This is a genomic window from Vibrio penaeicida, from assembly GCF_002933855.1.
Classification (GTDB): Bacteria; Pseudomonadota; Gammaproteobacteria; order Enterobacterales; family Vibrionaceae; genus Vibrio; species Vibrio penaeicida_A.
Map to the genome: position 1 here is coordinate 31,869 of NZ_BFAQ01000024.1, position 57,671 is coordinate 89,539.

At 46.5% G+C, this 57,671-nt stretch carries 40 protein-coding genes; 26 read left to right on the forward strand and 14 right to left on the reverse strand.

Features of this window, described 5'->3' with window-relative positions; translation table 11 throughout:
* Positions 1-899: 899 nt before the first annotated feature.
* The 3 genes from VPNCDNU1_RS14340 to VPNCDNU1_RS14350 all read left to right on the forward strand — a co-directional run bounded on the left by VPNCDNU1_RS14340 (position 900) and on the right by VPNCDNU1_RS14350 (position 2,484).
* Positions 900-1,523, forward strand: a complete 624-nt coding sequence (locus VPNCDNU1_RS14340; protein ID WP_104400953.1) for a lysoplasmalogenase family protein — start codon at positions 900-902, stop codon at positions 1,521-1,523.
* A gap of 44 nt (positions 1,524-1,567) precedes the next feature.
* Entirely contained in the window at positions 1,568-1,804 is a 237-nt protein-coding gene (locus VPNCDNU1_RS14345) for a YecH family metal-binding protein (protein WP_104400954.1), read from the forward strand.
* A gap of 89 nt (positions 1,805-1,893) precedes the next feature.
* Positions 1,894-2,484: a YhgN family NAAT transporter gene (locus VPNCDNU1_RS14350; RefSeq protein WP_104400955.1), complete on the forward strand. Its 591-nt coding sequence runs from the start codon at positions 1,894-1,896 to the stop codon at positions 2,482-2,484.
* Positions 2,485-2,580: 96 nt separating this feature from the next.
* Here VPNCDNU1_RS14350 and VPNCDNU1_RS14355 read toward each other — a convergent pair whose 3' ends face one another.
* Both VPNCDNU1_RS14355 and rsmD read right to left on the reverse strand, forming a co-directional pair.
* The gene (locus VPNCDNU1_RS14355) at positions 2,581-2,847 is read right to left on the reverse strand and encodes a DUF1145 domain-containing protein (RefSeq protein WP_104400956.1); all 267 of its coding nucleotides are present in this window, start codon (positions 2,845-2,847) and stop codon (positions 2,581-2,583) included.
* On the reverse strand, positions 2,844-3,443 hold the full coding sequence (gene rsmD / locus VPNCDNU1_RS14360; RefSeq protein ID WP_104401037.1) for a 16S rRNA (guanine(966)-N(2))-methyltransferase RsmD: 600 nt from the start codon (positions 3,441-3,443) through the stop codon (positions 2,844-2,846). Before rsmD ends, VPNCDNU1_RS14355 begins: the two co-directional genes overlap by 4 nt.
* Before the next feature lie 81 nt (positions 3,444-3,524).
* Between rsmD and ftsY the strand changes: the two genes are divergently transcribed.
* The 6 genes from ftsY (at position 3,525) to glpG (ending at position 8,980) form a co-directional block, all read left to right on the forward strand.
* Complete coding sequence (ftsY, locus tag VPNCDNU1_RS14365) at positions 3,525-4,757, forward strand: signal recognition particle-docking protein FtsY (RefSeq protein ID WP_104400957.1); 1,233 nt, start codon at positions 3,525-3,527, stop codon at positions 4,755-4,757.
* Between the two features lie 47 nt (positions 4,758-4,804).
* Positions 4,805-5,479 (forward strand): cell division ATP-binding protein FtsE, encoded by a 675-nt coding sequence (gene ftsE, locus VPNCDNU1_RS14370; RefSeq protein WP_101115663.1) that lies wholly within the window; start codon positions 4,805-4,807, stop codon positions 5,477-5,479.
* On the forward strand, positions 5,469-6,401 hold the full coding sequence (gene ftsX / locus VPNCDNU1_RS14375; RefSeq protein ID WP_101115664.1) for a permease-like cell division protein FtsX: 933 nt from the start codon (positions 5,469-5,471) through the stop codon (positions 6,399-6,401). The genes ftsE and ftsX overlap by 11 nt, the downstream gene beginning before the upstream one ends.
* 172 nt (positions 6,402-6,573) lie before the next feature.
* Entirely contained in the window at positions 6,574-7,431 is an 858-nt protein-coding gene (gene rpoH / locus VPNCDNU1_RS14380) for an RNA polymerase sigma factor RpoH (RefSeq protein ID WP_101115665.1), read from the forward strand.
* A 385-nt stretch (positions 7,432-7,816) separates the two neighbouring features.
* A complete protein-coding gene (glpE, locus tag VPNCDNU1_RS14385; RefSeq protein WP_104400958.1) occupies positions 7,817-8,137 on the forward strand; it encodes a thiosulfate sulfurtransferase GlpE in 321 nt (106 codons plus the stop codon).
* A gap of 9 nt (positions 8,138-8,146) precedes the next feature.
* Positions 8,147-8,980, forward strand: coding sequence for a rhomboid family intramembrane serine protease GlpG (gene glpG, locus VPNCDNU1_RS14390; RefSeq protein WP_104400959.1), 834 nt, complete (start codon positions 8,147-8,149; stop codon positions 8,978-8,980).
* A 68-nt stretch (positions 8,981-9,048) separates the two neighbouring features.
* On the opposite strand, the gene VPNCDNU1_RS14395 is transcribed toward glpG, so the two are convergent.
* Positions 9,049-9,459 carry a flagellar basal body-associated protein FliL gene (locus VPNCDNU1_RS14395; RefSeq protein ID WP_104400960.1) on the reverse strand — a complete coding sequence of 137 codons (411 nt, stop codon included), beginning with the start codon at positions 9,457-9,459 and terminating at the stop codon, positions 9,049-9,051.
* Between the two features lie 131 nt (positions 9,460-9,590).
* Between VPNCDNU1_RS14395 and VPNCDNU1_RS14400 the strand changes: the two genes are divergently transcribed.
* Entirely contained in the window at positions 9,591-10,130 is a 540-nt protein-coding gene (locus VPNCDNU1_RS14400; RefSeq protein ID WP_104400961.1) for a chorismate lyase, read from the forward strand.
* Positions 10,131-10,985, forward strand: a complete 855-nt coding sequence (gene ubiA / locus VPNCDNU1_RS14405) for a 4-hydroxybenzoate octaprenyltransferase (protein WP_104400962.1) — start codon at positions 10,131-10,133, stop codon at positions 10,983-10,985.
* 107 nt (positions 10,986-11,092) lie between these two features.
* Here ubiA and VPNCDNU1_RS14410 read toward each other — a convergent pair whose 3' ends face one another.
* A complete protein-coding gene (locus VPNCDNU1_RS14410) occupies positions 11,093-13,450 on the reverse strand; it encodes a Tex family protein (RefSeq protein WP_104400963.1) in 2,358 nt (785 codons plus the stop codon).
* A gap of 41 nt (positions 13,451-13,491) precedes the next feature.
* Positions 13,492-13,974, reverse strand: coding sequence for a transcription elongation factor GreB (gene greB, locus VPNCDNU1_RS14415; RefSeq protein WP_104400964.1), 483 nt, complete (start codon positions 13,972-13,974; stop codon positions 13,492-13,494).
* A gap of 225 nt (positions 13,975-14,199) precedes the next feature.
* Here greB and fdhD point away from each other — a divergent pair, with 225 nt between their 5' ends.
* The 12 genes from fdhD (at position 14,200) to VPNCDNU1_RS14475 (ending at position 45,249) form a co-directional block, all read left to right on the forward strand.
* Positions 14,200-15,111 (forward strand): formate dehydrogenase accessory sulfurtransferase FdhD, encoded by a 912-nt coding sequence (gene fdhD / locus VPNCDNU1_RS14420; RefSeq protein ID WP_145959457.1) that lies wholly within the window; start codon positions 14,200-14,202, stop codon positions 15,109-15,111.
* Positions 15,111-17,396 carry an FdhF/YdeP family oxidoreductase gene (locus VPNCDNU1_RS14425; protein WP_104400966.1) on the forward strand — a complete coding sequence of 762 codons (2,286 nt, stop codon included), beginning with the start codon at positions 15,111-15,113 and terminating at the stop codon, positions 17,394-17,396. The genes fdhD and VPNCDNU1_RS14425 overlap by 1 nt, the downstream gene beginning before the upstream one ends.
* A 183-nt stretch (positions 17,397-17,579) precedes the next feature.
* Complete coding sequence (gene ompR, locus VPNCDNU1_RS14430) at positions 17,580-18,299, forward strand: osmolarity response regulator transcription factor OmpR (RefSeq protein WP_101115675.1); 720 nt, start codon at positions 17,580-17,582, stop codon at positions 18,297-18,299.
* A 99-nt stretch (positions 18,300-18,398) separates the two neighbouring features.
* Positions 18,399-19,712, forward strand: a complete 1,314-nt coding sequence (envZ, locus tag VPNCDNU1_RS14435) for a two-component system sensor histidine kinase EnvZ (RefSeq protein ID WP_104400967.1) — start codon at positions 18,399-18,401, stop codon at positions 19,710-19,712.
* 191 nt (positions 19,713-19,903) lie between these two features.
* Positions 19,904-21,994: an ATP-dependent DNA helicase RecG gene (gene recG / locus VPNCDNU1_RS14440; protein ID WP_104400968.1), complete on the forward strand. Its 2,091-nt coding sequence runs from the start codon at positions 19,904-19,906 to the stop codon at positions 21,992-21,994.
* A 349-nt stretch (positions 21,995-22,343) separates the two neighbouring features.
* Positions 22,344-23,681, forward strand: a complete 1,338-nt coding sequence (locus VPNCDNU1_RS14445) for a glycosyltransferase (RefSeq protein WP_104400969.1) — start codon at positions 22,344-22,346, stop codon at positions 23,679-23,681.
* 68 nt (positions 23,682-23,749) lie between these two features.
* Entirely contained in the window at positions 23,750-25,600 is a 1,851-nt protein-coding gene (locus VPNCDNU1_RS14450) for a non-ribosomal peptide synthetase (protein ID WP_167404799.1), read from the forward strand.
* A 57-nt stretch (positions 25,601-25,657) separates the two neighbouring features.
* Positions 25,658-34,771, forward strand: a complete 9,114-nt coding sequence (locus tag VPNCDNU1_RS14455; RefSeq protein WP_104400971.1) for a non-ribosomal peptide synthetase — start codon at positions 25,658-25,660, stop codon at positions 34,769-34,771.
* A gap of 3 nt (positions 34,772-34,774) precedes the next feature.
* A complete protein-coding gene (locus VPNCDNU1_RS14460; RefSeq protein WP_104400972.1) occupies positions 34,775-38,161 on the forward strand; it encodes a non-ribosomal peptide synthetase in 3,387 nt (1,128 codons plus the stop codon).
* Between the two features lie 2 nt (positions 38,162-38,163).
* Complete coding sequence (locus VPNCDNU1_RS14465) at positions 38,164-43,911, forward strand: non-ribosomal peptide synthetase (protein WP_104400973.1); 5,748 nt, start codon at positions 38,164-38,166, stop codon at positions 43,909-43,911.
* A gap of 100 nt (positions 43,912-44,011) precedes the next feature.
* Positions 44,012-44,824 (forward strand): AraC family transcriptional regulator, encoded by an 813-nt coding sequence (locus tag VPNCDNU1_RS14470; RefSeq protein ID WP_104400974.1) that lies wholly within the window; start codon positions 44,012-44,014, stop codon positions 44,822-44,824.
* A gap of 38 nt (positions 44,825-44,862) precedes the next feature.
* Complete coding sequence (locus VPNCDNU1_RS14475) at positions 44,863-45,249, forward strand: VOC family protein (RefSeq protein WP_104400975.1); 387 nt, start codon at positions 44,863-44,865, stop codon at positions 45,247-45,249.
* Between the two features lie 79 nt (positions 45,250-45,328).
* Here the strand turns inward: VPNCDNU1_RS14475 and trmH are convergent, their stop codons facing one another.
* The 5 genes from trmH to VPNCDNU1_RS14500 all read right to left on the reverse strand — a co-directional run bounded on the left by trmH (position 45,329) and on the right by VPNCDNU1_RS14500 (position 51,323).
* A complete protein-coding gene (gene trmH, locus VPNCDNU1_RS14480) occupies positions 45,329-46,015 on the reverse strand; it encodes a tRNA (guanosine(18)-2'-O)-methyltransferase TrmH (protein WP_104400976.1) in 687 nt (228 codons plus the stop codon).
* A gap of 105 nt (positions 46,016-46,120) precedes the next feature.
* Positions 46,121-48,238, reverse strand: a complete 2,118-nt coding sequence (gene spoT / locus VPNCDNU1_RS14485; protein WP_104400977.1) for a bifunctional GTP diphosphokinase/guanosine-3',5'-bis pyrophosphate 3'-pyrophosphohydrolase — start codon at positions 48,236-48,238, stop codon at positions 46,121-46,123.
* Between the two features lie 87 nt (positions 48,239-48,325).
* Entirely contained in the window at positions 48,326-48,598 is a 273-nt protein-coding gene (rpoZ, locus tag VPNCDNU1_RS14490; protein WP_101111469.1) for a DNA-directed RNA polymerase subunit omega, read from the reverse strand.
* 59 nt (positions 48,599-48,657) lie between these two features.
* On the reverse strand, positions 48,658-49,281 hold the full coding sequence (gene gmk / locus VPNCDNU1_RS14495) for a guanylate kinase (RefSeq protein WP_104400978.1): 624 nt from the start codon (positions 49,279-49,281) through the stop codon (positions 48,658-48,660).
* A 146-nt stretch (positions 49,282-49,427) separates the two neighbouring features.
* Complete coding sequence (locus tag VPNCDNU1_RS14500) at positions 49,428-51,323, reverse strand: LTA synthase family protein (RefSeq protein WP_174715146.1); 1,896 nt, start codon at positions 51,321-51,323, stop codon at positions 49,428-49,430.
* 278 nt (positions 51,324-51,601) lie between these two features.
* Between VPNCDNU1_RS14500 and VPNCDNU1_RS14510 the strand changes: the two genes are divergently transcribed.
* A complete protein-coding gene (locus VPNCDNU1_RS14510; RefSeq protein WP_104400980.1) occupies positions 51,602-51,874 on the forward strand; it encodes a hypothetical protein in 273 nt (90 codons plus the stop codon).
* Between the two features lie 58 nt (positions 51,875-51,932).
* Here VPNCDNU1_RS14510 and VPNCDNU1_RS14515 read toward each other — a convergent pair whose 3' ends face one another.
* Complete coding sequence (locus VPNCDNU1_RS14515) at positions 51,933-52,799, reverse strand: YicC/YloC family endoribonuclease (RefSeq protein ID WP_101111467.1); 867 nt, start codon at positions 52,797-52,799, stop codon at positions 51,933-51,935.
* A 188-nt stretch (positions 52,800-52,987) separates the two neighbouring features.
* Here VPNCDNU1_RS14515 and rph point away from each other — a divergent pair, with 188 nt between their 5' ends.
* Together rph and pyrE are read left to right on the forward strand one after the other, a co-directional pair.
* Positions 52,988-53,704 carry a ribonuclease PH gene (gene rph, locus VPNCDNU1_RS14520; RefSeq protein WP_101111466.1) on the forward strand — a complete coding sequence of 239 codons (717 nt, stop codon included), beginning with the start codon at positions 52,988-52,990 and terminating at the stop codon, positions 53,702-53,704.
* 123 nt (positions 53,705-53,827) lie between these two features.
* Positions 53,828-54,469 carry an orotate phosphoribosyltransferase gene (pyrE, locus tag VPNCDNU1_RS14525; RefSeq protein ID WP_104400981.1) on the forward strand — a complete coding sequence of 214 codons (642 nt, stop codon included), beginning with the start codon at positions 53,828-53,830 and terminating at the stop codon, positions 54,467-54,469.
* A gap of 85 nt (positions 54,470-54,554) precedes the next feature.
* On the opposite strand, the gene lpxL is transcribed toward pyrE, so the two are convergent.
* The 3 genes from lpxL to coaBC form a co-directional block, all read right to left on the reverse strand.
* Complete coding sequence (lpxL, locus tag VPNCDNU1_RS14530) at positions 54,555-55,493, reverse strand: LpxL/LpxP family Kdo(2)-lipid IV(A) lauroyl/palmitoleoyl acyltransferase (RefSeq protein WP_104400982.1); 939 nt, start codon at positions 55,491-55,493, stop codon at positions 54,555-54,557.
* 3 nt (positions 55,494-55,496) lie between these two features.
* On the reverse strand, positions 55,497-56,087 hold the full coding sequence (gene slmA / locus VPNCDNU1_RS14535) for a nucleoid occlusion factor SlmA (RefSeq protein ID WP_101111463.1): 591 nt from the start codon (positions 56,085-56,087) through the stop codon (positions 55,497-55,499).
* A gap of 155 nt (positions 56,088-56,242) precedes the next feature.
* Positions 56,243-57,454 carry a bifunctional phosphopantothenoylcysteine decarboxylase/phosphopantothenate--cysteine ligase CoaBC gene (gene coaBC, locus VPNCDNU1_RS14540; RefSeq protein ID WP_104401039.1) on the reverse strand — a complete coding sequence of 404 codons (1,212 nt, stop codon included), beginning with the start codon at positions 57,452-57,454 and terminating at the stop codon, positions 56,243-56,245.
* Between the last annotated feature and the right edge of the window lie 217 nt (positions 57,455-57,671).

Genomic DNA, 57,671 nt, shown 5'->3' on the forward strand with positions numbered 1-57,671 from the left:
CCCTTTTTTGTTTGTTCCATCATGAATAGATTCATTGGAACTTAGATGTAAAGCATTGGCAGCGTCATTAAACCAACAACTACCGCAATCATTACAAGTCCTTGTCTTTGTGAAGACGTAATCATAACGCTGCTCCTAAAATATATAATTTATCCGTTGACAAAAAGAATAGCACTTGTTTTGGGTTTTGATCAAGTATTTATTTCTCTAAGCCTCAAAAACATAACTAATCTAGCGTGTAAACGACCATTTTACGTCACTTTAGCGTCAGGTTTTTGTTGTTTTTATTTTGAGCGAAAAGCATTTTCTGGTTTGGATTTGTGTTTAACTTTTTGTTTTTATTGACCTTTATATAGTCTAGATATTGTCCGCAATAGTTTATTGTATAAATCTCTTTTCGATCTATCTTAGTCTCTCTGATTTCAATAAAACACTGTTTCTTGATTACATTGACATGATTTTTACAGGTTAATGAGAATAAATATCATTAATTTGAATTATGAGCTAAGTAAGTGAAATAAGAATGGAGTACGGTGTCTGCATAGTTCTGGTGTCTTGTTTGTTTTGAAAAATACATTTTACCTATTGAAATATAATGATTATATTTGAATTTTATTGTCGATTATCTTGCTTGTTTATAGCGATAAATTAAACAAATTAACTGCATTTTTAAGATCTAAAGTCACTTGGAAGGTTGAGAGGAGAGTTTTCGAGGTGACTGTTAATGGATTGTTTAACTATGTTGTGTTGGTGTTCTAGATGCTGTTTGAAGATTAACCTAGATCCAATTATGAGCATTTGTTACTGGACTTCGAATGATCTCTCTCTACACTGACCCTCTACTTTTTAAGTGTAGCCATAATTGGTAGATTGAAACGGTTAAAAGAGGTCGATGAAGCGTGAAGCAATCTAATCTAATAGACATCGCAACTTCAAATGCACCCGACAGGGCAGTTAGCTTTTTTAGGCCCATTGTCGCGTTTTTACTGTGTGCCGCTATATGGTTAACCATACCGTTTTCAGAACCCTCATTGTGGCTACTAATAGGCATGGGAGTGTTTGGAGTAAGTGATCTTCTACGCGCTTCCACTTCGCCAACGTTCAAGCTTTCCTTTCTTATTGATTTATTTGCCGTTGTGGCTATCAGTGGTACGTTTTGGTCCCAACTTGAAAGTGACATTATTTGGTGGCTACCTGCTTTTCTCTTTGCTGCGGGTGTGATTGTTTTCCTTCTTCTACTACCTCAACTGGATAAACTGCTTGGTCCCATCAGTGTTTTGGGGATGGTTTTGGTGCAGCTCTTGTGGGCTTCAGGAGAAGTGTGGCTGACCCAAATGAGCTTATTTAGCTTACTGGGTGTTATTGGGGCTCTTATATTGCTTATGTCTCAAATGACGTTTGTTCTACACCACTTTAAAAGCCCAATCCGCAATGGAGAAGCTTGGTGTTCAGCTAGCTATTTTATTGGTCTCTTTTTCATCTCTATCTCAACCATCATTGCGCTAAATCAACCGCTTGGTTAACTCTTTCGTTAGTCTGAATGGCAATTCCCTAATTGGAGAAAGCCATGTCTCAGTCCGTACACGCGCATCAAGTCTTACATTTGCTGGCAGAGCAAGATCTTAACCTTCAACAACTGCTAGAGCGCATTGAACTGTCGTTTGGTAACGAGGCGACATTTCACACCTGTAGCCGTGAAGGCATGACAATAGAAGAGCTGCTCGAATTCTTTGTGCAAAGGCAAAAAATCTTTGTCGAAGGTGAAATGCTCTCATTGAATGCTGCGAGAGTTTGTTCCCACTGATTTCGAGATACCTCCTAGATTAGAATTCTGCATCTTGGCGTAACTTGGGTATATACTTGTCGGCATTTGATGCCGACTTGAGATTTTTGATGGATATTTTATCCGCTGCTGTCATGTTGTTTTTGATTATGGATCCGTTGGGTAACTTGCCCGTATTACTGTCCATTCTTAAGCACCTAGACCCTAAGCGAAGAAGAAAAGTGCTCGCTCGTGAGCTTATCTTCGCACTGATGATTTTGTTGCTGTTCCTATTTGCAGGTCAGAAAATCCTAAACTTCCTGCATGTACAGCCAGAAACGTTGAGCATTTCCGGTGGTATTATTCTGTTTATCATTGCGATTAGAATGATCTTTCCCCAGTCTGGAGGTGTTGTTGGATTAGCGGCAGGCGAAGAGCCTTATATTGTGCCAATCGCGATTCCAATGATCGCAGGGCCGTCAGTGATTGCGTCTTTGTTATTGTTATCGAATCAGGAACCAGCGAGAATTTGGGAGTGGTCAGGTGCGGTGATGATTGCTTGGGGTGCCAGCTTTTTGATACTGATGTTTTATGACTTCTTCCATAAGTTGCTAGGAGAGCGGGGGTTGAAAGCCGTAGAGCGCTTAATGGGGCTTTTGTTGGTGATTATCTCAACCCAGATGTTCCTTGACGGTGTCAGTGCCTATTTCAAAATGGCATAAGATTTTTGACTTGCGCAACAGCTTTCAATTTTCAGAAGAACAAAAAAACCGCAATCTTAGGACTGCGGTTTTTTATTTACCCTGAATTCAGGTTATTTAGCTCATGTACTTTCTGCGGATATCGAGCAATGAGAAAATACCAAATATCAGTATCGACCACTTTTCCCAGCGACTAATGCTTATCTTATCGCCGAAAGCGCCCAAGAAAATCAACATTTGAAGCCCGTGCATGAAGAACAAGAATGCCGTCATGATGTACAGCGCAATAGCGGCTTTCCCCGGAAACGGATGAAAAATATTGATCAACAATACCAGCCATACAAACGCGATGGCGGCTTTCGCAAGAATTAGAAGTACTTTCATTTCTCTTCCCTTTCAAACAAACGGTAGCAAACCTGACCTGCGGTTTTCTCCCGATGCAATTGCCAATGTGTCGGAACGGCGTCGATGGCCAGTTCTTTTTCCGCTTCAATATAAATCATCGCATTGGCGCTTAACCAGCCATTTTGTTCAAGCAAATGTATCACATCATCCAACAGCCCTTTGCGAAAAGGAGGATCGATGAATACCACATCGTGCGGAGTACCTGCTTGCTTCAAAAACGCTAATGCGTCGGTATGAATGGCTTCGATGTTGCTTGCATTAAGTGTTTGAATATTCGTCTGAAGCTGCTTGTGAGCCTGAGTGTTCATTTCAAGCATAGTGACGTGCTGTGCCTGACGGCTTGCGGATTCAAACCCCAATCCTCCAGACCCCGCAAATAGATCGAGAACTTTCGCTCTCGGTACATCTTGAGCTAGCCAATTAAAAAGAGTCTCTTTGACACGGTCGGTGGTCGGACGTAATCCTTCGGCGTCGTAAACAGGCAACTTGCGACCTCGCCAAAGCCCACTGATAATCCGTACAAAACCGCTCGATTGTTTTTTTTGTGATGAGTTTGACTGACGACGTCTTACCATAGATTTTTTGACCGCGAATAAAGTGATAGTATACGCGGTCAAGTGTACCAGAAAGTTTTTGAAGTTTATTTAGGAACCCCGATGACAGGTAAGAAAAAACGCGGATTATTGTCTTGGCTGGGCTTTGGTGAAGAAGAGCAAAACCAACAAGCTAACCAACAAGTTCAAGATGGTGTTCAACAAGAATCAGACCAATCAGAAGCCCCATCACAAACTCCTGTCGCTGAAGAAGTTAAGGAAGCATCTGTAGAAGAGCCAACAGATGTCGCGGTTGATGAAACACAAGGTGTTTCTGAGCCGACGGTAAGCGAACAAGCAGAGGAAGCGGTTACCAACGAGCTTGATCTACCTGAGCCGGCTCAGCCTGAAATCGTTGAGCAAGAAAAACCAACAGAGAGTTTCTTCACACGCCTAAAACGTAGCCTAAGCCGAACCAAAGAGAACATTGGTGCAGGCTTCTTTGGCATGTTCAAAGGCAAGAAAATTGATGACGATTTGTTTGAAGAACTCGAAGAGCAACTTCTGATTGCCGATGTTGGCATGAATACGACCGTTAAGATCATCGACAGCCTGACAGAGAAAGCTTCTCATCGCGACTTGAAAGATGGTGAGGCGCTTTACGGTTTATTAAAAGAAGAGATGGCAGATATCTTAAGCCATGTTGAACAGCCCCTTGAAGTGGACACCAGCAAAACGCCGTACGTGATTTTGATGGTAGGTGTTAATGGTGTAGGTAAAACCACGACCATTGGTAAACTGGCGAAGCAATTTCAGTCTCAGGGCAAGAAAGTCATGTTGGCAGCGGGAGATACCTTCCGCGCGGCCGCTGTTGAGCAGCTTCAAGTTTGGGGACAGCGTAATGATGTCCCAGTTATCGCGCAGCACACTGGTGCCGACAGTGCTTCAGTGATTTACGATGCCATTGAAGCGGCCAAAGCACGTGGCGTGGATGTTGTTATTGCCGATACTGCGGGTCGATTGCAAAATAAGAGCAATCTTATGGAAGAATTACGCAAAATCATACGCGTAATGAAGAAGATTGACGACTCAGCGCCACACGAAATTATGCTTACCCTGGATGCTGGTACGGGTCAAAATGCGATCAGCCAAGCGAAATTGTTCAGCGAGGTAGCGCCAGTTACGGGTATAACGCTAACAAAACTTGATGGAACTGCCAAAGGTGGCGTAATTTTCTCCATTGCCGATCAATTTCAGATTCCTATTCGCTATATTGGTGTGGGTGAAGGCATCAATGATTTGCGCCCATTTGAAGCGCAAGAATTTATTGATGCATTGTTTAGTCGAGAAGAGTAAGTTCGCCACAAGTTATTAATATGGCGCATATATAGGAATCAGCACGCGTGATCAGGTTTCAGCAAGTCAGTAAAGCATATCGTGGCGGTAGACAAGCGCTGCAAAAAGTTGACTTCCACCTTAGACGTGGAGAAATGGCTTTTCTTGGTGGGCATTCAGGAGCGGGGAAAAGCACCCTGCTCAAGCTAATTTGTGCAATTGAACGCCCAACAGATGGGAAAATAAGCTTCAATGGTCACGATATTACACGCATCAAAAATGGCGACATTCCTTTCCTGCGCCGCAATATCGGCATTGTGTTCCAAGATCACTGTTTGTTAATGGACCGAAGTGTCTACGACAACGTCGCGCTACCAATGCGCATTGAATCGGTCTCTGAAAATGAGATAAAACGCCGGGTTTCGGCTTCGCTAGATAAAACGGGGTTGTTGGATAAAGCGCGATGCTTGCCTAACCAGTTATCTGGAGGGGAGCAGCAACGAGTTGGTATCGCACGAGCTGTCGTCAATCGACCGACACTATTATTGGCGGATGAACCCACAGGTAACCTCGATTCAGATTTGTCGAACAGAGTATTGAGCTTGTTTGATGAATTTAACCGCGCAGGCGTCTCCATTCTATTTGCAACGCACGACGTCGATTTAATGAATACGAGATCGCAGTATCGCCGGTTAGAGTTAAATCAGGGCTTTTTGAGTGAGGTAGATTCCTATGGGCGCTAAAAATCGTCCCAAAACGGACAACTTCCTAAAAGCGCATTTTAAGCAAGCGCGCCTATCTTTGATGGAGCTGCTGCAGCGCCCGTTGGGCAATTTGCTCACTCTCGCCGTCATCTCAATGGCTCTAACCTTGCCAGCTTGCCTTTACTTGGTAGGAAAAAACTTAAGTGTCGCTGCTCAAGGGATGAATGCGTCGCTGCAAATCAATGCCTTTCTGATCGAACAGACCCCAGAAGCTCGTATTATGGTGCTTAAAGATGAGCTCGAAAGCTTGGATGAAATAAAAGCGGTCGAATACGTGTCTTCTCAACAGGGTCTTGAGGACATGAGCCAGCACTCTGGGCTGGAGCAAGCCTTATCCTTACTGGATGACTATGCATTACCAGCCGTTTTGGTGATAACACCGAACACCGATGAACAAAGCGACATATCCAAACTCAGGGTGAAAATTCAGAATTACACCGAAGTAACAGATGTGCGAATGGATGAAGACTGGCTAGAAAGGCTAGGTGCAATCCGCAACTTAGCGCTAGTTTTGGCTGCAGCATTGGGTTTTTTAATGCTCGGCGCTGTTTTCCTTATCGTAGGAAATACATTGCGTTTCAATGTGCTGGCCCGCAAAGAAGAAATACAAGTGATGAAGCTCATTGGAGCAACTGATGGCTTTATTCTGAGACCTTATCTATACACTGGTATGTGGTTTGGTGGAATCAGCGCAATTACCGCGTGGATTTTAACCGCAATTATTACTATTTTATTGAATGGTGCCGTTGAAGACTTAGCTATTCTGTACGACAGTCAGTTTCGATTGATTGGTATGAATTGGGATGAAACCGTTATCTTACTGATGATTGGTACGGCATTAGGGCTGATAGCCGCTAAACTATCCGCTCAGCGTCACTTAAAAGAAATTGAACCTGTGTAGCATTTTTAAGTCGTATATTCAGGTTAAGTGGCCGGTAGAGGCGATCTCTGACTTGCCAGTGACGTAGAACTATGGATAATAACTTTCCCCTCTTGGAATATGTTCATTTTGAGTTCAAGAAGGCGACGTTAGATTAACCATTGCTCTAATTAAGAGACGAATGAGGAATTGAATGACTAAGCAAGCGTATTCTATGGCTTTAGTAACACAAGATAGCCTAGACAGCTATATCCGTTCAGTGAATAGCTACCCAATGCTAACCGCTGAAGAGGAACGTGGACTCGCCGAGAGACTACACTACAAAGGTGAAATTGATGCAGCGAAAGGTCTCATCCTTTCTCACCTGCGATTTGTCGTTCATGTTGCTCGTGGCTATTCAGGTTATGGTTTGCCAATGGCAGACTTAGTTCAGGAAGGCAACATTGGCTTAATGAAAGCTGTTAAACGCTTTAACCCAGAAGTGGGTGTGCGTTTGGTATCGTTTGCTGTTCACTGGATTAAAGCTGAAATTCACGAATACGTTTTGCGTAACTGGCGTATTGTAAAAATCGCCACAACCAAGGCGCAACGCAAGTTATTCTTCAACTTACGTAAGTCTAAAAAGCGTTTAGGCTGGTTTAATAACGGTGAAGTAGAAACCGTCGCTCGTGAACTCGGTGTAGAGCCTTCAGAAGTTCGTGAGATGGAATCACGTTTGGCCGCTCAAGATGCCGCATTTGAATTACCCGCGGAAGACGATGATTCAGCTGCTGCATACTCAGCGCCTGTTTTGTACTTGGAAGACAAGCAATCGGATGTCGCTGAAAACGTTGAAGCCGATAACTGGGAAACACATACCAATAATCGTCTGAGCCATGCTTTGGCAACATTGGATGAACGAAGCCAATTTATCGTTCGCTCTCGTTGGCTTGATGACCAAAAATCGACGCTTCAAGAACTGGCAGATAAATACGGTGTGTCAGCAGAGCGTATTCGACAACTAGAAAAGAATGCGATGAAGAAGCTGAAATTAGCAGTTGGTGAATTCTAAGCTAACACCGAAAGAATTTGAAAAGCCGGGATCCGAAAGGACCCGGCTTTTTTGATCTTCAATTTTACAAATTAATTGTGGATAACTCTGTGAAAATAACTTTCGGTTATAGTGGTCAATACGAGTGTATATTGGGGTGAGAGAGCTTTTGACCTATGGGGATATGTTTGCTCTTACACACAGAAAAACAAAGATCATCACTACATATTGTGGATCTAAGATCCAAAAGACACTTTATCAACGCAATCCACAGAGTTTTCCACAAATGGTGCAAAATTACACAGTAGTGGATAACCTTATCGGTTACGGGTCTAACTTTGCCTTTGGATACGTTACACTTACACCAGACCAATAATTTTCAAGAAATACTCTGATAAGGAATCAAATGGAGCAGTTCAAACACATTGATGTCGAGCAAGCGAAGCTGAAATTGGAGAGTGGTGAAGCCGTTATGGTGGATATTCGTGATCCGCAGTCATATGCTTTGGCTCATGCGCCGAGTGCTTTTCATCTGACGAATGACACGATTGTGTCTTTCATGAACGATCATGAATTTGAACAACCCATTTTGGTCATGTGTTACCACGGCGTGAGCAGCCAAGGTGCTGCGCAATATATGGTGAATCAAGGTTTTGAAGAAGTGTACAGCGTTGATGGTGGCTTCGAGGCATGGCAACGTAGTGGAAATTCAATCGAATCGGTATAGGTTAACTCTTTGATCAGACTGGCTGATGTGAATAACCCAAGATTGGGTCAGGCATACATAGATTATATGGCGACAAGGGGCATCTTGATTGAAATGATGCCCGAAGGGGAAGGGCGCTTCACACTTTGGGTGATGAATGATCAGGATGTCGATGAAGCGCAAGCTGAATTCACTCTTTTCACTCAACATCCAGATAACCCCAAATATCTTGAAGCCTCTTGGAACGTTGCAGAAAGTCGAAAGAGCCAATTTCATTATGGTTCTCCCTCCATGGCATCGATGATTACCGCAAAGGCTGGTCCTATCACGCTTATTGGAATGATCATATGTGTTGTTGTATTCCTTGGGCAAATCATCGGCTTTGAACCTGTACTTTTAAATACCTTCCACTTTCCGGCATCTTCACAGCAAGCTTTTGAAGTCTGGCGTTGGTTTAGCCATGCCATTCTTCACTTTTCAGCGCTTCACATCGTATTCAATGTGTTGTGGTGGTGGCAGTTGGGGGGTGATATAGAGCGTAAATTAGGTGGTGGGAAACTCTTACTGCTGTTCTTCGTTTCAGCAGCGGTATCTGGGCTCGGACAGTATTTGGTTGCTGGGCCTAACTTTGGTGGGCTGTCTGGCGTGGTTTACGCCCTATTAGGGTATATCTGGATGCTCAGTTGGAAAGCGCCGCATTTAGGTATTACGATAGCCAAACCCATTGTGGGCTTTATGCTGGTGTGGCTGGTAATCGGTTTTGCACAGCCGTTTATGGCGATTGCCAATACAGCTCATGTTATGGGGTTGGTGGCCGGTTGTGCTCTTGGTTTAATTGACGCGCATAAAAAAAGAGATACTTAGTATCTCTTTTTAAAACATTCATTTTTCAACGGATTGCCTTTCCAAACAATACGCTTTTCCTTTATCACTCATTGATAAAGATACTTGGTAAAGAGTAGGTCTGCTACGACTGTTTTTCCTGTTTCAGGCAGCAAAATTTCATTCAGGTGATCCATCAGCTCTTTACGTAAATCTTCTCTTCCCGATAGAGATTTTACTTTATCTTCCGACTGTTTACCGAGCAAATCTATCACTGCGTCTCTAATCAGTGGTGTGTGTTGCTCTAGTAAAGGGACAAATGTCGCGTCAGCGACCATAATGTCTATACGGACTTGAAGGTAACCCAGCTTTTTCCCACTCGTGTGAAAATTGGTCGTTAAATCTGGTTGCAACGTATAGTAAGCGAACTGAGGTCCCGTTTTTTCTTCCTCTGTGGCTCCTGCAGCAGAAAAAAGTAGAGCGAAAGCTAAGATACATGGCTTTATAAGATTTCGAATCATAATGTGTCTTTTCTTTTTATGGGTAACTTGGGTATGGATAGTCTGATACAATAGTGGGTCAACAGTGACCAAATTAAAAGAAATTTTTCCGGCATCACATTTTATTGTAATGCGTCTAATAGAATAATGGTATGGATGAGTTGAAATCGTTGTACTTAACCGCACTGAAATCAGTTACCTGGCAATCACCTGAGCACTTTTCTTATCGCGATGAACATTCAAAACGTTGGTTGCTGGAGTCCGGTTCGCTATCACGCTTATTGGCGCAGAGATGCAGTCACTTAGGCGTGGATTTATTGAATAACAGCACCGTTGAGTCAGACGCGTTAACCATAGATGAACTAAACCGTTTACCTGCAGAATCATGCTTATTACGTGAAGTGGTTTTATCCGGTGACGCCTCTCCTTGGGTCATAGGTAGAACTTTGATTCCCGTATCCTCTTTGCAGGGTCAACAATCAGACTTAGCTCGCCAAGGAACCATACCTTTAGGGTTAACCGTGTTTAGTGCAGAAGATGTGCGTCGCGATGGTTTAGAGCTTGGGTGGGCACAACTGCCAACAGGCGACTTAATGGCAAGACGCTCGACACTTTGGATGAATCACAAACCCATGCTCGTGGCGGAATTGTTTCTACCAGATGCACCGATCTATACCAAGGAGAAGGTATAAATGTTGAAGGCGAAAGCGCAAGCGTACTTCCAACTTATGCGGCTGGATCGTCCAATTGGTTCGTTGTTGCTTCTTTGGCCGACGTTATGGGCACTGTTCTTAGCAGCAGAAGGTTTCCCACAATGGGATGTACTGGTCGTTTTTATTGCTGGTGTATTTTTAATGCGCTCCGCTGGTTGTGTGATCAATGATTATGCAGATCGCGATTTTGATGGGCATGTTAAACGAACCCAAAATCGTCCACTTCCATCCGGCTTAGTCAGTGGAAAAGAAGCATTAGCACTTTTTGCGGTCCTTGGATTAGCGTCATTTGTTCTGGTTCTTACCATGAACACATTGACTATCCAGCTCTCCTTTATTGGGATCGTACTCGCTTTCATTTACCCATTTATGAAGCGTTTCACGCATTTGCCTCAACTGTTTCTTGGCTTAGCGTTCAGTTGGGCTATCCCAATGGCGTGGGCAGCGCAAGCGGGAGAATTACCTCCTCAAGTATGGTTAATATTTGCTATTAACGCTTTGTGGACCATTGCATACGATACTCAGTACGCCATGGTTGACCGCGATGATGACCTTAAAATCGGCATCAAATCGACGGCCATTTTATTCGGTCGCTTCGATAAACTGATCATTGGATTGCTGCAGTTAGTTTCCGTCGCACTGTTGATCGTGCTTGGGATGTGGATTCAATTAGGCAGCGGATACTATTGGGGTGTATTGGCGACAGGTGCTTTGTTTGTGTATCAGCAACACTTAATGCGACACCGTGATCGAGACGCATGCTTCCAAGCCTTCCTCAACAATAACTACGTTGGAATGGTAATTACCCTTGGGTTAGCGATTTACTATTTCTAGGTTTTCTGACTCTATGGGTTGGAATTATAAAAATGAAAAGAAGGTCGAGCATATGCTCGACCTTTTACTATTCAGCTTTTATTGAGTGCAGAGGCGTGTGAGAAGATTTACTTCTTCTTCGCATTAGCAAAAGCTGCCGCGAATGCGCCGCCCATAGCGCCGTTTTGAGGTTCTTGACGTTGGTTTTGTTTACCGCGATGGTTGCCTTTGTCATGGCGTTGATTGTTTCTGTCTTGACGCTGACCAGAAGGACGATTACTTGCAGGTCGAGAGCTGCGGCTATCTTGTCCCGGCTCGTCATTCAGCCTCATTGAAAGCCCGATACGTTTGCGCTGAACGTCCACTTCCATAACTTTCACTTTCACGATGTCACCGGCTTTCACCACTTCGCGTGGGTCAGAGACGTAGCGATCGGTAAGTGCAGATATGTGTACCAAACCATCTTGATGCACACCAATGTCCACGAAAGCCCCGAAGTTGGCCACGTTAGACACCACGCCTTCCAGTACCATGCCTGGCTCTAAGTCCGAAACTTTGTTAATGCCGTCGGCAAAAGTGGCGGTTTTAAATTCTGGGCGAGGATCGCGACCGGGTTTGTCGAGTTCTTTGATGATGTCGGTAACTGTTGGTAGACCAAATGAATCGTTGGTGTAATCAACGGCTTTAAGTGAGCTCAGGAATCCGCTGTCGCCGATCATCACTTTGATGTCTTTTTGGTTTTTCTCAGCGATGGATTTCACCACGGGGTAAGCTTCTGGGTGAACAGAAGAAGCATCCAGTGGGTTTTTCCCATCCATGATACGTAGGAAACCAGCACATTGCTCAAAAGCTTTTGGACCTAAACGCGCGACTTTTTTCAATGTAGTCCTGTTCGCAAAACGCCCATTTTCATCGCGATAGTTCACAATGTTTTGTGCAATGGTCGTTGAAAGACCAGCAACACGAGTCAGCAGTGCGGAAGAGGCCGTATTCACATCCACACCCACGGCGTTCACACAGTCTTCAACCACCGCATCAAGGCGTTTCGCCAGCAAGCTTTGGCTTACATCATGCTGATATTGACCAACACCGATCGATTTAGGATCGATTTTCACCAATTCAGCCAACGGATCTTGTAATCGACGGGCAATCGACACCGCACCACGCAGCGACACATCCATATTCGGGAATTCATTGGCGGCAAGCTCAGACGCAGAGTACACCGATGCACCAGCTTCACTGACGATGATCTTCTGCACTTTGAGATTACCGCGTTTGATAACGTCGGCAACAAAGGCATCGGTTTCACGTGAAGCCGTGCCGTTACCAATAGCGATGAGATCAACATTGAACTGACGAACCAACTGCTCGACCACATGTGCCGATTTGTCGTACTGCTTTTGTGGTGGGTGAGGGAAGATGGTGTCAGTGGCAAGGACTTTACCTGTTGAATCAACCACCGCAATTTTAGAACCTGTACGTAAGCCCGGATCAAGACCTAATGTCGCTCTAGGACCAGCAGGTGCAGCCATGAGCAGGTCTTTCAAGTTAGTGGCGAAAACTTCAATGGCCTCAATTTCAGCGCGCTCTTTCAATGCACCCATCAATTCCGTTTCCATATGCATGGACACTTTAATTCGCCATGCCCAGCTGATGACTTGCTTACGCCAACTGTCGGCGGGTGCTTGGCTTAGGTGGATACCATAGTGCTCGGCAATGATGGACTCACAGTATGAACCTCGCTGCCCCTCTTCTTGCTGTGGGTCCGCATTCATTGATAATTGAAGGAAGCCTTCATTTCGCCCACGTAACATGGCTAATGCACGGTGAGACGGTGCTTTGCTGATGGCTTCATCGTGCTCAAAGTAATCTTTGAACTTTTCGCCTTCTTGCTCTTTGCCCTCAATAACGCGAGCACTCAATTCGGCATGCTTGTTTAAGTAAACACGGACTTTCTCCAACAAGTTCGCGTCTTCAGCAATACGCTCCATGATGATGGCACGAGCACCATCTAACGCAGCTTTTGTATCCCTAATGCCGTTTTCTGAATTGAGATACTTTTCTGCTTCGGACTCTGGGTTATGTTCTGGTTGTTGCCATAGGGTATTGGCAAGAGGTTCTAACCCAGCTTCAATCGCAATTTGACCTTTGGTGCGACGCTTCGGTTTATACGGTAGGTATAAGTCCTCAAGGCGTGTTTTGCTGTCTGCGCCGTTGATCTCCGCTTCAAGCTCTGGAGTCAGTTTTCCCTGCTCTTGAATAGACTTGATGATGGTTTGTCGGCGTTCATCCATTTCTCTCAAATAAGAAAGGCGAGAATCAAGATTTCGAAGTTGGGTATCATCTAACCCACCTGTCACCTCTTTACGGTAACGGGCAATAAATGGAACGGTATTTCCGTCATCAATTAGGGTAACGGCTGATAAGACTTGCTCCGTGCGAACATTCAGTTCCTGAGCAATGGTTTGACAGATAGCTTGGCTCATCCGTGTGTACTCTTGGTAAATTTGAGGAGGGAGGCGTGCTGCTACGATGATTTGTCGTAGCGAATGGCATTAACAAACCACTCTTTCTCACCTTCAGGAGTGCGAACGACGCATTCATCGTCCACTTCTTTTTTCAATAGAGCGCGCGCCATGGGCGAGTCGATGGAAATGTAGTCTTTGACGCCACCGTAAATTTCATCGGGACCGACTATACGAAAAGATTTGGTCTCGCCGCTTTCGTTTTCCACTTCTACCCAAGCACCAAAAAAGACTTTGCCTTCTTGTTGAGGAGCGTAGTCGATCACTTTCACTTGCTCTAGACGCTTTCTTAGGTAGCGCACTCGGCGATCGATTTCACGCAGGCGCTTTTTGTTGTACTGATAATCCGCATTTTCTGAGCGATCGCCAAGGCTTGCTGCCCACGTGACTTTCTTCGTCACTTCTGGGCGGTCTTCTTTCCACAGAAAATCGAGCTCTTTTTTAAGGCGATTAAAGCCTTCTCGTGTAATTAAATTTGTTTTCATCCTGTTCAGAGCGGTATCCGAAATTAGGGTCAGTTTTACCACAAGTCAGCAGAAATGGAATGCCATGTTTCGTGGGATTAGAGTAATTTTGACATAGTTTTCAATTTCAGCCACGGATTGTCGCGAAATCGACATTAAGTGCCCATTTTTTATGCTTTGGTATGGCGGAGTGCACAATTTACTGTTTCATTTGGAAGTAACAAACATTTAACAGGTCTGACTATAGTGAAGAATAGGGTGGCACAAAGCCCAGAGCAATACCTCAATAAGGCGGATAATTCGACAAAGCGGCTGAATCGAATCGCGGTGAAACAAGGCAAGTGTATGCCTCAGACCGATCAACTGATCGTTGAGGAACCTTTGGCTATTTGGCTTCGACAGTATCAACCCGATACCAGCGTGAAAGAAAAGCACCTGTTTTCGACGATGCGAACACCGGGAGGGGATAGCGAACTCGTTCTTGGAATGTTGCTATCGGAAGGGGTGATCGACAGCGTAGCTCAAGTTAGCAGCCTAACGTTCGGTGAAGGCACGGACAGTAACGAATGTTACGCAGAACTGGTGCCCGAAGTTAAGGTCGATTGGTCATCGCAAGGGCGCAGTGCGTCCTTTTCCAGTTGCGGGTTGTGTGGCAAGTCTGCCATTCGGTTACTTGAACTTCGATGCGTCCCAAAAGTAGACAACACTTCTCGTTGGCTTCCTGAGCAAGTGGTTGTTGCGCTGCCAGATGCGCTTAAAGCACAACAGGAGCTATTCGTACAAACAGGGGCATCTCACGGGTGTGGGTTGTTTGATGCCAGCGGCTCCCTTCTTTCTATCGCAGAGGATGTAGGCAGGCACAACGCGTTAGACAAATTACTGGGCCTGCGAGCGCGTGTTCCAGAATACATAGAAAAGGGCAGAGTGATTGGGCTGAGCGGTCGAGTAAGTATAGAGATGATGCAAAAAGTCGTGATGTCTGGTGTGCCCGTTGTGGTGTCTGTCGGGGCGCCCACTCAGCTTGCGGTGCAAATGGCGCAGCGTTTTGGCATCACATTGATTGGGTTTTGCCAGAAAGAGGGGTTTAACATTTATAGCGGTGAGCAAAGATTAACCTTTGGTTCTCAGCCCCCCCAAAATAACATCAAGGAAAAATGATGACGGTAAAAAAATACACAGGGAATGCCGGAGGCTGGGGGGCATTAGCGAGCACCACCCAGCACTTGATCAAAAGTGAGAGCGTTATCCGTAATATTCGCAACTTGCTGAGTACCAACCAACACGATGGATTTGATTGCCCTGGCTGTGCTTGGGGGGAACTGGAAGAGAATCGCCGATTTAAGTTTTGTGAGAATGGAGCAAAAGCAGTGAACTGGGAAGCAACGAGCCGTCGTGTTCGAGCGGATTTTTTTGCGACCTATCCTGTATCGTGGCTTGCCAAACAAACGGATTATTATCTGGAAGATCAAGGTCGATTGGCAGAACCCATGCAATATGACCCGTCTACAGACCATTATCACCCCATAAGTTGGGACGATGCTTTTGCGCTCATTGCCAAACACCTCAAATCGCTTCCCGATCCTAATCAAGCGGAATTTTACACATCAGGGCGGGCAAGTAACGAAGCTGCCTTCTTGTATCAGCTATTTGTACGTGCGTATGGCACCAATAACTTCCCTGATTGTTCAAATATGTGCCACGAAGCCAGTGGTGTTGCGCTTAAACAATCCATTGGCGTGGGCAAAGGTACCGTCACCTTAGACGACTTTGATCATGCCGACGCCATATTTGTCTTTGGGCAGAACCCCGGAACAAACCACCCGAGAATGTTGGACACCTTACGCGCTGCATCGTTAAGAGGCGCCAATATCGTCACGTTCAATACGCTCAAAGAGCGTGGATTACAGAAATTCACCAACCCACAGGCGATGGATGAAATGCTCACGGGCGGTGGAACTAAAATTACGCATCATTATTTTACCCCCAAATTAGGGGGAGATATGGCGGTGGTGCGTGGGATGGTGAAAGCCTTACTCCAAAGCGAAAAGACCGTACCAGGTAGTGTGTTTGACCAGCGTTTTATTGAAGATCACACGCTTGGGCTTGAGGCGTATCTGGACAAGGTGGACCACACGGAGTGGGACCAAATTGTAGAGCAATCAGGTTTGAGCCAAGCGGAAATTGAGCACGCCGCGCAAATTTACCGGCATTCTGAAAAAGTAATACTGACGTGGGCGATGGGCATTACCCAACATTTGCATTCGGTGAAAACCATTCAGGAAATGGCGAACCTGCAATTGTTGTGTGGGCAAGTGGGTAAACGCGGTGCAGGGTTATGCCCAGTAAGGGGACACAGCAATGTTCAAGGTGATCGCACTATGGGCATTGATGAAAAACCACCGCAATCCCTACTAGACGCGATAGAAAAACAATTTAGGTTTACACCACCCCAAGAAGAAGGGCATAACACCGTTCAAACCATCAAAGCCATGGAAGAGGGGCGCAGCAAAGTCTTCATCGCCTTAGGGGGAAACTTTGCAGCAGCCACACCAGATTCCGCCAGAACGCTGCAAGCGCTGTCTTCTTGTGATCTCACTGTGAATATCGCGACTAAGTTGAATCGAACGCACGTCACGCCAGGTAAGGCATCGTTGATATTGCCTTGCTTAGGTCGAACCGATATCGACTTGCAAGAGGGTGTGCCCCAAAAAGTGACCGTCGAGGATTCCTTTAGTATGGTACATGCGTCTGGTGGCGTCGTGAAAAGTGACACAAGCGAAATGCGTTCAGAGCCCGCGATTGTGGCAGGTATGGCGCAGGCAACGCTTGGCGCTTCTCCAGTTGATTGGCTGGCGCTCATTAAAAATTACGATCGAATACGCGACCTCATCGAGAAAACCATCCCCGGATTTACCGATTTTAATCATCGCTTGAAACAGCCCGGTGGCTTTTACTTAGGGAACCGAGCAGCAGAGCGTGTTTGGGCCACTCAAAGTGAAAAAGCAGAGTTTCACTCTCATGCTTTACCTGAATCGATAATCAAATGGGCAAAACCACGTAAAAGTACCGATCCCGTTTTTGTGTTACAAACCATGAGATCTCATGACCAATACAACACCACCATTTATGGCTTTAATGACCGATATAGGGGGATATCTGGCGAGCGAAAAGTATTGTTCATCAATCCAACAGATATAGAACTTTTGGGATGCCAAGAAGGGGATAGGGTGACCATTACGGCCTGTTGGGGAGACGATGTTAAGCGCCAGGTTACCTCATTTAAACTGGTTGCTTATGAGATACCTGCGGGTAACTTGGCGGCGTATTTTCCAGAAACTAATCCGTTAGTGGCTCTCGACAGTCATGGAGAGTACAGTTTTACACCAATATCGAAATCCATTCCTGTGACAATTGAAAAAATAGAATCATCTACTGTGATTTAGCTGCGTAAATCAATGACAAAGCAGTTTTCTCTGGCAATAATCGCTCGCTGTCAGAATGAGGTAAGGTATATACTTGTGTTTCATATATGAAGCGAAGAAATAAAGTGTAACAATTGATTGAGTGAAAAACGCTCAGTCAATGCTACCTTTAGTCCGATTAAGTTGTTAGCGGAAGTAAGATCTATGCAAGAGAACTACAAAATACTAGTGGTAGATGATGATGCTCGATTACGTTCTTTGTTAGAGCGCTATTTATCTGAGCAAGGTTTTCAGGTGCGTAGTGTCGCCAACAGTGAACAGATGGATCGTCTGCTAACACGCGAAAACTTCCACCTAATGGTATTGGACTTGATGTTGCCGGGTGAAGATGGCTTGTCCATTTGTCGCCGTTTGCGTAATGCCAACAACATGCTGCCTATCTTAATGCTGACAGCAAAAGGCGATGAGATAGACCGTATTGTTGGTTTGGAAGTCGGTGCCGACGATTACCTACCTAAGCCATTTAACCCCCGTGAGCTGCTTGCTCGTATCCGCGCTGTTTTACGTCGTCAGACGATTGAAGCACCGGGCGCACCAAGTGCTGAAGATAAGGTTATCGAGTTCGGTGAATTCATATTGAACCTTGGAACGCGTGAAATGTTCCGTGGTGAAGAGCCTATGCCACTGACATCCGGTGAGTTTGCGGTTCTTAAAGCGCTCGTGACCAATGCGCGTGAGCCAATGTCGCGTGACAAACTTATGAACATGGCACGTGGCCGTGAATACTCGGCAATGGAACGCTCTATTGACGTTCAAATTTCCCGTTTACGCCGTATGCTGGAAGAAGATCCTAGTCGCCCACGCTATATTCAAACGGTTTGGGGATTAGGTTATGTCTTTGTCCCAGATGGCAAAGAAATGTAACGCTCAAAACTGACATGAGTAGGGAGTAAAGATAATCACTTTACTCCCTATCTTTTTTAACCGATAACACATCTCACCTACTTCCGAAAGGAGCCCTCGATGCGATTACGCAGCTCCCGTACTCAAAGCATAGTCCTATTCCTTACCTTACTTATTGCCAGTCAGGTTTTTTCCTACTTTGCTGTTTTCAATTACGCGCTCTTGCCTAGCTTGCAGCAGTTCAACCGTATTCTTGCCTACGAAATGAACCTCATGCTGGATGAAAGCGTTGAGATCGAGTCAGGCGTAGTGCTCGAAGCGCCACAGCGTCGTAAACTGCTGGAGCAGCTTGGGGTAACCATGCATACGCTTGATGAAGCCATCGTCGAGGAGTATGACAAAGCCACAGAAATCGATTTGATGAGTGAAGAAATGAGCGCCGCCCTCGACAGAGAAACGCACGTTCGCCTTATCTTGTCGGAAGAAAGCTACGTGTTATGGGTGAAAATCGAGTCTTTATCAGGGTATTTGATTCGGATTCCATTGTCGGAACTGCAAGAAGAAGACTTCGCGCCCTTTTTCCGCAACAGCCTTATTGGGGCATTGTTGATTATCGCGGGTGGTTGGTTGTTTATTCGTTTGCAAAACCGCCCACTAATGGCATTAGAAAAAGCGGCCGCAAACGTTGGGCGAGGTGAAATTCCACCACCACTGCCAGAGCGTGGAGCAACCGAAATTAAAGCGGTGACAAAAGCGTTCAACCAAATGTCTCGTGGTATTCAAGAGCTAGAAGGGGATAGAGCACTTCTCATGGCTGGGATCAGTCACGATTTACGTACTCCTCTTACTCGAATTCGACTAGCGACGGAAATGATGTCGCCTGAAGATGCGTATTTAGCTGAAGGGATCATCAGTGATACTGAAGAGTGTAATGAGATCATCAGCCAGTTTATGGATTATTTGAAACCCGTAAATACGGATTCATTCGCTCCTGTGCATCTTAACGACATTGCAAAAGACGTGGCCGGATCGGAAGGGGGTTACGAAATCCCTATCGAAACGGACCTACAAGAACCGAATAAGCCTGTGTTAGGTAGCCCAATCGCGATCAAACGCGCCGTCAGCAACTTGGTGGTGAATGCTGTTCGCTATGGTAATGGTTGGGTGAAAGTGAGTTCGGGTATGACAGCCGACAACAAGCTGACGTGGGTATGCGTAGAAGATAACGGGCCAGGAATCGAAAAAGACCAGATAGCGAAGTTGTTTGAACCTTTTACTCGGGGCGATACTGCGCGCGGCAGCGAAGGCACTGGGTTGGGGTTGGCGATCGTTAAACGTATCATGAGCCAGCATTTCGGCTCGGTGGTGGTGAATAACCGCAGCGAAGGGGGGCTGAAAGTTCAAATTAGCTTCCCTGTAGCGAAAAAACAGTAAGTGCTTTTCCGTTTGGGTACATAAGCGCTCCCCAAAAATACTCTTCTCCAAACGGACATTAGCCCCGCGATTGCGGGGTTTTTCGTTTATGTTTCTGATTCCTTGCCTTGCTCTTGAAGATTTTTCCAATGAGCGTCAAACTAACTCTCTGAATCCACGTTTACTTTTCTAGAATCAAGAGAGACTTTTTTATGTCGCAACTCCTGTCTGCCATTCCACTAACAGAACTATCTGGTGTCGGCGCAAAAGTGGCAGAAAAGTTAGCCAAAGTCGGGCTGAACACTGTTCAGGATCTCTTGTTTCATCTGCCTTACCGTTATGAAGACCGCACCCGCGTTTATCCCATGGCGAAGGTTCACCCAGGATTATGGGCGGCGGTGCAAGGAAAGGTGATGGGCGTAGACACCATTTTTGGACGTCGCAAAATGCTGACGGTAAAGATCAGTGACGGCAACGGTACGGTTACCTTAAGGTTTTTTAACTTTACCGCGGGCATGAAGAATAACTTCTCTAACGGAAAATTGGTTCACGCCTATGGAGAGATAAAGCGTGGCGGTCATGGGTTGGAGATCATCCATCCCGATTACACCTTTTATGCCCCCGACCAAAAAGCGGAAACTGAGCCGACATTAACCCCCGTTTACCCAACGACGGAAGGGCTCAGGCAGATCACCCTGCGCAACTTGACCGATCAAGCATTAGAACTCTTAGATAAAGCGTCGGTAACCGAATTGTTGCCAAGTGGTCTCTATAACAATCAGATGACCATGGGGCAAGCGCTGCACATTATTCACAGACCTTCTCCTTCAATAGATTTAGAAGCGTTTGATGCCGGTGAACACCCAGCACAAAGACGATTGATTTTAGAAGAATTGTTGGCGCAGAATTTATCCATGCTTGCCGTGCGCAGTAAAACACAAATAGACGCAGCACTGCCATTACCCGCAGTGAACCAACTGAAACAGCAATTGCTGGATTTGTTACCATTCACCCCAACCGGTGCGCAGCAAAGGGTGGTTAACGAGATTGAGCAAGACTTGGAAAAGCCGCATCCAATGATGCGATTAATACAAGGCGATGTGGGATCAGGGAAAACGCTGGTGGCAGCCTTGGCGGCAGTACGAGCGCTGGAACACGGTCATCAGGTGGCATTAATGGCGCCCACTGAGTTGTTGGCAGAGCAGCATGCAATCAATTTTACAGAGTGGTTTGAGCAAATCGAGTTCAATGGTAAGCCCATCAAAGTCGGCTGGCTGGCAGGCAAGTTGAAAGGTAAAGCCAAAGAAAAGGAATTAGCCGACATTGCCAGTGGCGATGCACAAATGGTGGTAGGAACCCATGCTTTGTTTCAAGAGCACGTGGAGTTTAAAGATCTCTCTTTAGTCATCATTGATGAGCAGCACCGTTTTGGTGTCCATCAAAGGTTGGAACTACGCGAAAAGGGAACCAAGCAAGGGTATTACCCTCATCAGCTGATCATGACTGCCACTCCCATTCCCCGCACACTCGCAATGACGGCATATGCCGATTTAGAAACGTCGGTGATTGACGAGCTGCCGCCAGGAAGAACGCCGATTCAAACGGTCGCGATTCCGGATACGCGTCGAAAGGACATTGTCGACAGAGTTCGAAATGCGTGCCTAGAAGGGAAACAAGCGTATTGGGTGTGCACTCTGATAGATGAATCTGAAGTGCTAGAAGCTCAAGCGGCTGCTGATACGGCAGAGGAGCTTAAACTTCAACTACCCGAGTTGAACATTGGTTTGGTACATGGGCGCATGAAGCCTGCAGAAAAACAGCAAATCATGGCTCAGTTTAAGAACAACGAACTGCATTTACTGGTGGCGACCACGGTAATCGAAGTGGGGGTTGATGTGCCTAACTCCAGTTTGATGATCATAGAAAACCCAGAGCGATTGGGTTTGGCGCAGCTTCACCAACTTCGTGGTCGAGTAGGGCGAGGATCGGTCGCAAGCCATTGTGTGCTGCTTTATCATTCTCCACTTTCTAAAACAGCCCAGAAACGCTTAGGTGTGTTGCGTGAAAGTAATGATGGATTTGTTATTGCACAGAAAGATTTGGAAATTAGAGGCCCAGGTGAACTGCTTGGTACCAAACAAACCGGTTTAGCGGATTTTAAAATTGCCGATTTGGTGCGAGATCAAAAGCTGATACCTGAAGTGCAGCGTATTGCAAGGCATCTACACGAGCAATATCCAAACAAGGCTCAAGCGATAATCGACCGCTGGCTCGGCGATAGAGAGCTATATTCAAACGCATAGATTAAAAAATTATTTGATGAAGGTGTTTATTGTTTGATTTACTAATTAAAAGAACAATAAAATAACCTAAGTCAATTAAACCATAATTACATTAATATTTATTTTTAAATATTGATCTGAATCTATGTCATTTATTTAATGTCCTTATTCTCTAACATAATCCAGTAGATAAATCTCAAATAAGATAAATATATTTTTACTCGATTTATAATTGTTAACTGAGTCTAAAATTTATCCAATCTTAATGTAACCACAATTCCATTGATGATATTTTTCGCAGTAAAAAATAAATCAAATTAATACTCGCGTATTGGTTTTAATAATACTAAATACTGGCTGATATCATCATATGGCGAATATATTAATATCGACTCATTGGGTAGGTGGGGATGTCATCCCTTTTATCCGATTAGCTGAATATTTGAAAGAACAGGGACACTCAGTCCGTATTTTTAGCCATTATGGATACCAACAATGGGTAGAAGACGCTGGGGTGAATTTTACGCCATGGGAAAATGAAGATTCGTATCATCAGCTCCAAGAATGCTTGCCTGACTTCCTACAGCCTTTTTCTCAACCAGAGCTGTTCCAGCATTTCAGGCAGAAGTATCTCAGCCCAGAAAGGCGATTGAAAGAATTCAATATCCTCGCCCAATACGCGAACGAACCCGGCACCATACTCATTGGGCGTTGCCGATCCAGCATAGCTGCCATGCACCTTTCCGAAATACATCAATTGCCTTTTATTAGCGTTTATCTTGCGCCCAGTAACTTGAGTTATATGGCACTGATCAATCAAGCATTTAAAGCAACACTAGACAAAGAAGTGAATGATTTTAGGGCACTTCTCCAGCTTGACGGGCAAACAACTTGGCAGGATTACCAATTTTCCAGCGTACACAATTTTGGCTTTTGGCCTAATTGGTTCTCGAACGAAGCCTTTGATTCTAAATTGGATATATCGCATGTGGGCTTTCCTTTAACTATTGAGAAATCGACTAACATTGAGAAACCTCGTGGCCTTTTGCCTGAAGCGGTCGAGCACTTTTTTCTCACGAACCCTAAACCCGTGTTGATTACAGGTGGTACAAGTCAGCTAGTGTCAAAAGATCTATACCGAACCGCCATCGACGCTTGTGCGCAAGCCAATCGCCCCGCAATTGTGGTGACGGAACATGATCATATGCTGCCTAGCGAGTTACCTAAGCAATGTATTCGAGCAAGAAAGCTCCCATTTGAGCATGTTTTTTCACGTTGTTCGCTAGTGATACACCACGGTGGGATTGGCTCTAGTGCGCAATGCGTGAGGGCTGGTGTGTCACAACTGGTATTGGCTCATATGACGGACGGCCCTGATAATGCAAGGAAGTTAGAAGCCCAACAAGTTGCCCGTTTTTTGCCCCAAGCTGAATGGACGACGGTCCATCTTTTGAAAGCGATGGAGGAGTTAGGCTCAAAAAGCGTGTTAGAGCATTGCCAGTCATTAGCCGAGTTAACGTCTCAAGAGCAGCCCTTCGAAGCGGTTCATCAGCGAGTACAGAAATTGTTGGAATCAGGTGGTGGATATATACCTCACCCAAGCAGCATGGTTGCAGACACCTCAGATAAACCCAAGACAAAATCAAAGACCAGCATTAATAAAAAAGCACTACTCATGCGTCGGTTGAAAAAAAAGAGTCACGAGTGATTCACTTTTAATATTGTATTTCTGTCGCACGTGAAATATACACTCTGTAATTAATGAGGTTACATGAAATGAGTATGAAAAATGATATTGGGCAAGGCGTAAGCCTTCAATATTTATTTGAAGAACGATTTCGTTTATCCGGTGATAAGTGCGCGATCGTTTTTAAAAATAAAGAAGTCAGTTTTAATGAGCTAAATTCAAGAACCAATAGACTTGCCAACCTACTGATAGATAAGCAGGTAAAAGCAGGCGATGTGGTTGCCATTCTTTTAGAGCGTTCAGAAGACGTTTTCGTGTCCATGTTAGCTGTGCTTAAGGTTGGTGCTGCTTATTTACCTGTAGATTTAAATTACCCTTCATCAAGGGTAGAACACATGTTAAACGACAGCATGTGTCGATTGGTCATCGCCGATGACAGCGGCACCAAAATGCTCGGAACCGTGCAAAGTGAATTGGCAGTGGATGTCGCATTAGTGGCGGATTCTTTGTCGCTCAATCCACGGCTTGAATGCCACCAAGGCGCAGCAACCGATTTGGCGTATCTTATCTATACGTCAGGTTCGACTGGAAAGCCTAAAGGCGTTTGTGTCACTCATGGCAATGTGGCTAATTTTAAATCAGGGATGCAAGAATGCCTTGGTTTAAGCGAACTGCGTAGCATGGCGTCTTTAACAACCGTGTGTTTTGACATTTTTGTTTTGGAATCTCTGGTCGCACTGTTGCAGGGACTGACCGTTCATTTGATTTCGGATGACGAGCGCAAATCCATTTCTCAACTTTCCGAAGCGCTTTCCAACGTGGATGTACTTCAAATCACCCCTTCTCATCTCAGTGTGATGATTGATGAACCTCGAATTCAAGCGGCTCTAGCTGGGCTTAATACCCTATTGGTCGGTGGTGAAGCATTTCCTGTCACATTGCTTAGAAAGCTCCAGTCAGTCACCCAAGCGCGCATTTTCAATATGTACGGACCAACCGAAACCACGGTTTGGTCGACCGTGCAAGATGTGACGCACAAAGATCAAATCGATATTGGTCAGCCCATCCTAAACACCCAAATTCTCATTCTGGGTGATAGCAACACAGAAGTGTCTCAAGGCGATGTGGGTGAAATCTGCATATCAGGGGAAGGGGTCACCGCAGGGTATTGGAACCGCCCTGAATTGACGACGCAACGCTTTATCGAGCATCCGTCAGCACAAGGCAAGGTCTACAAAACGGGAGACTTAGGGAGAGCCAATCCGGACGGGTCGTATCAGTGTCTTGGCAGAATCGACCATCAGGTGAAAATTAATGGTCATCGAGTCGAACTTGGTGATATCGAAAGTCACCTACTTGCCCAGTCAAGCGTGCAGCAAGTAGGTGTTGTGGTGTTGTCATCACAGTCTTACCAAGGGCAGTTGGCTGCGTTTGTCGTTAGCTCTGCCTTTGATGCCAATTCACTGCGGCAGCAGCTTTCCAGCGCATTACCCAGCTACATGATCCCTACGTACATTGAGCAGGTAGAGTCATTACCCATGACAGAAAATGGCAAAGTCGATCGCCAAGCGTTAGCGCAGTTATCACCACGTACAATCACGGACGTTGTCTCGCAAAAAACGAACCCAACGCCCGACGCCTCGCAACCCCTAATTTTGCCAGAAACCGATATTGAAGAAGAAATCCATCGTATTTGGTGTGAAGTATTGGCTCGTCCCCAAATTTGCTGCACCCAGCGCTTTATGGACTTGGGCGGGACATCGGTGCTTGCCATTCAGCTATTGAGTGGGATTGAGGCTGAACTGGGCATCGAAGTGACCTTTTCAGACTTCATTACACGGGGGAATACTGTTCAGTCTCTATCGCGGTTAATTGAGGATCTGATTATCTCAGAGATGAGTGAAGAAGAAATAGAAGCACTAATGGCATCGGAAGAATAACGCTATACCCAAGCATCTAGAGAATAAATAAAACGAAGCAAACACAGTAGGCAATATATGAACGGTGAAAGAAAGGGAAGGCTTTCGCTTTCCCAAAAGCAACGGGAAAAGTTGCTCGCGCAGCGTAAGCGCCGCACAGGAAATGGCATAGAAGCATTGAACCGACAGGGCAGTGACAACACATTTCCGGTTTCTGAGTTACAGCAAGACATGTGGGTACTTGAAAGCCTGCACAATGCGACCTCTACCAGCAACATCCCCTGCATGTATTCCGTTGAACATTCTTCTTCTAAAGAACATTTTGACGTCACCAAGCTTCGCCGTGCCATGTCATGCTTAATACAGCGCCATGAAAGCCTACGAACCGTATTTGTGAACGAAGAAGGGCAGTTAAAGCAGCGAATATTGCCCAATGTACAATATGAAATCCGCGAAACGAATTTATCTGATCATAACCAAGATGTCGCAGCTCTATCGCTGGATGAGGTGATTCAGCAAGATATTGCAGAAGCGTTTAACGTCAACACCGGTCCTATGTTTCGCGTGCACATCATCCGATGCAGCGATACTGAAAGCAAAGTAGTGTTTGTTTTCTCTCACCTTATCTTTGATGGTGGCTCCATTGCGCATTTCGAGCGTGACTTCTTCCACTTTTATTTGCATTCAAACAGCGAACAGCACCCTGAAGAGACAAGTGAAGCCTTACCCGCACTTCCAGTTCAACCGGCAGACTACGCCCACTGGATGCAGCAAGAACCGCAGAAAGCCAAGCGAGCATCTCATCTTGCTTACTGGAAAACGCAACTGGCGGGTTGCGACGTCGACTTAGCGTTACCTTACGACCGTACGCCAGGTATCCACAACGATGTGTCAGTTACTCAATATGAACACGTTTTACCTACCCGTTTGACTCGTTGGTTAAAGGGCGAGTGTACACAGACAGGTACTTCGCTGTATTCCCTATTGCTGGCGACCTTTGGTGTCTTGCTGCACCGAATAACGGGTCAAACTGACGTTGCCATAGCCTCAGCGTTCACTAACCGGAATCGCTCCGAGCTGGAGCACCTTATCGGGCTCTTTGCCAGAGAGGCATTACTGCGAGTTCGCTTGAACCAAAACGACACCTTTTCAAGCGTGAAGCAGTCAGTTCAGCAATGTGTGATTGAAGCGATAGACCACAGCGAGCTGTCTCTAGGTCAAATCAACCGAGAGCTTGGCATGGTGAAAGCCAGCCAAGATGGGCAAGTGGCAAGAACGTTGTTTCTGCTTCGAGAGCATAAAAGCCAGCTAGGAAGCCAACACAGTGTGGAAGGGTGGGAACCGTATGGTGAAGTGCGTTTGGGGAACGACCAAAACCGCTACGATTTGAGCTTAGTCTGTCGGGATGAAGGCGATTCAATACGCGTGTCATTTAACTATAAACCGTCGCTGTTCAATGAATCCACGGTGGCACAGTTTGCCGCGATATTTGAGCGAATACTGCAAAGCCATATGGAAGAGACGTTACCAATTGGGGAGATATCCCTGATACCTCCGATGGAAATAAACGATGTCTATCACCAATGGAATGACACCCAGCACGGCTATTCTGAACACAAAACATTGCATGAAAAATTTGAAGAACAGGCGAAGGAAACCCCTGACAACACGGCATTGATCTTTGAACAAGATTCGCTTACTTACCGAGAATTGAATCAGCGAGCGAACCAGTTAGCCCATAAAATCCGAACATATCACTTAAACCGAAATCAAACGCAACTTGCGGCTAATACCCCTGTCGCCTTGTATCTAGACCGCAGCTTGGAAATGGTTATCGCGATTTTGGCGGTCATGAAATCCGGTGGTGCTTACGTACCCATTGCCACCGATAATCCTACGCAGCGTACGCGTTACATATTGGAAGATACTCAAGCGCAGCTGATCCTAACGCAAGAAAGGTGGCAAAACGATTTACTCGGTGTCTGCGAGGATTTACCTGCTGAAAGTGTCTCCATCGATGAAGGTAGCGATCGCACAAACGAAAATTATGAAAACGTAAACGCAGCTGTCAGTAGCTCGGATATGGCTTACATCATCTATACCTCAGGCACAACGGGTCAGCCAAAAGGGGTAATGGTGCCGCATAAGGGCGTGGTCAATCGTTTAGAAGCGCTGCAAAACCAATTTCCGTTGAGTACCAACGACAGAGTGTTGCAAAAGACGCCTTACACGTTTGACGTATCGGTGTGGGAACTGCTTTGGGCGAACTGGACAGGTGCAGCGATTGTGATGGCGCCGCCAAAAGCGCATCAATCACCGGAGCAGCTGCATCACATCATGACGCAAAATCGGGTGACGGTTACTCACTTTGTACCTCCCATGCTAACAGGCTTTAGCCACTTTCTGTCTCACGCTAACCAATCGATACCGAGTTCCGTGCGTCGTGTTTTTTGCAGTGGGGAAGCGCTAACTCCCGAACACATTAGGCTGTTCAATGCGATAAATGAGCATGGCGCAACCTTGCATAACCAATACGGCCCAACGGAAGCCTCGATAGAAGTCAGTGTGTACGATTGCTTACTGAATGAAACGGAAACCGTGCCCATTGGCCGACCCATTCAAAATGTGCGTTTATTGGTCATGGACCCTCATTCTAAGCATCTTCAGCTATGCCCTGAAGGGTTACCCGGCGAGCTGTACATAGGTGGTATTGCCGTCACACAGGGGTATTTGAACCAACCAAACCTGACAAAAGAACGCTTTGTCGACAACCCATTTGCGACCAAAGAAGAGATAGCGCAAGGTCTAAACAAGCTTTACAAAACCGGTGATTTAGTCAGACGTCAGCCGAATGGAAACATCGAGTATTTGGGAAGAAACGATTTCCAAGTCAAAGTGCGCGGCTACCGTATCGAGTTAGAAGAAATTGAAGCGGCGATGCAAGCGCACCCAAGAATCAAAGCATCGTGCGTTCATACCGTTGAGGGCGCAGGTGAAAAGGCACTAGTAGGGTATTACGTGGAACACGCTCCTACCTCTTCTTCCAATCAGGAGCAGGAAGGCGTGGCGCTTTGGAAGAGCGTTTATGAAGCGGAATACAAAGAGGATAATCAGACCATTAATCAGTTCGATATCCGAGGCTGGAAAAGCTCGTTTACGCAATTGCCTATCCCACCGGAAGAAATGAAAGAATGGGTCGATGCTACGGTGACTCGGATTCAGGGGTTAAACCCTCATTCCGTATTAGAAATTGGCTCGGGGTCCGGTTTGATTTTCTATCCGTTATTGCCGTCTTGCACCCACTATATAGCCACCGATTTTTCATCAAATGCGATGAATCGTTTGTCTTCTTCGGCAAAAGTGTTGGGGTATGAGCATAAATCTGAATTTGTCACTTGCCCAGCCGACGAGGTGGCTAGTGCCGCGTTAGAGCAACGTGTTGATACAGTGGTGATGAATTCGGTTTCTCAATATTTTCCTAATGCTGGCTACCTCGACAAAGTGATCGAGCAAGCCATTGAAAGCATTGAGGGTGAAGGCAACCTATTCTTTGGTGATATAAGAGATCAACGGTTACTAAGGGCTTTCCACCTTTCCATTCTTGCTCATCGGAATCCGGAGAAAGCCATCGCTCAGTTAGTCAAACAGGCAACTTGGTTAGCATCGAAAGAAACGGAACTCGCGATTTCTCCGACTTATTTTCTCGCATTGATGCAGCACCCAGCGGTTGATGCGGTTCAAGTGCTTCCTAAACGTGGTTTTGCTGATCACGAGATGAATCGCTTTCGATACGATGTCATTGTTCGCATTAAGAAAAACGGTGCAGAGGGCGTCGAAGTAGCCAATAACAATTCTATTGAATTGAGTGAATTTGATTCGGTTGAGTTTTCAAGCGAACTCGATTTACCGAGTTTGTTGGCTTCGTCTGAACGTGGAGTTTGGATAAAGCATTATCCAGATGCGCGAGTCTGGGATGTACAGCAATGCGTAATGGGTAATCCGTCAGCGGAACGACCGCTCTCTACCGAAAACGCGCTTTCCATTGAAGCTTTGCATCTAATGGCGGAGCAGCAAGGGTTAACATTACAAGTATTTCTGGCAACGGAATCTGAGCAAGCGGGCGCCTTACATTTGTTCTTCAGTGAAGACGCCGTGAATGTCTCAAGCCATGCATTGCATGATGTTGATTCACACCTTAGCTCATCTGCTCAACATCCCCATACCAATTCACCTGATATCGGCCATCAAGCGCTGACATACGGAGAATTGAGCGACTATTTGGCACTTCGCCTACCTGAATATATGGTGCCAGTGGCGTTTGTTCCGATGAAAGACTTTCCATTGTCGAGCAGTGGAAAGCTGGATCGCAATGCGCTCCCAGAACCTGAATTCATCGATAAGAACAATTATGTCGCGCCTGATAGCGACATAGAACTGGAACTTTGCAGTATTTGGAAGCAAGTTTTAGGCATTGAAAGTATCGGTGTGAACGACAACTTTTTCCGTATTGGTGGCGATAGCATCATCGCCATTCAACTTGTCTCTAAAATCCGTAAAGCGGGTTTTCATATTCAAGTGAAAGACATGTTTGATGCGCCAACGGTTAAGCAATTGGCGCTGGTATTGGCGGACAATAAACCTCAGCAAACGCTCAACACTGAGCAAGGAGAGCTGGAAGGTGAATTCTCGCTATTGCCTATTCAGACGTGGTTTTTCAACAAAGCGCTGGCAAACCCACACCATTGGAATCAAGCCTTTACGCTACGTGTCCCCGCTGGTATTTCCAAACCTGCTCTTGAGGCGGCGTTATTCCAGTTGAGTGTCCACCACGATGCCATGAGAATTCGCTTTGACATTAACGAAGGCAGTATCAAGCAGCGTTATTGCCGGACTGAAGAATTACCAAAATTAGAAGTGCATGAGTTGAATGTGGCGGCAGAAATGGACGTAGCGCAACAGCTCACAACTTGGCAGAGCGATTTCGATATAGAAAATGGTCCGTTATGGCGAGCGGCGTATCTAACAGGTTACCCCGAAGGTGAAGCCCGCCTCTGGTTTGCTTTTCACCACTTGATTATAGATGCGGTGTCGTGGCGAATCATTGCAGAGGACTTAGAGACGTTGTTGTCTGACAATACGCTATCGCAGAAAGGAAGCAGCTATCGCCAATGGGTACGCGCGGTGGAGCAATATAGGGAGACCCATGTAGCCGAGCTGCCTTATTGGCAAGATGTATTATCAGATACAAAGACACTGCCTTCTCCGCAAAGCGACTCTTCTGGTGCTGCTATTGCCGAAAATACGTCGACAACGCGAATCGAGTTTCCGTTAAAAGAAACGCATTTGCTGCTGCACGAGGCGCATCAAGGATATAACACCGAAATCAATGATTTGCTTCTGAGTGCGTTAAGCCTTGCGCTGAATGCCGTTGCGGGGCAGTCAGTTAATCACATTACGCTTGAGGGGCATGGGCGCGAAGCGATCGACCCTGCTCTCGATATTTCTCGCACACTAGGGTGGTTTACCACGGCTTATCCGCTGCGATTAGAGGCGGCAGACGATCTCGAACACACCATTATTCAAACCAAAGAAACTTTGCGCCGTGTCCCCAATAAAGGCATTGGGTTTGGTGCGTTTTCTCACACGTTTTCTCATGATGCGTTGCCGAAGATTTATTTTAACTACCTCGGGCAATTGGACTCCACAGGAAACGGGTCGATGTGGGAAGTGGTGAATGAAGATAGTGGCAATGTTATTGGAGAAGGTAACCGTGACAGCGCTTTACTGAACATCAATGGTGGTGTCTTTAATGGGCAGCTGCAGTTCGACATCATTTCTCAATTGTCGCCAACTCAGACCATGGCATTTCGCCATGCATTCGACACATCTTTACATCAGGTGTTAGAGCAAAGCCTAGAAACGGCCAAGCGAGGGGGCGTGAATACGGCGAGCGATTTTGGCTGTGCAGGATTGCACCAATCGCAATTGGAGCATATTGGTCAGTCACGCCAGTATGGTTTATCGAGCATAGCGGCTATTTATCCAGCAAGCAGTTTGCAGCAAGGGTTTGTATATCATCACATCAGCCAACCTGAAGATGATGCTTATCGTCTCCAAGTGCTGGTGGATTATGACCGTGCCATTGATGTTGACCGTTATTTTAAAGCATGGGAGCTCGCATCATTCGCGTTTCCAGCGCTTAGAATCGCTTTCCACTGGGAAGGGGAAATGGTTCAGGTGATCGGAAAAGAGGCGGGTATCACCTCACGCCAATTCACCTCTTTAAGTTTGGCGGACCTCCCAGAAGACGAACACCATGACGCCATCATCGCTCTACAATCTGCTGAGCGTGAGAAGCCTTTTGACCTGACCGTGTCTGGCCTGATGCGCGTAGCGATAATCAAACGCAGTGACAGTGCTTTTACCCTAATTCAAACCGCGCATCACAGCATTACCGACGGCTGGAGCAACCCAATTTTGCTCAAAGCAGTTCACAGATACTACGACGCACTGAGTGCAGGGCAAGTGCCACACGTAGTGGAAGAGTCGGTGTATGGCAAAGTGCAAATGCACCGCATGGCACAACGTGATAAAACCACACGTTATTGGTCGGAAAAACGCAGTTCATTGAGTCAACCGAATGACCTTGGCGTATTTCTGCCAGAGTCACAGGAACTCGATAGTCTCAGGTCGCTTGTGACACCTGCGCAAGCGTCAAAGCGTATTAGTGGGAAAGCTTACCAACGGCTCAAATCAGCTTGCCAATCGCATAACGTAACACTCAACGTGGCACTGCAGTTTGCATGGCATAAGTTGATTCAAATCTACACGCAAGACGTTCAAACCATTGTTGGAACCACGGTTTCGGGGCGAGATGTTCCGATCGATGGGATTGAAGAAAGCGTCGGCTTATACATCAATACCTTGCCACTCGCCGTCAATTGGACCGATTCCCTCACAGTTGCCGAAGCACTCACTTCCATTCATCGAAGTATCGCTGAGCTCAATAGCTTTAGTGGAATTGCATTGGCCGATCTGCAAGAAGACGGCAAGCGCCTTTTCCAAAGCTTGTTTATTTTTGAAAACTACCCATCTCTCGATGATGTGTCTCCAACTGGGCTTTCGGCAGACAGTACACCGAGAAGTTGGTCCGATAAAATGGACTACCCATTTTCGGTGATGGCCTACGAGAAAGAAGGTTCGTTGTCGATTCAGCTAGGCTTTGATCAGTCGCTGATGGAAATAAGCCAAGTCGAAAGGTTATTTACGCAATTGGAGAGCATATTGCAGTTTGTTGCTCATCAGAGCGATGAAAGCCATCACCATATCAATGTGATTGATAGCACTGAGCAAAACAGGCTTATCCACGACTGGAATACCACACAATCGCCTGCGCCTTCCTTGCCAACGTGGCATCAGCTGTTTGAAGCGCAAGTGCAAACTACACCGAATGCAGTGGCACTCACGTATCAAGACCAGCATTTGACGTATCAAGAGTTGAACCAGAAAGCCAACCAGCTTGCACACACTCTTCGCCAACAGCATGTGATTCGTTACGAGCGTGAACTGACGGCAGACACACCGATTGCCTTGTACTTAGACCGAAGCGTCGACATGGTGGTGAGCATTTTAGCGGTGCTCAAGGCGGGCGGGGCGTATGTCCCCGTATCGCCGGAATACCCGAAAGAGCGCACGCAGTTTATTTTGGAAGACACGGCGGCACCGCTGGTACTGACTCAGCAAACGCACCTTAGCCAGCTGGATGGTTGGTTAAGTGATTTGCCGCAGCTACCCGAGCTAGTATTGGCAGACAACGCGTATCCCCAATCATCAGAGAGCCTGAACCTGACGGTTTCAGGTGAGGACCTCGCGTACATCATTTACACCTCAGGCACCACCGGTAAGCCCAAAGGGGTAATGATGCCGCATTCGGCTTACACCGATTTCATTCATCAATATCATCAGTCTGTCCAGGCGCAGCCTGTTTCCTTAGTCAGCCTCACTCAATACACCTTTGACATCTTTGGCTTGGAATACGGCTTACCACTCTTATCAGGTGGAACAGTTCATCTGTCGGATATCCACCAAGCATCGGAAACTTTATCCGAGCATGCCAGCAAGACCAACGTATTACAGCTTACCCCTTCAGTGTGGTCAGTGTTGCAAGTGGCGTTGCCAGAAGCTCTCGATTTGTCTCACGTGACCGTTATTGTCGGCGGCGAAAGTGGCTCGGAAGCAATTTACCAAAGCTTGTCGCAGCGCTTTAAAGAGGTCATTCAAGTGTACGGCCCAACTGAAGCGTGTATTTGGAGTACCCAATCTCGATACCAATCGGGTAACGCCCACATTATCGGCACACCGCTGAGTAACGAGCGATGCTATGTCCTTTCGAGCAATGGAAAGCTGTGCCCAATTGGTGTTCCCGGTGAGCTGCACATTGGGGGCGCAGGATTGGCGAGAGGCTACCTCAACCGAGACACCCTAACGGAAGAGCAGTTCATCGACAGCCCAATTGAAGGACAGGGTGAACGGTTATACAAAACCGGAGACTGGGTACGCTGGCGTCACGATGGACAGCTGGAATACATCGGGCGTAATGACAGCCAAGTGAAGATACGCGGTTACCGGATTGAGTTGGGTGAAATTGAAGCCACGCTCATGGCGGTTGATGGGGTGCAACAAGCCGTCGTTATTGACCGAGAAAAAGAAGGCGACAAGTATCTTGCCGCATACCTTGTGAGTGACCAAATACTCAGCATGGATGACCTCTGCTACAGCTTAAATGCTCATCTACCGGATTACATGGTGCCCGCTACCTTCAACCAGATTGAAGTCATCCCTCTAACGTTAAACGGCAAGCTCGACCGCCGAGCGCTGCCTGAACCGGAATGGGTGGAATCCAGTGGTTACGTCGCCCCAGAAAGTGAGTTGGAAATCGCGCTGTGCAACATCTGGTCTCAGGTGTTGGGGTTAGAGCGCGTTGGCGTTCACGACAGCTTTTTCCAAATCGGCGGCAATTCCATTAACGCCATTAAAGTCATTAGTCAGATCAACCAATTATCGGTTTGTCACCAACGTGTCGAGCTGAGCCATTTGTTTAATTTAAAAACCATTGCTGAGCTCCATAAGCATCTGCAAGCCCAAGAGAGTTCGGGTTTATTAGACCAGCAAGTCAACGAGATGAGTATTTAAGCCATGTTAGATCTAATCAATCAAATCAAAGAGAATGAATTGTCTGTATGGGTACAAGAGGATGCTATCAAATTAGCATTTGGTGACGAGAAACCATCGGACGTATTGCTTGCGAAAATCAAAGAAAACAAACCCGGTCTGATGGATATCTTAAGGCGAAATGGCATCTTATCTAAGCACGACTTCTGGGAAACAGAGATTTTCTCTTTGCCAAATACAAATGCGACGTTGTCTTTTGCTCAAGAGCGCATGTTGTTTATTGAGCAATTTGAACAAGGCACAGATGCGTACCACATTCCTTATACCGTCGAGCTTTCCAGTGATATCCAGCAGGATGTGTTGATTCAAGCGTTCCAAGCCGTTGTCGATAGGCATCCAGTGTTGAACTCGATTTACAAGCAGAATGAAGAAGGGCAGTTTGCATTGCATCCACTGGATCAAAAGGTTTGCATCTCTCAACAGACAGTAGCGGACTTTGCTGACTTCAAAGCCCAATTGTCTCAAGCGATTGAGCGACCGTTTGATCTGTCTACCGAAGCCCCAATGCGTCTGTCGCAATTCACCTCTGAAGGCAAACACTATCTGTTGATACTGTGGCACCACATTGCTTTTGATGGCTGGTCGACCGACATTTTCTTGCGTGAGCTATCTCAGGCATACCAAGCCTTGCTAACGCAGGGTCGAGCATTACAGCAAGATCAGCCAGTACTGCCACCCTTGGCAATTCAGTACAGTGATTATGCATTTTGGCAACGTCATCAACTTGAGGGGAGGGGGCTAGAGAGCCAAATGGCATTTTGGTCTGATACGTTATCCGGCTGTCAGACGTTGGAGCTGCCAACCGATCATCCAAGACCAACAAAATTGAACTACCAAGGCAGAAACGTCTCACTGACTCTCGATAGCGCGTTGTCGGAGCAACTTAAATCGTTAGCACGAGATCAAGACACCACGCTTTACGTTGTTATGCTGAGCGGATTTTATCTGACACTGGCGACGCTGAGTGGACAGGACGACATCGTTGTTGGCACGCCTTCCGACAATCGCCATCAACCCCAGACACAAGACTTGATTGGTTACTTTGCTACGTCTCTGGTGTTAAGGGCTCAAGTGGATCTAGCTGGAACAGTAAGCGATCTGTTTAAGCAGGTTCACACAGTAATGACCAACGCTAAAATGAATCAGGATGTGCCGTTTGAGCGTTTGATTGATTTACTCAACGTAGAGCGCGATATGTCGCGCCACCCATTGTTTCAAGTGATGTTTGGCATGCAAAGTTTCGGTCATCAGCAATTGAGCCAAGACGCATTGCCATTTGAATCGGTCGATTTGGGCGACGAAGGGCTATATGCCCCAGCCAAATTTGATTTGAATTTCCATGTGGATGACGGTCACGACGCTCTAAAATTGGGGTTGGATTACGCTACCAGCCTGTTTGAGCACTCTTCTGCGCAACGTGTGTTGACGATTTATCAGCACATATTGAAAAGCTTTGTCGCGGATTCTGAACAATGCCTTGCAGACATTGATGTGCTATCGGAATCTGAAAAAACGCTGCTATTACGCGACTGGAATACCACACAATCACCTGCACCGTCCCTACCAACGTGGCATCAATTGTTTGAAGCGCAAGTGCAAATTACACCGAATGCGGTGGCACTCACGTATCAAGACCAGCATTTGACCTATCAAGAGTTGAACCAAAAAGCCAACCAGCTTGCGCGCACTCTTCGCCAACAGCATGTGATTCGTTACGAGCGTGAACTGACGGCAGACACACCGATTGCCTTGTACTTAGACCGAAGCGTAGACACGGTGGTGAGCATTTTAGCGGTGCTCAAGGCGGGTGGGGCGTATGTCCCTGTATCGCCAGAATACCCGAAAGAGCGCACGCAGTTTATTTTGGAAGACACTGCGGCTCCGTTGGTCCTCACTCAGCAAACGCATTTAAGCCAGCTTGATGGTTGGTTAAGCGAATTGCCTCAGCTACCCGAGTTGGTGTTGGCAGACAACGCGTACACCCAATCATCAGAGAACCTAAACCTGACGGTTTCAGGTGATGACCTTGCGTACATCATTTACACCTCAGGCACCACAGGTAAGCCTAAAGGGGTGATGATGCCGCATTCGGCTTACGCCGATTTTATTCACCAATATCATCAGTCTGTTCAGGCGCAGCCCGTTTCCTTAGTCAGCCTCACTCAATACACCTTTGACATCTTTGGCTTGGAATACGGCTTACCCCTGTTGTCAGGCGGAACAGTTCATCTGTCGGATATCCACCAAGCATCGGAAACTTTATCCGATCATGCCAGCAAGACTAACGTACTGCAGCTTACCCCTTCGGTGTGGTCAGTATTGCAAGTAGCGTTGCCAGAAGCTCTCGATTTGTCTCACGTGACCGTTATTGTCGGCGGCGAAAGTGGCTCGGAAGCGATTTACCAAAGCTTGTCGCAGCGTTTTAAAGAGGTCATTCAAGTGTACGGTCCGACTGAGGCGTGCATTTGGAGTACTCAATCTCGATACCAATCGGGCAACGCCCACATTATCGGTACACCGCTGAGTAATGAACGATGCTATGTCCTCTCGGGCAATGGAAAGCTGTGTCCAATTGGTGTTCCAGGTGAGCTGCACATAGGGGGCGCAGGACTGGCGAGAGGCTACCTCAATCGAGGCATCTTAACAGCGGAGCAGTTCATCGATAGCCCAATTGAAGGGCAGGATGAACGGTTATACAAAACCGGAGACTGGGTGCGCTGGCGTCACGACGGTCAACTGGAATACATCGGGCGTAATGACAGCCAAGTGAAGATACGCGGTTACCGGATTGAGCTGGGTGAAATTGAAGCCACGCTCATGGCGGTTGATGGGGTGCAGCAAGCTGTCGTCATCGACAGAGAAAAAGAAGGCGACAAGTATCTTGCCGCGTACCTTGTGAGTGACCAGACACTCAGTATGGATGACCTCCGCCACAGCTTAAATGCTCATCTACCGGATTACATGGTGCCCGCTACCTTCAACCAGATTGAAGTCATCCCTCTAACGTTAAACGGCAAGCTCGACCGCCGAGCGCTGCCTGAACCGGAATGGGTGGAATCCAGTGGTTACGTCGCCCCAGAAAGTGAGTTGGAAATCGCGCTGTGCAACATCTGGTCTCAGGTGTTGGGGTTAGAGCGCGTTGGCGTTCACGACAGTTTCTTCCAAATCGGCGGCAATTCCATTAACGCCATTAAAGTCATTAGCCAGATCAATCGCTACCTTGGTCATTCGCTGCGTTTGGAGTTAGTGAACCTCTACACCACCAAAACGATCGCCGAGTTGGCAGCGTACATTGAAGAAAATCAAACCGTCAGCTTCCTTGATGAGCAAGATAACGAAATGAGTATTTAGTTATGTACGAATTAGTGAATCGAATCAAAGCCAGCAACATGTCGGTTTGGGTGGAAGAGGACGCCATTAAGCTGGCGTTTGCCGGTGATAAACCGTGCTCAGAGTTGCTGGGGGAGATCAAAGCAAGAAAGCCAGAACTATTGGGTATATTGCAGCAAAATCAGATCACCTCTAAGCATGCGTTTTGGGATAAAGAGATACTTTCTATGCCAGAGACGCAAACCGAGCTTTCTTTTTCACAAGAGCGCATGTTGTTCATAGAGCAGTTTGAGCAAGGCACGGATGCGTATCATATTCCCTATGTCTTTGAGCTCAATGCCGACGTCGATTTGCCGGCGCTGGAACGGTCCTTCCAAAAGATAGTTGAGCGACATCCGGTATTAAATTCAATATACCTGACTGATGAACAAGACAAGGCGTATGTGAAGCTGCTGGTATCCACCGTGCAAATGGACGTCGAATCCATCGCACCTAATACGCCAGTAAAAACCATTTTTGATTCCGAAATATCTCGACCCTTCCAATTGGATCAAGAGCGACCGATCCGGTTGATTCGCTACCTAGGGTTGGAGAAAGATTACTTGTTGGTCATTTGGCATCATATTGCTTTTGATGGTTGGTCGACCGATGTTTTTCTTAGCGAGTTATCGCTGGCGTACCAAGCTTACAGCACAGGGAACTCACCTGTGCTGCCTGAATTGGACGTTAGTTATGCCGATTACGCCCTTTGGCAGCGTCAGCAACTAACGGGCTCAAACTTAGAGAAACAGCTTTCGTTTTGGAAGCACCAGCTTGATGGCGTTGAAACGCTAGCCTTACCGACCGATTCTCCGCGCCCAGCAACAATCGATTACAGCGGTAAAGATTTAGTATTCACATTCGATAGCGGGCTCTCTGATCAGCTTCGACAGCTCGCTCGTCAGCAAGATACCACCTTGTACACAGTATTGCTGAGTGGGTTTTATGCGACGCTGGCGCTATTGTCTGGTCAGAAAAGCATTGTCGTCGGCACGCCTTCTGATAACCGCCATTACACGCAAGTCCAAAATTTGATCGGTTACTTTGTTAATTCATTGCCAATGCGAGCAGATGTATCGCTTTCGTCGAGCGTGAAAGCATTCATCACTTTAGTTCACAACGTCGTAGCAGATGCAAAAACCCATCAAGATTTACCCTTCGAGCAACTTGTTGAGGCGCTAAAAGTAGAACGGGATATGTCACGTCACCCGATTTTTCAAGTGATGTTCTCGCTACAAAGTTTTGGTGAGCAGCGTTTGAAAGAGCAGACGTTGCCGTTTAAACAAGCGCAATTTGAAGAAGTGCGCTCGTTAAGAAATCCCGCCAAGTTTGACTTGAGTTTGTACTTAGATGACAGCGGAGAAGACATTTACGGCAACTTCAATTTCGCGACCAGCTTGTTCAATGATGACACCATTCAAAGAATTGCCGACGTCTACTCATGGGTATTAAAGAGCTTTGCTGCTAATCCGAATCAAGCGCTTGGGCAAATTGATGTGCTTTCACCGGCTGAGCGCGAGCAGCTTTTTGAACAGTGGAACAACACGCACGAAGATTACCCTAAAAGAAATTTACTCGACGGATTCAATGAGCAAGTGGTAAAGCAACCTAATGCGCTTGCGGTCGTTTGTGGTGACCATAACGTTAGTTATCAAGAGGTGCACGAGCATCGTTTGTTATTAGCAAATCAGCTTCAACAAGCAGGGGTAGAGCGAGGTGAGTTGGTTGGTGTACTGACGGAAAAAGGCGAACCACAGCTGGTGGCTACGTTGGGCATTATGTCGATTGGGGCGGCGTATTTACCACTCAATGTGGCTTGGCCAGCATCGCGTTTGAATGATGTGTTGAAAGCGGGTGATGTAACGCACCTTGTGATGACTCAGTGTCAGCATGACTTGCACGCTGGCGAAGAGTGGCTAAAAAATTATCAGATTACGATCATTGAATCGGTGTATCAAACCTCTATCCCAGAGCATTGGGAAAATGGATTGTGGCGAGAGGCGTTACCGAATGTCAGCCCTGATGAGTTGGCGTACATTATTTTCACCTCTGGCAGCACGGGAAAACCGAAAGGGGTGGTGATCAGTCATGATGGTGCAATGAACACCATCGAAGCGGTGAATCGAACGTTCGACGTTCAGCCGCAAGACCGAGTATTGGCGCTATCGGATTTGAGCTTCGATCTTTCTGTTTACGATTTATTCGGTACGTTAGCAGCAGGCGCAGCCATTGTTTTCCCTGAACAATCAGAAGTGCAAAACCCAAGTCGATGGGTCGAACTTGTCGATACCCATCAAGTGACTATTTGGAACTCTGTGCCTCAATTGGTGCAGCTTTTGGTGGAAGAGGTGGCGTTGCCTATTGGTACTTCTGGAATAGGGGGCTCCAAATGCGAACATCCACAAAGCCTCTGTTCATTGAAAGTCGTGCTCATGAGTGGGGATTGGATCCCACTTCAACTTCCGAAGCAACTTAAGAGTCTAATACCGACAGTACAAGCCATCAGTTTAGGCGGTGCAACGGAAGGGAGTATCTGGTCAATTTGGTATCCCATTCAGTCGGTTAGCCCTGATTGGCAAAGTATTCCTTATGGGTTGGCGATGCCAAATCAAACCATGTGGGTGCTTAACGAGCAGGGTGGGCATTGTCCAGCCGGAGCGATAGGAGAAATCCATATTGGCGGTGCAGGGGTCGCGAAAGGGTATTATAACGAGCCAGAAAAAACGGCTGCTCAGTTCTTTGATCACCCAACACTCGGCCATTTATATCGAACAGGCGATTTAGGCTGCTGGAATAAGCATGGTTACATCGAATTCAAGGGGCGCAAGGATTTCCAAGTTAAAGTACGGGGCTACCGCGTAGAGCTTGGGGAAATCGAAACTGTGCTCTCGGAGCAATCGGGTGTGAAGCATACTGTGGTCATTGATGTTGAGAGAGAAGGTATTAAGAGTCTTGCCGCTTACATTGTTTCAGATGACGACAGCGAAGCCCTATTTGCTAGGCTCCACCAAGTGGTATCAGACGCATTGCCAGAATACATGGTGCCATCAACCTTTAACTTGATCGACGGTATTCCACTGAGTGCGAACGGTAAACTAGACAGAAAAGCGCTGCCCGACCCAGTATGGAACCAAGCAGAAGAATACGTTGCACCAACTACAGACTTGGAGATCTTGTTTGCCGATATCTGGCAACAAGCGTTGAATGTCGAAAAAGTTGGCGTTCACGACAACTTCTTCCAGATCGGTGGTAACTCGATTACCGCAATTCGAATGGTGAGTATGCTGAATCGCGCTTTGGAATCTTGTTCTTTAGCAGATCGGTCGATAGCAGACCATGCTTTAGAGCCAGATAAAGGCGGCGGTGAACCGAAAAAAGTCACGGTAGTGGATTTGTTCCGTTTCCCAACCGTGGCGGAGATCGCTAAGCACATTGAGTCCGACACCGATGGCCAACCAACCGGTCTGTTGCATTGCCTCACATCCCAAAATAAAAGCAAAGCCAAACCTAAGCGCCACCTTGTTTGTATCCCCTATGGCGGCGGAAGCCCCATAGCGTATCAACCTTTATCAGGTTGCCTTCCTGATGATTATTCGCTGCATGCTTTGAATTTCCCCGGTCATGACTACGCGTGCTCAGATGAAGCGCTGATGCCGATGAATGACATTGCGGAGCAGTGCGTCGAAGAGATACTGTCCGGCATTTCAGGTGATATCTATCTTTATGGTCATTGTGTTGGCGGGGCGCTCACCTTGGATATTGCCCGCAGATTAGAAGCAAAGGGATCGCCCGCAAAAGGGGTATTCTTAGCGGCAACGTTCCCATTCCCAAGGTTGCCTTTTGCGGCGTTGGAGTCACTTCGGAAATGGATTCCGTTTGATAAGTTGGTTTCCAATCGCTTACGTTTTGAGTCGATTTTGTCGTTAGGCGGTTTTTCAGAATCACTGGAAGAAGACGAGTTGAATTTCCTGATGTCAGCGATGCGACAGGATGTCAGCGATGCCGAAGACTTCTACACGGTTGCGAACTTGTCGCCAGAGGACTACGTCGTCAGTGCGCCGATATTGTCGATATACGGAGACAAAGACAAAAGCACCGAATTTTATGAAGAACGATACCAAGATTGGCGAGCCTTTTCGCCAGATGTGTCGATGGAAGTGATTCCCGATGCAGGGCATTTCTTTATCAAACATCAACCTCATGAGTTGAGCCGAATCCTGACCGCGCAAATTCAACAATGGGAATCACCAACAAAAGACGACGAAGATAAAAGAGGTGATGAAGACAAAAAATATGAAAACGTAAATGGTTCTGCATTGAGCCAAACGGATAATGAGCCAAAAGAGACGTTCTCGTTTAGCCATTTGTTCAATAGGAAAAATCGGGAGGCGAAACCAAGCTTACCGCTGTTTTTTGTTATCGTCTTCGGGCAATTTATGTCGATGCTTGGAACCGGTTTGACGGCGTTTGCATTGGGTACTTGGGTTTACATACAAACCGGATCCGTCACCGAATTTGCATATATTTCCGTGTTTGCATTGCTCCCCGGTATCTTGGTGTTGCCGTTTGCAGGGGCATTGGTCGATAGGTGGGATAGGCGGCTGATTCTCATGCTCAGCGACGCCATCTCTGTCTGTGGCACCTTGTTTATTTTCTTTACCTTGTGGACGGGAGAGTTGCAGATTTGGAAAATTTACACCGTGGTCGCCATCAGTTCTATCGGACAAGCTTTTCAACGACCAGCCTACATTGCCACCATTGCGCAATTAGTGCCTAAGAAATACCTCGGTCGAGCGAATGGATTGGCTCAACTGGCTTCTTCCACCAGCCAAGTGATCGCGGTTTTTGCGGGTGGGTATCTTTTCCTAGAGGTTGGGCTACAAAATGTGTTGATTTTAGACATTGCGGCATTCTGTGTTGCGTTTACCACGCTGCTTCTCATTCGCTTCCCGAATCGGATGTTCAAAAAGCGCGAGTTACCGATTCTTCAGGAAATAGTTGAGGGTTGGCAATACATCCTTCAGCGTAAAGAGATGCTTGCGATGGTGGTCTTCTTTGCGGTGTACAACTTTGCGTTCAGCGCCATTATGGTGCTCGGTACCCCATTGGTACTGTCTGTGGGCAAAGCAGATTTGCTTGGCCAGGTACTCGCATTTGATGGAATAGGGCAATTGGCTGGTGGCTTGATTATGGGGATATGGGGCGGAACTAAGCTCCGAGCCCATGGCATGATTGGCTTTACGCTTCTAACTGGTGTCTCGATGATCATTGCGGGTATTCAAGCCAATCAGTTTTATCTCATGGCTGGGTTCTTTGGCATCGGAATGTCGTTGGCGTTGGTCAACGCACACTGGCAATGTCTGATTCAAGTGAAAGTTGGGCTTGAATTGCAAGGTCGGGTGATAGCCACCAATCAGATGATGTCGTGGTCGATGATGCCCTTGGCGTATTTCATTATCGGTCATCTGGCAGAAAACGTGGTAGAGCCGTTCATGACAAGTGACTCCGCCATGGCGCATTTTGCTGTGTCTATATTCGGTGGAAGCGAAGGTCGAGGGGTTGGATTGTTGCTGGCGGTATTAGGGGCATTTGCCGTTATCTGGGGTGTGGTGAGTTTGCTTTATCGTCCTCTGAGATTGATGGAGCAAAGGCTACCCGATGTGATCCCTGATGAAGAACCGACATCAGCCATTGGTGAGCCAAAAAAGTTGCATGAACAAACGGTGTCATAGACCCTAAACTATCTAGAACATATTGTCGGTGAGAATAGGGTCCAAGACCCTATTCATTTTTTGGTAAGCTGTAAGGAGGAAAAGTGAATGGATACTCTAAATGCCTTCTCCCAGTTACCACCCAATACAGGGAAGTGTTCATGCTGAAAATGGCTACCTTCGGCTAACGCCGCCCGATCCTATTTCGGGAATAGTGCAAAGCTTTTGGCAGTTGAATGTACCCGAAGGGCGCTTTGTTTATCACAGCATTCCCGATAATTGTGTTGATTGGATAACGCGTGTCGATAAGCCCGAAGACAGCGTGTTTATCCCTTCGTTTTTGTCAGCGAATCCGTTTGAAGTACAAGGTCCGGTGTCTTATTTTGGGGTTCGCTTTCACGTGTTAGGTTATCAAGCGGTGGTGCGAGACCCATTAGAAAATTGGCTTGCGGAGCCTCAAGGGGTGTTGGCGTCTGAGTTTATATCGTCCAGCGGGCTGCCTTGGTTTCAACAAGCGGTATTTGATAGCCCAGACTTCTACACCCGATGTTCCACTATTGTTCAGTGGTTCATTCGACACGCCAATTCGATAAACACAGATACTCGCTTAGATGCCTTTTTAAACCACAGCCTGCTTCATTTAGATAACGGTTTGGATATGTCTGAGCGACATTGTCAAAAAATGGGGATCTCCTCGCGCCAGTTAAGACGGATTGTGCGCCAACACTTAGGGGTATCGCCTCGGGAGTTCCATCAGGTTCTTAGATTCCAAAATGCGCTCGCTCTTCTGAATCAATACCCCGATGACAAAGGTTGGGCAAATTACTACTACGATCAATCGCATTTTATCCGTGATTGTCAGCGGTTCATTGGTATGCCGTATCAACAATTTCAAAACATGTCCGTTTTGTACAATGCTGATGATGTGAAGTAAGTCAGACTGTTCTTGTTTAGTTAAACAAGGAGAAAGTCATGATTGAAGTACAAGCGATGTTTCCAGTAATGGTGAGCGAAAATTTAGCGGCGCTCAAAGATTTCTACCAATCCACCTTTGGTTTTACAGCGGTGTTTTATGATCCAGAATTCTATCTTCATTTGGTGTCTGAAAACGGTGTGCAACTTGGCTTTTTAGTGCCTGAACATGCAACGCAACCCGAATTCTTACACCCTATTATGGCAAGAGAAGGGTACGTCATTTCATTGGAAGTAGCTGATGCACGATCGGCTTATGAATGGGCGACGAAAAATGATCTAACCGTCGCGATGCCGTTGAAGGAGGAGGTTTGGGGGCAAGTCCATTTTATGGTGGAGGACCCAGCAGGGTTCAAGGTTGATATCGTTGAGCACGTGTCACAGTAGAACAAGCTCAGGCCCTAGGGCTCAGGTTGAAAAGAAAATAATGAAGCTCTTTTCTTTTCAACCAGCTTTCTTTGAGAAGCTATTTTCTTTGCATTTCTGCCCACCAGCTCTCGTCTGCCACGATTTGACCAACTTCATCCAAAGGTGGGTAAGGTAAGCCTTTGCGTTTGGCGACTTTTGCGAGAACGGGATGCCCACGCTCAAACAGAATTCGATGAATATACTCTGCAGGTAATGCCGACTCATCTCGTTCGTACATACCAGCAATTTGGCGCTGTCTTTGCGCTTCGAATAAGATCAACGCGCTGGCAACGGAAACATTCAACGATTGCACCATTCCAACCATGGGAATGATGATGTCTTGATCGGCCATAGAAAGTGCATGGGGAGTGATTCCGTGTTTTTCGCCACCTAAGATCACGGCAGTGGGTATGGTGTAGTCGATGCCACGAAAATCGACTGCTGTGTCCGACAAATTTGTTGCGAGTATTTGCATGCCTTGTTTTTTTAGCTCGCCTACGGCGTCATCTATCGATTCATGCGTATCCACTTCTACCCAATTTCTCGCACCCGCCGAAGTGTGGCTTAAGGTGCGCATTTTAGGATCTGGCCACACCGCGTGTATTTTATGGACACCCGCTGCATCGGCACTGCGGATAATGGCAGAGACGTTGTTTGGCTTATGGACTTCTTCAAGACATAAAGTCAGATCAGGCTGGCGTGCCTTAAGTACGGTGTGGATTCGATGGTAGCGTTCTAAATTCATATGTCGCTCTGAAAAAGGTCTCTTACCAAGAAGATAAGAGACCTTTGAGTGTTAGTATTTAATGTGCAATTCCGTAACTATTGTGCAAACTCGTTTTTTAGAGAATCAGTGTTTGCGTCGGCGAACTTTTGTTGCCTGAGGCATAACGCGAATGCGCTTCATAATGCCAGCTAGATTCACACGGTCTTTCGCAGTTAAAAGCACGGTAATGGTGTACAGGCGACCGTCTTTCTCTTCGGTCGAAATACCGTGGATGTTCGAACCTGTTTGCGAAATCACGTTGGTTAACGCAGCCAGCGCACCTTGGTGATTTTGCATGTCGATCTGAAGTTCAGTAATGAACTCTTGATCGTAATCGTTCGACCATTCTACTGCCATGTACTTATCCGGTTCTTTTTGGTATCCGCGTACGTTTGGACACGTTTCACGGTGAACCACTAATCCTCGACCCGGAGAGACGTGGGCAATAATGTGATCATCTGGAATTGGGTGACAGCAATTAGCAAACGTCAGCAAAATACCTTCCGCACCGCGGATAGGAAGCTTCTTCTTATTGCTTTTCGAGTCACTCGTTTCGGTCAGTTCATCCACATCGCCTAACAAGCGACGTGCAATCACAATACTCATCAATTCGCCAAGGCCGATGGCAGCCAGCAAATCATCTAGCGATTCGACTTTTAGTTCAGCCAAAACATGATCGATGTTGTCTTGGTTGATGTCGGAAATCGAATGTTCACCTAATGCGTGATTCAGCAATCGACGACCTAAGGTAATCGACTCTTCACGACGCATGGTTTTCAGAACCTGGCGGATCTTGGTACGAGCACGAGAGGTCACTACATAGTTGAGCCACGCGGCGTTCGGGCGTGCGCCCGGCGCACTGATGATTTCAATGGTTTGACCGTTTTTCAGAGCTTTGCTCAACGGGTAAGGTTGGCGATCAACCCGCGCGCCTACACACATGTTGCCCACATCGGTATGTACGGCATACGCGAAATCGACAGCAGTCGCGCCCACAGGCATTTCAACAATTCGACCTTTTGGTGTGAACACGTAAATTTCATCTGGGAACAGATCGGATTTTACGTTTTCAATGAATTCGAAAGAGTTACCGGCACTTTGCTGCAGCTCTAACAGACTTTGCATCCAGCGCTGCGCTTTTACTTGTGCGGTGGTGCCAGACTTATCGCCATTGCTCTTATAAGACCAATGAGCTGCAACACCTTTGTCTGCCATTTGATCCATGTCTTCGGTACGAATCTGCACTTCAACTGGCACGCCGTGAGGACCTACCATCGAGGTATGCAAAGACTGGTATCCATTGGCTTTTGGAACGGCGATATAGTCTTTCATTTTGGCAGGGCGCGGCTTGTATAAGCTGTGAACCTGACCAAGAACGCGATAACACATGTCGGCAGAATCAACGACGACACGAAACGCGTAGATATCCATAATAGTATGGAAACGCTGTTCTTTGGTGCGCATCTTGTTATAGATGGAGAACAGGTTTTTTTCGCGCCCAAATACGCGGGCGTTGAGCCCCATTTCTTCCAATCGACCGGAAATCTCATCGTGAATACGTTGAATGATTTCTTTTCGGTTACCGCGCGCGGCTTTCACCACTTCTTTTAAAACGCGATATCGATTGGGGTATAAAGCCTCAAAGCCTAGCTCTTCAAGCTCAACTTTGATGTTGTGAATACCTAAACGGTGAGCAAGTGGTGCGTAAATTTCCAGCGTTTCACGAGCAATACGGCGCTTTTTATCGGGGCGAAGTGCACCCAGTGTACGCATGTTGTGCGTACGGTCTGCCAACTTGATCAGGATAACGCGAATATCCTGAACCATAGCGAGCACCATTTTGCGGAAGTTTTCGGCTTGTGCTTCTTTTCGATCGCGGAACTTAAGCTTATCCAGCTTAGATACCCCATCGACCAATTCAGCGACTGTAGCTCCAAACTGTTCTTCCAATTCTTCTTTGGTGACCTCGGTATCTTCGATAACGTCGTGCAGCAAAGCTGCCATCAAGGTTTCATTATCGAGGCGCATTTCTGCGAGGATACGAGCGACAGCGACAGGGTGGATAATATACGGTTCGCCAGTGGAACGGGTTTGCCCTTCATGGGCGTCTCTTGCTACCACATAAGATCGACTCAGAGCCTCAAGTTGAGGCTCTGTCAGATATTCTTGGGCAACTTCTTTTAGGCTTTCAAAAAGATACAAATTACAGGCCCGAAATGCTTTAGAAAGTTACTGTGAACTAAACAGTTACTATGAACTAAAAAGTTACTGTGAACTAAAAAGTTACTATTAACGGTTGTGAGCGATACTGCTTACTGCCGCCAGTTCTGCTGCTTCTTGTTCTTGCTGCTCTTGACGCTCGCGAGCATCCAGTACTTCTTTAGTGATAAGACCTTCTTCGATCTCACGAAGAGCGATAACCGATGGCTTATCGTTTTCTTCAGGCACTAGTGAATCTTTACCGCCAGTTTGCATTTGACGAGCGCGGCGTGCCGCAATCAGAACCAAGTCAAAACGGTTACCAATTTTTTCAACAGCGTCTTGTACAGTTACGCGTGCCATGAGGACTCCAATATTTAACTAAAAATTTAATATGACGAGAAATTATACAGTCTAAAGGCTCAATCGGCCAATAGCGCTGTTAACATGCTGCTGTATTTAGCGGCTTGTTTGTCTTCCTTCAAGCGTTCTGCACGAAGAATAGACTTGAAATCGAGCACTGCGGTGTCGAAATCATCGTTTACAATGACGTAATCATATTCATTGTAATGGGATATCTCAGATTGTGCTTCATTCATGCGCTTGGCGATCACAGCTTCGCTGTCCTGACCACGTGCATTAAGGCGGCGTTCCAGTTCTTCTTTTGAAGGAGGAAGAATGAAAATGCTCTTAGCCAGAGGCATCTGCTCGCGTATTTGACGCGCGCCTTGCCAATCAATGTCTAGGAACACATCAATGCCTTTATCTAGGTTCTCTTCAATCCAGGGGCGAGACGTACCGTAGTAGTTACCAAACACTTCTGCGTATTCAAGAAACGATTTTTGTTCGATCAATTCTTCAAATTTATTTTTGCTAACAAAGTGATAGTGTGTGCCGTCTTCTTCTCCAGGGCGCATTCCACGAGTTGTGTGGGATACTGATACTTTCATAGCGTAGGTTGGATTTTTTTCCAATAGCGCTGAAATCAGGCTTGATTTACCTGCACCGCTTGGTGCTGAAACGATGTATAAAGTACCTTTACCCATGAATAATCCGCTTACCTTTACCCTAGTTACCTGAATGCGAGTGTAACGCACTGCAGGGTGAGATGCCTAAAAAATGGGGCGAAAGGATAGCATTTTTTGTTCAATAACCTCAATGCTTCTGTTTCGCCCTAGTGGATTTGGTTGAACTAGTGGGTTTGGCTGAATATGTCTCGATACTGAGTCGTCTCGCCATTAAACAACAGCTCTTGGGTGAGCGCATTGAAGTCGCGACCTTGTTCAAACAGCGGCGCCACCCAAGACTCATTACAGTCTGCTCGCTTCAACCTTATAGTGTCATCTTTTATGTGGAAACACTGTTGCAAGCTGTTGTTGCTAGAATCGATGGTCACCATGCGCTTGCCGTCTACCCAAAAGAACAGGCTTCCATCAGAGAAGCTAGATTGCCCTGCGTAGTGTTCATCGAGCAGGGAATGCCCTGTAAACCAAGGCGCGTAACCACCTAGCCAATCTATTATGGTGCTACCCACATCGCGCTGAGACGATGCGCTATTGTGGTGAATAGCGGGCACGCTGCCGTCGGTAGCATAGATCAAAAACGGAATCGAGTTTTTCGCTAGGTTAGGCTCTACAATCTTGGCGGTGTGATCCGACATCAGCACGACCAATGTTGGCTCTTTTACGGTGTCATGCAGTTCAGTAATAAAGGCTTCTAACGCTTTGTCGGCATAATTCATGGTACTACGACGCAGTTCAGGCATAGTGGATTTTCCGAACGTAAAGTCATCTTCGGATGGAAGTAATGAACCGTGCGTGGTGCCTGTGTTGATGGCAATAAAGAAGGGCTTGTCAGAGTTGCTGTTCTGCATCTCGTTGATTCTGTCCATCGAGAAGCGATAGATACTGTCGTCTTGAAAGCCCCATTCATTGTGCGGCGCTTGAAAGTCAAAATCTTCTTTACCGTAGGATTCTGTAAATCCAAGGGATTGAGCAAACGCTCCAACAATGCCTTTGCCACTGCCTTGAACAAAACGTGTGTCCCACCCTTGTTCACGTAGCATGTGGGGTAAACATTTGTATTTGCTATTTTGTAAGTGCGTGCCCGCGACAATGCCACCATTAGGGTTAGGGTAGCTGCACATGCTAGCAAAAATACCTTGGACTGTGCGGTATCCATCGGCATACATGGCATCCGATGTCAGTGATTTGACACGCAGTGCATCAAAGAATGGGGTGGAGTGGTGTTCTGGGTTTGGGCTATTCATATCTACCGATGCCCAGCTTTCCAACAAAACGAAGACCACATTGGCTTTTTTGAAGTCGCTGATGTTGGAAGCGACTTCTTGATCGAGTGCGGCGTTGAATGCGTCGTGAACAGAAGGCTCAGGACTGGCTGTGATACGAGAAACGGCTTTGTTTTTCCCGTTTGCAAGATAGTAAGTCACGCTGTAAGGCGCGCTCCACGCTATATACGCTTTGTCATTGTGACCAATTTTATAAGCACTCATCGGTGACTGAGGCGCATCGAACCAACCACCGCGAATAAAGGTTACGGTGAGTACGAGGTAAGCCAGCGTCGCCAGTGTGTATTTACCGAGGGTTAAGCGGCTCGTCGCCATGCTAGTCCAGCGACTTTTCCAAATAATGAAGACAGATACGGCACTTAGGACTAGACCTAAAATCACCAGCGGGTAGTACACGGTGAAAGCCGTTATCAGTACGGAATCGACTAAACCAGAAGCCGTAAAGAGTTCAAAGGTAACGTGCTTACGCGCATCTTCAGCGTAAATAGTGTCGGACGCCGTGGCACCAATGATCCATAAAACCGCCAAACTCGCCCAAAGACGAATCGCCCATCGCATGTCGAATCGAAGAAAATTCAGAACCAGTAACACCAATGCCGCGGGTGCCGTCAATAATGCCGCTATGGTGGCATCGAATCTCAGCCCGTAAAGCACGCTGGTTAAGCCATCCACACTGAACAGGCTCAGAGGAATAGAGGTAGCAGCGAAAAGGAAAATCACCTTGCTTGAAAAAGCCGTCAGCAAGAAGGTGAAAAACAGTCTTAGTATGTTTCTTATCATTGTGAACTCGGGATCATGGCAAGTATTGGCTAAGTTGGTAGGGGCAAAGCTTTTATACTGCGTCACTTATTTGAAGAAATTTGACATAGAATACCAGAACAAAAATAAAAACTCTCAACCAGTCAGATCGTCAAAGTAATTTGTTGCTATCAGCTATACATGGAAGCAAATTATCAGCCACAAAAATGTGTGGAGTCACTCTCAAATCATTTCCAGTAAGCTGAAAAAAAGTTTATTCATTAAATAGATAGGTTAGCATCGCCAATTTTGGGTGTTATATGAAACACATATATACTTTAGAAGCTGATTCTTTATTTAAACGAGTGGTGAGGCACCTGTTTCTCATACCTGTAAGTTTTTTTACTGGCGCAGCCGGTATGCTGGCAGCGCATATTGGTGCGGAAATAATAGGCATTGATCTTTCTGCTCCAGCTAGTGAAACCGGAAACATAGGGTTTGTTGCTTTGTTTTTTGGAGGAGTAGCAGCGTGTACTGTACTAATCTTAGGGCTGTATTTAAGCACTAAAGCCTGTGAAAAGCTTGGTGTGTAGCCGAAACGAGCACCTCTAATGAAAACAGGTCGCTATAATTAGCGACCTGTTTCTTTTTTTATTCGATGTTTTGGATCTGCTCACGCATTTGCTCGATTAGAACTTTCAGTTCTACGCCAGATGCGGTGATGTCTGTGCTGATGGATTTGGATGCCAGCGTGTTCGACTCGCGGTTGAACTCTTGCATCATGAAGTCTAGCTTACGACCACATGCGCCACCCTTCTTAAGGATGTTGTTGGCTTCTTTTACGTGTGAGTCCAAGCGATCCAATTCTTCAGCGACATCGGATTTTTGAGCCAAAAGAATCAGCTCCTGTTCCACGCGTGAACCTTCTAGCTCAATTTTGGCTTCTTCAAACTTGGTGAGTAGGCGTTCGCGTTGCCATTCTAGAATTTCTGGCATGCGCGCACGAACCTTGACTACTTGCTCGGTGATGGAAGACAAACGTTGCTCAATCAGAGCTTTCATGTTTTCGCCTTCACGACCACGAGCGTCAATAAAGTCTTTTAGCCCTTCATCAAAGGCACCTAATAGGTCTTTGTTGATAGCATCCATGTCTTGTTCAGGTGTTTCCATTACGCCTGGCCAGTTCATGACTTGGAATGGGTTGATGCGGCTATCTTCACCCGTCATCGACATCACTTGATTGGCGGCATTGATCACTTGCTGCGCCAAATCTTGATTGATGGTGATTTCACCTTTTGCTGCTGGGTTCGCTTCAAAGCGCAGGTGACATTCTACTTTTCCGCGTGCCAGCTTCTTGCGAAAGCGCTCACGAAGGATAGGTTCAAGACCACGGAATTGCTCTGGCAAACGAAAGTAGGTTTCTAAATAGCGTTGATTGACGGAGCGAATCTCCCAAACTGCGCTGCCCCAGTCACCTTTGATTTCTTTTCGTGCATAAGCAGTCATGCTGTAGATCATTGAATTGTCCTTTGCTCGCGGAGATGAAAATTTCGAATGAGCGGTATAGTAGCATAATCACCGAGCGAGGTACGAGATCTCCGGTGGTTTGCCGCGATGTAGATGGTCGCCATGGCTAGGCAGCACGAGTGAATTCCTATATACTTTGCCTCCAACCAGATTCGCCTCCCCATGAAAGGTATTTATCCATGCGTCCAGACGATCGCACCGCGGAACAAGTTCGCCCAATCAAAATTACTCGTAACTATACTGCGTATGCAGAAGGCTCCGTGCTTGTCGAGTTTGGCAATACTAAGGTGTTGTGTAACGCCAGCGTGGAAGAAAATGTGCCGCGTTGGCTGAAAGGTCAAGGCAGAGGCTGGGTAACAGCGGAATACGGTATGTTGCCACGTGCAACCCACACTCGTAATCGCCGTGAAGCCGCGAGTGGTAAGCAAGGCGGTCGTACAATGGAAATCCAGCGACTGATTGCTCGCAGCTTACGTGCAGTCGTTGATTTAGAAGCCATGGGTGAAGTCATGGTGACTGTTGACTGTGATGTTATCCAAGCGGACGGCGGTACACGTACTGCATCTATTTCTGGTGCAAGCGTTGCGATGGCTGATGCGTTCCAGCACTTGGTAGAGCAAGGTAAGCTGAAAGCGAACCCAATGAAAGGGCACGTTGCTGCTGTTTCTGTTGGTATCGTTGAAGGAAAAGCGCTATGCGACCTTGAGTATGTTGAAGACTCAGCAGCAGAGACCGACATGAACGTTGTTATGACGGAAGATGGTCGTATGATTGAAGTGCAAGGCACCGCAGAAGGTGAACCGTTTAGCCACGAAGAATTATTGGAGTTGCTGGCGCTAGCGAAAACCGGCATTAATTCCATTGTAGAAACGCAGAAGAAAGCGTTAGAAAACTGATTAAATGAATAGCTCCTCACTGAGGGGCTATTTTTTTGTCTACTCTGTTTATGTTTCTCATCAATCTGAGAGCCATTGATGGAGTAGGCGACGAAACACACTAAGAAAATAGAGAGAAAATTAATGAAAGCATACCAGCGTGATTTTATTGAGTTTGCACTAGAGAAAGAAGTGCTTAAGTTTGGCGAATTTACTTTAAAATCTGGTCGTAAGAGCCCTTACTTCTTTAACGCTGGCTTGTTCAATACCGGTCGTGATTTGGCGAGACTAGGGCGTTTTTATGCGGCTGCTTTGGCTGACTCTGGTATTGATTACGATGTGTTGTTTGGCCCAGCGTATAAAGGCATTCCAATTGCAACAACGACTGCCGTTGCATTGGCCGATCACCATGATGTGGATACGCCATACTGCTTTAACCGTAAAGAAGCAAAAAACCACGGTGAAGGTGGCAACCTAGTCGGCAGTCCGCTAGAAGGACGCATTATGCTGGTGGATGATGTGATTACAGCCGGCACAGCGATTCGTGAGTCGATGGAAATCATTAAAGCGAATGGCGCGGACTTAGCGGGTGTTCTAGTGGCGATTGACCGCCAAGAAAAAGGCAAAGGTGAATTGTCTGCCATTCAGGAAGTGGAGCGCGACTTTGGTTGTGCTGTGATTTCGATTGTGAGCTTGACGGATCTTATCTCTTACCTTGAAGAGAAAGGTGAAAATTCAGAACACCTTGAAGCTGTAAAAGCGTACCGCGCAGAATTCGGAATTTAACTTAGCGATAGAGTTAAAGTACAAATGTTAAAAAAGACAGCCTAGGCTGTCTTTTTTGTATTGATAGGTCTTTAGCCAATAGAGGTCAGTCGTTATAAAGGTGCCCACGCTCGCTGCCATCGTGCATGGTTTTAAATCGACGGTGCATCCACATGTACTGATCCATGCCTCGGGTGATGACTTTCTCTATGGCTTTGTTCATGACGATCGCCGCACCTTCTGCATCTCTTCTTGGGAATTGAGCACTGATATCGCTGTCTATTTCTAAGCAATACTGGTTCCCACTTCGCAAGCTTGATGCCGTAATGACAGCACATTTACCCATATCGACTAAAAATCCGGTACCAGATGGGGTACACGCTTTTTCGTATTCAAAGAAAGGAACATAGACAGAGTTTTGGCTGCCGTAATCCTGATCCGGTAGATACCACAATCGACCGCCCGACTTCAGCACGCGGACCATGCCACGAACGTCTTCTCTATCGACCATTTGATGTCCGAAACGAGTTCGTCCCCAGTTCTGAATAAAGTCGACCACTGGGTTTTCGTGAGGGCGATATACCCCATAACCTGGTGCAAATTGGCTGAAAGCGCGAGCGGTAATCTCAAGGTTTAGCATGTGAGTACAAACAACCAATACCCCTTTACCTTGCGCTTCTAGATCTAGGATATGTTGATCGTTTTTAAAATTGATGATGCGTTTGAAGCGCCAGTTGGGCCAAAACCACGCAATGCCAGTTTCTATCAGTGCAAGACCAGAGTTTTTGTAGACTTCATCTGTGATGCGTTGCTTTTCTGACTCTTCCATGTCTGGAAAGCAAATTTCCAAATTCTTGCGAATGATTTTGGCGCGTTTTTTAATGAGTGGTGCCACCGCTTTACCCAAGCCTCTACCCATCTTCTTTAAGAGTGGGTAAGGGAAAAGCGTTACGATCAGCGCTAACAAGCCAAATCCAAACCATACCAACCAGAAACGAGGATGAAGCAATCCTGTGTGAAATCTTGCCGTTTCAAACTTTTTCATGGATTACTGAATCTGCGCACTGAGCAGTGCCCAGTACTCCTCAAAATTGTCGGTTGGCTGGTATTTGAAGTCGGAACGGACGAAGCGATTTAAACTGCCTTCTACTTGGCCAAGTAACTGGGTTGCCAAAATGCTTTCATCGACTGGGAAGGATTTGCCTTCTCGAAGCTTACGCTCACGCAGGATCTGGCGTAATTGGGTTTCGATGCGTTCAAACAGTTGGTTGATTCGCTCACGTAAACGCTCATTTTCAAACATCAACGCATGACCAGACAGAATACGTGAAAGACCTGGGTTGCGTTCTGAAAACGCAAGAATGAGCTGCATAACCAGCCGAATACGCTGAAGTGTGTCTTTTTCTTCATCCAGAATGCGGTTGATGCGAGACATCAGCGCGTCTTCAATGAATTCGATTAAGCCCTCGAACATGCGAGCTTTACTAGGGAAATGACGATATAGCGCGGCTTCGGAAACACCTACTTGTTTGGCAAGCTTGGCTGTCGTAATGCGAGAGGCTCCATCGGTGGACTCCAGCATTTCAGCCAGTGCCTGTAGGATTTCTTCACGACGATTTGATTTTCGATTGCCGGTCATTCAGTCCATTCCTTAATTTTGGCAGAAAATTTACAAGCCAGCATTTTAGCGCCAGCCAGCTAAAGAGGCTAGAGATACACTCGTGATTTTCAAGGAATAAAAGAATTTGTTGTTTGCAGCGCTCAGTAAGAGCGCTGTTTATCGAAGAGAAATTGTTATTTGTTCGGCGTCATCTGCGCAGCGATTTCTTCCATTAAGGCTTTGCCCAGCTCGACTTTACTGGTGGTAGGTAGGATCTTGTCGCCTTCTTTCCAGAATAAATGCAGAGCATTGCTATCGCTATTAAACCCAAGCCCTTGAATGGACACATCGTTGGCACAAATCATATCCAAATTCTTTTTGGCGAGTTTGCTCCGCGCATAGGCTTCGACATCTTGTGTTTCTGCCGCAAAGCCGACAGTAAAGGGACGATCCTCTTTAAGTTCGGCAACAGAGGCTATGATGTCTGGGTTTTTGACCATCCGAATCGTCATGGCATCGCTATCGTCTGTTTTCTTAATTTTCTGATCGGCAATGGTTTCTGGTCGATAGTCAGCGACCGCAGCGCATCCAATGAAGACATTATGTTTTACAGCTTGCTCCAAGGCAGCTTGGTGCATTTCAGTAGCGCTGTCGACGTCAATTCGATTCACGCCAACAGGCGTGGGTAACGCGACGGGGCCGCTGATTAACGTGACGTTAGCACCTAATTTCGCTGCTGCACTGGCAATGGCAAACCCCATTTTTCCCGAGCTGTGATTCGATATATAGCGAACCGGGTCGATGGCTTCGCGAGTGGGACCTGCGGTAATCACCACGGATTGACCCGATAGTACCGAAGGGGTGAAAAAATCTTCACATAGGTGAACCAACTGCATCGGTTCGAGCATTCGACCTTTCCCTATGTCCCCACAAGCTTGCTCACCGGAAGCGGGACCCCAAATTTCCATTCCTCGGCGGCTTAATGTCTGGATGTTTTCTTGTGTCGCTAGGTTGGCATACATTTGCTGATTCATGGCAGGAGAAACGGCGATGGGGGCATCCGTTGCCAGAACGAGTGTCGTTAATAAATCATTGCCCAACCCCGATGCCATACGTGCGATCAGATCAGCGGTTGCAGGAGCAAGCAGCACTAAATCTGCCCATTTGGCGAGTTCAATGTGCCCCATAGACGCTTCAGCGGCGGGATCGAGTAAGCTGTCTGATACAGGTCGACCGGATACGGCTTGCATCGTCAGCGGGGTGATGAACTCTTTGGCTGCATTCGTCATAACGACTTGCACTTCAGCGCCTCGTTCGATGAGCCTACGAGTGAGTTCGGCACATTTATACGCAGCAATTCCGCCGCTAATCCCTAAAAGTATTTTCTTTCCTGCTAGTGTCTGCATGCTGCGTTTCTCAAATTGGTTTTGTTCCATACCCAGTAACCATATCAAATATATATCTTCAATGAGACCTTAAACCTTCTCATTAAATTTCTGAGTAAATTTTGCCCATTTTTCTGGCTTTTAGTGTGCTACAAGAGGAGTTTGTCATTCAAAGTGAATCTCTTAAATTTCATGATCTTATATTTTGATTTCAATCAATGAATCGGTGAATAATTTT

Coding starts and splice junctions, on each gene's coding strand:
- rph (WP_101111466.1), top strand. CDS start 52,988: ATGCGTCCAGACGATCGCACCGCGGAACAAGTTCGCCCAATCAAAATT.
- VPNCDNU1_RS14475 (WP_104400975.1), top strand. CDS start 44,863: ATGATTGAAGTACAAGCGATGTTTCCAGTAATGGTGAGCGAAAATTTA.
- VPNCDNU1_RS14515 (WP_101111467.1), bottom strand. CDS start 52,799: ATGATCTACAGCATGACTGCTTATGCACGAAAAGAAATCAAAGGTGAC.
- VPNCDNU1_RS14450 (WP_167404799.1), top strand. CDS start 23,750: ATGAGTATGAAAAATGATATTGGGCAAGGCGTAAGCCTTCAATATTTA.
- VPNCDNU1_RS14455 (WP_104400971.1), top strand. CDS start 25,658: ATGAACGGTGAAAGAAAGGGAAGGCTTTCGCTTTCCCAAAAGCAACGG.
- rpoZ (WP_101111469.1), bottom strand. CDS start 48,598: ATGGCACGCGTAACTGTACAAGACGCTGTTGAAAAAATTGGTAACCGT.
- lpxL (WP_104400982.1), bottom strand. CDS start 55,493: ATGAAAAAGTTTGAAACGGCAAGATTTCACACAGGATTGCTTCATCCT.
- ubiA (WP_104400962.1), top strand. CDS start 10,131: ATGTTGAAGGCGAAAGCGCAAGCGTACTTCCAACTTATGCGGCTGGAT.
- VPNCDNU1_RS14355 (WP_104400956.1), bottom strand. CDS start 2,847: ATGAAAGTACTTCTAATTCTTGCGAAAGCCGCCATCGCGTTTGTATGG.
- ftsX (WP_101115664.1), top strand. CDS start 5,469: ATGGGCGCTAAAAATCGTCCCAAAACGGACAACTTCCTAAAAGCGCAT.
- greB (WP_104400964.1), bottom strand. CDS start 13,974: ATGAAAACAAATTTAATTACACGAGAAGGCTTTAATCGCCTTAAAAAA.
- VPNCDNU1_RS14345 (WP_104400954.1), top strand. CDS start 1,568: ATGTCTCAGTCCGTACACGCGCATCAAGTCTTACATTTGCTGGCAGAG.
- VPNCDNU1_RS14470 (WP_104400974.1), top strand. CDS start 44,012: ATGCCTTCTCCCAGTTACCACCCAATACAGGGAAGTGTTCATGCTGAA.
- envZ (WP_104400967.1), top strand. CDS start 18,399: ATGCGATTACGCAGCTCCCGTACTCAAAGCATAGTCCTATTCCTTACC.
- VPNCDNU1_RS14465 (WP_104400973.1), top strand. CDS start 38,164: ATGTACGAATTAGTGAATCGAATCAAAGCCAGCAACATGTCGGTTTGG.
- rsmD (WP_104401037.1), bottom strand. CDS start 3,443: ATGGTAAGACGTCGTCAGTCAAACTCATCACAAAAAAAACAATCGAGC.
- pyrE (WP_104400981.1), top strand. CDS start 53,828: ATGAAAGCATACCAGCGTGATTTTATTGAGTTTGCACTAGAGAAAGAA.
- gmk (WP_104400978.1), bottom strand. CDS start 49,281: ATGGGTAAAGGTACTTTATACATCGTTTCAGCACCAAGCGGTGCAGGT.
- coaBC (WP_104401039.1), bottom strand. CDS start 57,454: ATGCAGACACTAGCAGGAAAGAAAATACTTTTAGGGATTAGCGGCGGA.
- ftsY (WP_104400957.1), top strand. CDS start 3,525: ATGACAGGTAAGAAAAAACGCGGATTATTGTCTTGGCTGGGCTTTGGT.
- trmH (WP_104400976.1), bottom strand. CDS start 46,015: ATGAATTTAGAACGCTACCATCGAATCCACACCGTACTTAAGGCACGC.
- VPNCDNU1_RS14350 (WP_104400955.1), top strand. CDS start 1,894: ATGGATATTTTATCCGCTGCTGTCATGTTGTTTTTGATTATGGATCCG.
- glpE (WP_104400958.1), top strand. CDS start 7,817: ATGGAGCAGTTCAAACACATTGATGTCGAGCAAGCGAAGCTGAAATTG.
- VPNCDNU1_RS14400 (WP_104400961.1), top strand. CDS start 9,591: ATGGATGAGTTGAAATCGTTGTACTTAACCGCACTGAAATCAGTTACC.
- slmA (WP_101111463.1), bottom strand. CDS start 56,087: ATGACCGGCAATCGAAAATCAAATCGTCGTGAAGAAATCCTACAGGCA.
- ompR (WP_101115675.1), top strand. CDS start 17,580: ATGCAAGAGAACTACAAAATACTAGTGGTAGATGATGATGCTCGATTA.
- VPNCDNU1_RS14410 (WP_104400963.1), bottom strand. CDS start 13,450: ATGAGCCAAGCTATCTGTCAAACCATTGCTCAGGAACTGAATGTTCGC.
- VPNCDNU1_RS14425 (WP_104400966.1), top strand. CDS start 15,111: ATGACGGTAAAAAAATACACAGGGAATGCCGGAGGCTGGGGGGCATTA.
- recG (WP_104400968.1), top strand. CDS start 19,904: ATGTCGCAACTCCTGTCTGCCATTCCACTAACAGAACTATCTGGTGTC.
- rpoH (WP_101115665.1), top strand. CDS start 6,574: ATGACTAAGCAAGCGTATTCTATGGCTTTAGTAACACAAGATAGCCTA.
- VPNCDNU1_RS14395 (WP_104400960.1), bottom strand. CDS start 9,459: ATGATTCGAAATCTTATAAAGCCATGTATCTTAGCTTTCGCTCTACTT.
- VPNCDNU1_RS14460 (WP_104400972.1), top strand. CDS start 34,775: ATGTTAGATCTAATCAATCAAATCAAAGAGAATGAATTGTCTGTATGG.
- VPNCDNU1_RS14510 (WP_104400980.1), top strand. CDS start 51,602: ATGAAACACATATATACTTTAGAAGCTGATTCTTTATTTAAACGAGTG.
- VPNCDNU1_RS14500 (WP_174715146.1), bottom strand. CDS start 51,323: ATGATAAGAAACATACTAAGACTGTTTTTCACCTTCTTGCTGACGGCT.
- VPNCDNU1_RS14445 (WP_104400969.1), top strand. CDS start 22,344: ATGGCGAATATATTAATATCGACTCATTGGGTAGGTGGGGATGTCATC.